Origin of the sequence: Mycobacterium sp. UM_WGJ, from assembly GCF_000455125.1 — a bacterium.
GTDB lineage: Bacteria > Actinomycetota > Actinomycetes > Mycobacteriales > Mycobacteriaceae > Mycobacterium.
Genome location: NZ_AUWR01000047.1, coordinates 1 through 57,671, shown reverse-complemented (window position 1 = coordinate 57,671; position 57,671 = coordinate 1). Strand labels below are relative to the sequence as shown.

General features: G+C 68.7%; 48 protein-coding genes and 2 pseudogenes (1 of these 50 running past the window's edge). 18 read left to right on the top strand and 32 right to left on the bottom strand.

The genetic code is table 11. The annotated features are described in order from the left end of the window. Positions 1-310, bottom strand: partial view of an acyl-CoA synthetase gene (locus N416_RS0114890; protein WP_024442902.1) — the 5' portion only. 2,675 nt of this gene lie to the left of the window's left edge; 310 of the gene's 2,985 nt are visible here — the first part of the coding sequence; the start codon lies at positions 308-310; the stop codon falls past the left edge of the window. A gap of 115 nt (positions 311-425) precedes the next feature. Here N416_RS0114890 and N416_RS0114885 point away from each other — a divergent pair, with 115 nt between their 5' ends. After that, positions 426-2,207 (top strand): ABC-F family ATP-binding cassette domain-containing protein, encoded by a 1,782-nt coding sequence (locus N416_RS0114885; RefSeq protein ID WP_024442901.1) that lies wholly within the window; start codon positions 426-428, stop codon positions 2,205-2,207. 7 nt (positions 2,208-2,214) lie between these two features. Here the strand turns inward: N416_RS0114885 and N416_RS0114880 are convergent, their stop codons facing one another. Continuing rightward, a complete protein-coding gene (locus N416_RS0114880) occupies positions 2,215-2,868 on the bottom strand; it encodes a M15 family metallopeptidase (protein WP_024442900.1) in 654 nt (217 codons plus the stop codon). A 196-nt stretch (positions 2,869-3,064) separates the two neighbouring features. Here N416_RS0114880 and N416_RS0114875 point away from each other — a divergent pair, with 196 nt between their 5' ends. Beyond that, positions 3,065-3,733, top strand: a complete 669-nt coding sequence (locus N416_RS0114875) for a heme oxygenase (biliverdin-producing) (protein ID WP_024442899.1) — start codon at positions 3,065-3,067, stop codon at positions 3,731-3,733. On the opposite strand, the gene argH is transcribed toward N416_RS0114875, so the two are convergent. The 9 genes from argH to N416_RS0114830 all read right to left on the bottom strand — a co-directional run bounded on the left by argH (position 3,730) and on the right by N416_RS0114830 (position 13,703). Then, the gene (argH, locus tag N416_RS0114870; protein ID WP_024442898.1) at positions 3,730-5,154 is read right to left on the bottom strand and encodes an argininosuccinate lyase; all 1,425 of its coding nucleotides are present in this window, start codon (positions 5,152-5,154) and stop codon (positions 3,730-3,732) included. The genes N416_RS0114875 and argH overlap by 4 nt on opposite strands. 91 nt (positions 5,155-5,245) lie before the next feature. Further along, positions 5,246-6,445 carry an argininosuccinate synthase gene (locus N416_RS0114865; RefSeq protein WP_024442897.1) on the bottom strand — a complete coding sequence of 400 codons (1,200 nt, stop codon included), beginning with the start codon at positions 6,443-6,445 and terminating at the stop codon, positions 5,246-5,248. A gap of 40 nt (positions 6,446-6,485) precedes the next feature. Next, on the bottom strand, positions 6,486-6,971 hold the full coding sequence (locus N416_RS0114860) for an arginine repressor (protein ID WP_024442896.1): 486 nt from the start codon (positions 6,969-6,971) through the stop codon (positions 6,486-6,488). After that, on the bottom strand, positions 6,968-7,894 hold the full coding sequence (argF, locus tag N416_RS0114855; RefSeq protein ID WP_024442895.1) for an ornithine carbamoyltransferase: 927 nt from the start codon (positions 7,892-7,894) through the stop codon (positions 6,968-6,970). Before argF ends, N416_RS0114860 begins: the two co-directional genes overlap by 4 nt. Next, positions 7,891-9,066, bottom strand: coding sequence for an acetylornithine transaminase (locus N416_RS0114850; protein ID WP_024442894.1), 1,176 nt, complete (start codon positions 9,064-9,066; stop codon positions 7,891-7,893). The genes argF and N416_RS0114850 overlap by 4 nt, the downstream gene beginning before the upstream one ends. After that, positions 9,063-9,938 carry an acetylglutamate kinase gene (argB, locus tag N416_RS0114845; RefSeq protein ID WP_024442893.1) on the bottom strand — a complete coding sequence of 292 codons (876 nt, stop codon included), beginning with the start codon at positions 9,936-9,938 and terminating at the stop codon, positions 9,063-9,065. The genes N416_RS0114850 and argB overlap by 4 nt, the downstream gene beginning before the upstream one ends. Further along, positions 9,935-11,137, bottom strand: coding sequence for a bifunctional glutamate N-acetyltransferase/amino-acid acetyltransferase ArgJ (gene argJ / locus N416_RS0114840; protein ID WP_024442892.1), 1,203 nt, complete (start codon positions 11,135-11,137; stop codon positions 9,935-9,937). Before argJ ends, argB begins: the two co-directional genes overlap by 4 nt. Continuing rightward, the gene (gene argC, locus N416_RS0114835; RefSeq protein WP_024442891.1) at positions 11,134-12,192 is read right to left on the bottom strand and encodes an N-acetyl-gamma-glutamyl-phosphate reductase; all 1,059 of its coding nucleotides are present in this window, start codon (positions 12,190-12,192) and stop codon (positions 11,134-11,136) included. The genes argJ and argC overlap by 4 nt, the downstream gene beginning before the upstream one ends. A 74-nt stretch (positions 12,193-12,266) precedes the next feature. Next, on the bottom strand, positions 12,267-13,703 hold the full coding sequence (locus N416_RS0114830) for an NAD(P)/FAD-dependent oxidoreductase (protein WP_024442890.1): 1,437 nt from the start codon (positions 13,701-13,703) through the stop codon (positions 12,267-12,269). Positions 13,704-13,889: 186 nt separating this feature from the next. Here N416_RS0114830 and N416_RS0114825 point away from each other — a divergent pair, with 186 nt between their 5' ends. Beyond that, positions 13,890-14,120 (top strand): hypothetical protein, encoded by a 231-nt coding sequence (locus N416_RS0114825; protein WP_024442889.1) that lies wholly within the window; start codon positions 13,890-13,892, stop codon positions 14,118-14,120. Continuing rightward, the gene (locus N416_RS0114820) at positions 14,065-14,427 is read left to right on the top strand and encodes a type II toxin-antitoxin system PemK/MazF family toxin (RefSeq protein WP_369797606.1); all 363 of its coding nucleotides are present in this window, start codon (positions 14,065-14,067) and stop codon (positions 14,425-14,427) included. The genes N416_RS0114825 and N416_RS0114820 overlap by 56 nt, the downstream gene beginning before the upstream one ends. Before the next feature lie 31 nt (positions 14,428-14,458). Here N416_RS0114820 and pheT read toward each other — a convergent pair whose 3' ends face one another. The 4 genes from pheT to N416_RS0114800 all read right to left on the bottom strand — a co-directional run bounded on the left by pheT (position 14,459) and on the right by N416_RS0114800 (position 23,274). Beyond that, positions 14,459-16,942 carry a phenylalanine--tRNA ligase subunit beta gene (gene pheT, locus N416_RS0114815; protein WP_024442887.1) on the bottom strand — a complete coding sequence of 828 codons (2,484 nt, stop codon included), beginning with the start codon at positions 16,940-16,942 and terminating at the stop codon, positions 14,459-14,461. Then, entirely contained in the window at positions 16,942-17,979 is a 1,038-nt protein-coding gene (pheS, locus tag N416_RS0114810; RefSeq protein WP_036458147.1) for a phenylalanine--tRNA ligase subunit alpha, read from the bottom strand. Before pheS ends, pheT begins: the two co-directional genes overlap by 1 nt. A 134-nt stretch (positions 17,980-18,113) precedes the next feature. Next, positions 18,114-22,226, bottom strand: coding sequence for a hypothetical protein (locus tag N416_RS24285; RefSeq protein ID WP_024442885.1), 4,113 nt, complete (start codon positions 22,224-22,226; stop codon positions 18,114-18,116). Between the two features lie 142 nt (positions 22,227-22,368). Then, a complete protein-coding gene (locus N416_RS0114800) occupies positions 22,369-23,274 on the bottom strand; it encodes an adenylate/guanylate cyclase domain-containing protein (protein ID WP_024442884.1) in 906 nt (301 codons plus the stop codon). A 156-nt stretch (positions 23,275-23,430) separates the two neighbouring features. On the opposite strand from N416_RS0114800, the gene N416_RS0114795 reads away from it, so the two are divergent. Then, positions 23,431-24,549, top strand: a complete 1,119-nt coding sequence (locus N416_RS0114795) for an oxygenase MpaB family protein (RefSeq protein WP_024442883.1) — start codon at positions 23,431-23,433, stop codon at positions 24,547-24,549. On the opposite strand, the gene N416_RS0114790 is transcribed toward N416_RS0114795, so the two are convergent. From N416_RS0114790 to infC, 4 genes are read right to left on the bottom strand one after another with little or no spacing between them, the layout of a single operon-like run. Continuing rightward, a complete protein-coding gene (locus N416_RS0114790) occupies positions 24,546-25,328 on the bottom strand; it encodes an RNA methyltransferase (RefSeq protein WP_024442882.1) in 783 nt (260 codons plus the stop codon). The two genes, N416_RS0114795 and N416_RS0114790, sit on opposite strands and share 4 nt — an antisense overlap. Positions 25,329-25,342: 14 nt before the next feature. Next, complete coding sequence (gene rplT / locus N416_RS0114785) at positions 25,343-25,732, bottom strand: 50S ribosomal protein L20 (RefSeq protein ID WP_024442881.1); 390 nt, start codon at positions 25,730-25,732, stop codon at positions 25,343-25,345. A 57-nt stretch (positions 25,733-25,789) separates the two neighbouring features. Beyond that, positions 25,790-25,984 (bottom strand): 50S ribosomal protein L35, encoded by a 195-nt coding sequence (rpmI, locus tag N416_RS0114780; RefSeq protein ID WP_024442880.1) that lies wholly within the window; start codon positions 25,982-25,984, stop codon positions 25,790-25,792. Between the two features lie 27 nt (positions 25,985-26,011). After that, the gene (gene infC, locus N416_RS0114775; protein ID WP_231384304.1) at positions 26,012-26,635 is read right to left on the bottom strand and encodes a translation initiation factor IF-3; all 624 of its coding nucleotides are present in this window, start codon (positions 26,633-26,635) and stop codon (positions 26,012-26,014) included. 385 nt (positions 26,636-27,020) lie between these two features. Here infC and lysX point away from each other — a divergent pair, with 385 nt between their 5' ends. The 4 genes from lysX (at position 27,021) to N416_RS0114755 (ending at position 33,310) form a co-directional block, all read left to right on the top strand. After that, complete coding sequence (gene lysX, locus N416_RS0114770) at positions 27,021-30,365, top strand: bifunctional lysylphosphatidylglycerol synthetase/lysine--tRNA ligase LysX (RefSeq protein ID WP_024442878.1); 3,345 nt, start codon at positions 27,021-27,023, stop codon at positions 30,363-30,365. A 59-nt stretch (positions 30,366-30,424) separates the two neighbouring features. Further along, entirely contained in the window at positions 30,425-31,708 is a 1,284-nt protein-coding gene (locus tag N416_RS0114765; RefSeq protein WP_024442877.1) for an alpha/beta hydrolase family protein, read from the top strand. A 183-nt stretch (positions 31,709-31,891) separates the two neighbouring features. Then, complete coding sequence (locus tag N416_RS0114760) at positions 31,892-32,131, top strand: hypothetical protein (RefSeq protein ID WP_024442876.1); 240 nt, start codon at positions 31,892-31,894, stop codon at positions 32,129-32,131. A 3-nt stretch (positions 32,132-32,134) separates the two neighbouring features. Further along, entirely contained in the window at positions 32,135-33,310 is a 1,176-nt protein-coding gene (locus N416_RS0114755) for a winged helix DNA-binding domain-containing protein (protein ID WP_024442875.1), read from the top strand. Here N416_RS0114755 and N416_RS0114750 read toward each other — a convergent pair. Further along, the gene (locus N416_RS0114750; protein WP_024442874.1) at positions 33,237-34,079 is read right to left on the bottom strand and encodes a hypothetical protein; all 843 of its coding nucleotides are present in this window, start codon (positions 34,077-34,079) and stop codon (positions 33,237-33,239) included. The genes N416_RS0114755 and N416_RS0114750 overlap by 74 nt on opposite strands. 130 nt (positions 34,080-34,209) lie before the next feature. Here N416_RS0114750 and N416_RS0114745 point away from each other — a divergent pair, with 130 nt between their 5' ends. Then, on the top strand, positions 34,210-34,851 hold the full coding sequence (locus tag N416_RS0114745) for a TetR/AcrR family transcriptional regulator (RefSeq protein WP_231384301.1): 642 nt from the start codon (positions 34,210-34,212) through the stop codon (positions 34,849-34,851). A 13-nt stretch (positions 34,852-34,864) separates the two neighbouring features. Here the strand turns inward: N416_RS0114745 and uvrA are convergent, their stop codons facing one another. Further along, positions 34,865-37,771: an excinuclease ABC subunit UvrA gene (gene uvrA / locus N416_RS0114740; protein ID WP_024442872.1), complete on the bottom strand. Its 2,907-nt coding sequence runs from the start codon at positions 37,769-37,771 to the stop codon at positions 34,865-34,867. Positions 37,772-37,828: 57 nt separating this feature from the next. On the opposite strand from uvrA, the gene N416_RS0114735 reads away from it, so the two are divergent. Next, positions 37,829-38,515 (top strand): MBL fold metallo-hydrolase, encoded by a 687-nt coding sequence (locus N416_RS0114735; RefSeq protein WP_024442871.1) that lies wholly within the window; start codon positions 37,829-37,831, stop codon positions 38,513-38,515. A 166-nt stretch (positions 38,516-38,681) separates the two neighbouring features. Here N416_RS0114735 and N416_RS22695 read toward each other — a convergent pair. From N416_RS22695 to N416_RS0114720, 3 genes and pseudogenes are all read right to left on the bottom strand, one after another. Then, positions 38,682-39,107: pseudogene (locus tag N416_RS22695) on the bottom strand (RES domain-containing protein); the annotation flags it as partial. After that, a complete protein-coding gene (locus N416_RS22690) occupies positions 39,104-39,499 on the bottom strand; it encodes an XRE family transcriptional regulator (protein WP_081654585.1) in 396 nt (131 codons plus the stop codon). The pseudogene N416_RS22695 and the gene N416_RS22690, both read right to left, overlap by 4 nt. A 154-nt stretch (positions 39,500-39,653) precedes the next feature. After that, on the bottom strand, positions 39,654-40,100 hold the full coding sequence (locus tag N416_RS0114720) for a universal stress protein (protein WP_024442868.1): 447 nt from the start codon (positions 40,098-40,100) through the stop codon (positions 39,654-39,656). A gap of 235 nt (positions 40,101-40,335) precedes the next feature. Between N416_RS0114720 and N416_RS0114715 the strand changes: the two genes are divergently transcribed. Next, on the top strand, positions 40,336-41,895 hold the full coding sequence (locus N416_RS0114715) for a glycosyltransferase family 39 protein (RefSeq protein ID WP_081654584.1): 1,560 nt from the start codon (positions 40,336-40,338) through the stop codon (positions 41,893-41,895). 6 nt (positions 41,896-41,901) lie between these two features. Here the strand turns inward: N416_RS0114715 and N416_RS0114710 are convergent, their stop codons facing one another. Continuing rightward, complete coding sequence (locus N416_RS0114710) at positions 41,902-42,261, bottom strand: Rv2640c family ArsR-like transcriptional regulator (protein WP_024442866.1); 360 nt, start codon at positions 42,259-42,261, stop codon at positions 41,902-41,904. 100 nt (positions 42,262-42,361) lie between these two features. Here N416_RS0114710 and N416_RS0114705 point away from each other — a divergent pair, with 100 nt between their 5' ends. Then, a complete protein-coding gene (locus tag N416_RS0114705; RefSeq protein ID WP_024442865.1) occupies positions 42,362-42,757 on the top strand; it encodes an ArsI/CadI family heavy metal resistance metalloenzyme in 396 nt (131 codons plus the stop codon). Next, positions 42,757-43,803 (top strand): annotated as a pseudogene (gene arsB / locus N416_RS0114700) (ACR3 family arsenite efflux transporter); the annotation flags it as partial. The gene N416_RS0114705 and the pseudogene arsB, both read left to right, overlap by 1 nt. Before the next feature lie 36 nt (positions 43,804-43,839). On the opposite strand, the gene N416_RS0114695 reads toward arsB, so the two are convergent. Both N416_RS0114695 and uvrB read right to left on the bottom strand, forming a co-directional pair. Further along, entirely contained in the window at positions 43,840-45,270 is a 1,431-nt protein-coding gene (locus N416_RS0114695) for an MFS transporter (protein ID WP_024442863.1), read from the bottom strand. Positions 45,271-45,338: 68 nt separating this feature from the next. Continuing rightward, positions 45,339-47,510, bottom strand: a complete 2,172-nt coding sequence (uvrB, locus tag N416_RS0114690; protein ID WP_024442862.1) for an excinuclease ABC subunit UvrB — start codon at positions 47,508-47,510, stop codon at positions 45,339-45,341. A 103-nt stretch (positions 47,511-47,613) separates the two neighbouring features. Between uvrB and N416_RS0114685 the strand changes: the two genes are divergently transcribed. Next, positions 47,614-48,153, top strand: a complete 540-nt coding sequence (locus N416_RS0114685) for a DUF402 domain-containing protein (protein WP_024442861.1) — start codon at positions 47,614-47,616, stop codon at positions 48,151-48,153. On the opposite strand, the gene N416_RS0114680 is transcribed toward N416_RS0114685, so the two are convergent. Genes N416_RS0114680 through N416_RS22190 form a run of 3 tightly spaced genes read right to left on the bottom strand, consistent with a single transcriptional unit; the run spans position 48,113 to position 52,052 of the window. Continuing rightward, positions 48,113-50,995 (bottom strand): RND family transporter, encoded by a 2,883-nt coding sequence (locus N416_RS0114680; RefSeq protein WP_024442860.1) that lies wholly within the window; start codon positions 50,993-50,995, stop codon positions 48,113-48,115. The two genes, N416_RS0114685 and N416_RS0114680, sit on opposite strands and share 41 nt — an antisense overlap. Further along, on the bottom strand, positions 50,992-51,414 hold the full coding sequence (locus N416_RS0114675; protein ID WP_081654583.1) for an MmpS family transport accessory protein: 423 nt from the start codon (positions 51,412-51,414) through the stop codon (positions 50,992-50,994). Before N416_RS0114675 ends, N416_RS0114680 begins: the two co-directional genes overlap by 4 nt. A 38-nt stretch (positions 51,415-51,452) precedes the next feature. After that, complete coding sequence (locus N416_RS22190) at positions 51,453-52,052, bottom strand: TetR family transcriptional regulator (RefSeq protein WP_024442858.1); 600 nt, start codon at positions 52,050-52,052, stop codon at positions 51,453-51,455. A gap of 131 nt (positions 52,053-52,183) precedes the next feature. Between N416_RS22190 and N416_RS0114665 the strand changes: the two genes are divergently transcribed. Further along, on the top strand, positions 52,184-52,624 hold the full coding sequence (locus N416_RS0114665) for a hypothetical protein (RefSeq protein WP_024442857.1): 441 nt from the start codon (positions 52,184-52,186) through the stop codon (positions 52,622-52,624). A 17-nt stretch (positions 52,625-52,641) separates the two neighbouring features. Here the strand turns inward: N416_RS0114665 and coaE are convergent, their stop codons facing one another. Beyond that, on the bottom strand, positions 52,642-53,868 hold the full coding sequence (gene coaE / locus N416_RS0114660; RefSeq protein WP_024442856.1) for a dephospho-CoA kinase: 1,227 nt from the start codon (positions 53,866-53,868) through the stop codon (positions 52,642-52,644). A gap of 30 nt (positions 53,869-53,898) precedes the next feature. Next, positions 53,899-55,338, bottom strand: coding sequence for a 30S ribosomal protein S1 (gene rpsA, locus N416_RS0114655; protein WP_024442855.1), 1,440 nt, complete (start codon positions 55,336-55,338; stop codon positions 53,899-53,901). A 164-nt stretch (positions 55,339-55,502) separates the two neighbouring features. Between rpsA and N416_RS0114650 the strand changes: the two genes are divergently transcribed. Both N416_RS0114650 and N416_RS0114645 read left to right on the top strand, forming a co-directional pair. After that, the gene (locus tag N416_RS0114650) at positions 55,503-56,639 is read left to right on the top strand and encodes a PrsW family intramembrane metalloprotease (protein WP_024442854.1); all 1,137 of its coding nucleotides are present in this window, start codon (positions 55,503-55,505) and stop codon (positions 56,637-56,639) included. A gap of 18 nt (positions 56,640-56,657) precedes the next feature. Next, complete coding sequence (locus N416_RS0114645) at positions 56,658-57,623, top strand: nitronate monooxygenase family protein (RefSeq protein ID WP_024442853.1); 966 nt, start codon at positions 56,658-56,660, stop codon at positions 57,621-57,623. Positions 57,624-57,671: the final 48 nt, after the last annotated feature.

Below are 57,671 nucleotides of genomic sequence, written 5' to 3'. Positions count from 1 at the left end.
CCCACGGGTCCACGCCGGCGGCCCGCAGAATGCCGACCGCGCCCTCGTCTTGCGTGACGTCCCACATGTTTGCCGACATCATCATCGGGTGCACCAGCAGCACCGGCGGTCCGGGCTGCGGTTGACCCGGTCGGCTGTCCGGCGGGAAGTACCGCCGCAGCTTGTACATCGGGGTGCTCTCGACGATCTGGAACGGTGAGGGCACAGTTCCGGTCTCCAGACCGCCCCAGCGCAGCACCTCCAGGCCGTTCTGTGCAGTGGCCATCAGCCACTCGACCGGCCGGGTGATGGCCGACAAGTTCAGATCCACCGCTGCTCCCCTACGTTGCGCACGATCCTGGAATGACGTGCACATTCTGGCATATCAGGGCCGTTCGTCCGGCTGGTTCACCATTCGCCGAGGGGCAGGCAGTACCGTTCCAGCAGTGGCACACCTGCTCGGAGCTGAGGCCCTTCACCTGCGGTACCCCACCGGTGTGGTGTTGGACTCAGTCACCCTCGGGGTCAATGACGGCGCCCGGATCGGCATCGTCGGGCGCAATGGCGACGGCAAATCGTCGCTGCTGCGGCTGCTGGCCGGCGCCGCCACCCCGGACTCGGGCCGCGTCACCCGGCGCAGCGGACTGCGGGTCGGATTGCTGGACCAGGCCGACACCCTCGCCCCGGACAGCACGCTGGGGGCGTCGCTGGTCGGTGACCAGGCCGACCATGAATGGGCCTCCAATCCGCGAATCCGCGACGTGGTGGACGGCTTGGTCTCCGACATCGCATGGGACGCAACCATCTCCGGGCTGTCGGGCGGGCAACGCCGGCGAGTGCAGTTGGCGGCCTTGCTGATCGGCGAATGGGACGTGATCTGCCTCGACGAGCCGACCAACCACCTCGACGTCGAGGGAATCACCTGGCTGGCGCGCCATCTTCAGCAGCGCTGGGCTCGCAGTGCCGGCGCCCTGCTGGTGGTCACGCACGACCGGTGGTTTCTCGACGAGGTGGCCACCACCACCTGGGAAGTGCACGACCGCATCGTGGAACCGTTCCAGGGCGGCTATGCGGCCTATGTTCTGCAGCGGGTGGAGCGCGACCGGATGGCCGCGGCCAGTGAGGCCAGGCGGCAGAACCTGTTACGCAAAGAGTTGGCCTGGCTGCGACGTGGGGCACCGGCGCGCACCTCCAAGCCGAAGTTCCGCATCGAGGCGGCCAACGCGCTGATCGCCGATGTTCCGCCGCTGCGCAACGACGTCGAGCTGATGAAGCTGGCGACCGCACGGCTGGGCAAGGATGTCATCGACCTGCTGGACGTCTCGGTCTCGTTCGACGGCAAACCGGTGCTGCGCGACGTCGAGTGGCGGATCGGCCCCGGTGAGCGCACCGGGATCGTCGGCGCCAACGGTGCCGGGAAATCCACCCTGCTCGGGCTGATCGCCGGGACGGTGGTGCCGGACAGCGGCCGAGTCAAGCGCGGCAAGACGGTGCGACTGGGCATGTTGGACCAGCAGTCGGCGGAATTGGCGACGCTGCGCGACGACCGGGTCGCCGACGTGCTGGGCCGGCTGCGCAACGACTACCAGGTCGACGGCAAGGAGATGACGCCCGCACAGCTGTTGGAGCGGCTCGGGTTCGGCAGCGCTCAGCTGTCGGCGCGGGTGGGCGAGCTCTCCGGCGGGCAGCAGCGGCGGCTGCAGTTGATGCTCACCTTGCTCGCCGAGCCGAACGTGCTGGTGCTCGACGAGCCCACCAACGACGTCGACACCGACATGCTGACCGCGACCGAGGATCTGTTGGACTCCTGGCCGGGCACCTTGATCGTGGTCTCCCATGACCGGTATCTGTTGGAGCGGGTGACCGACAACCAGTACGCGATCCTGGACGGGCGCCTGCGCCACCTACCGGGCGGTGTCGATGAATACCTGCAGCTGGCCGCCGACGCTCGTCGAGCGCCGGTGTCGCGGCCCGCCGCCGCTGCCGACGATGGTCCCGGTCCGCTGTCGGGAGCCGAACTGCGTGCGGCACAGAAGGATCTGGCGGCCGTCGATCGCCGGCTCGCGCGGCTGGCCGAGCAGATCGAGGCCAAGCATCACGAGCTGGCCGACTTTGACCAGTCCGATCACGTGGGCCTGGCGGAGCTCACCCGGCAGCTGAGGGCGCTGGAGGCCGAGGTGGCCGAGCAGGAGGGCCGTTGGCTGGAGCTCTCGGAGCTGGTGGAGTAGGCGCGCGTCAGCGCCGCTCGAAATGCTGGTAGTCCACCGGCGAGCGCCAGTTGCCGCCCCAGCTCCACCCAGCATCGGTGAAGGCGCGCACCGCGGCATCACCGGCATGCAGCAGGCCCGGCTCGATCCGGCGGCGATCCAGGTAGACCGCGGCGTTGCGGGGCACGAACCTGCCGTGATCGACCCACGGATTCAGCAGCGGGTTGACGTCGATGGCCCGGCCATAGGCGTGGAGCGCCCAGTTGCCGGAGCCCGGGATGCGCCGGCAGTTGAACGCCGAGGTGTTGTTGTCCTCCATCGACAGCTCGTCGTCACCGCCGCGATAGTGCGCCACCGGTTGCATCCGCTCGATCGGGAACTCCAGCCGGTAGAGGCGGTCGAATATGGCGATGACCTGCGGAACCAGCTCCTGATGCACGATCAACTCGCCGCGATGCGGCCGGTCGTCGAAGCCCAGGTGGGTCACGGTGACCCGCCGCAAATGCGCGGGGGTGACCGGGCAGTCGCGGTGCCAGGTGGGGCCGAGTTCGGTGGCCGTGACGGCTGCGACGGCGGCGGGCTCGGGTGCGTTGCGCGGCGCGGATTCCGCCGGCGCCGAGCCGGGTGGCGGCCCGGCGCCGGTGCACTGCGCCAGCAGCCCGCAGAGCGCGAGCGCCGCCATCAGGCGCCCCGCGGTCGAGATCTTCCGGCTGCCGTTGATCCCAATCACGCTAGCGCAGCGCTCGATCCGCTACCGGCCGCCGCCGCTGTCTGGACTGGCGGACCCGGGCAGACTCACTACGCTGGCGGAAGACGCATTCGGCAACGGGGCCACCACCCCGATGACAGCACCCGCGACGAAGGGAACGGATCACAGCATGCCGCTGAAGGCCCCGGTTGACCCCGATGCCGTCCGCTCGTTGTCCACCGCGATGCGCGAAGGCTCGCAGGCGGCCCACGATGCCGCCGAGGCCTCGCCGTTCGTGTCGGAGCTGATGGACGGCAAGGTCAACGAGCAGGGCTACGTCGACTACCTGCTGCGGTTGCGGATCGTCTACGCCGCACTGGAGGCCGCGGTACGGGCGAACCGCGACGACGCACTCGTCGCGTCGGTGTACGACCCGGCCCTGGAGCGGCTCTCCGCGATCGAGGCCGACCTGGAGTTCTGGGCCGGTGGAGCCGTCGCGGAAGTCGAATCACCCGCCGCTCAGGCCTACTGCGACCGCATCGCCGGCGCCTCGGCCGGCGAGTTGCTGGCCCACCACTACACCCGCTACCTCGGAGACCTCTCCGGCGGCCAGGCGATCGGACGGGTGCTGGACCGCACGTTCGCGCTCGGCGGCGCCGGCCTGGCGTTCTACGAGTTCCCGGTGCGGGCGAAACCGTACAAGGACGCCTACCGTGCCCGACTCGACCAGCTCGGTCTGGAGCCCGACGAGATCGACGGGGTGGTCGACGAGGTCCGGCACGCCTTCGGACTCAACCAGGACCTGTTCGACGAACTGGCCGAGAACCTGGCGGCCTATTACCGCGACTCCGCGGGTTAGCCCGCCGAATCTGCGGCGGTTCGCCGGCGCGCTCGGCTCACCGCCTGCCGGACCGACTCCAGCTGCTCGGCCACCCGCACCGGCGCGGTACCGCCGCGGGCGTCCCGCGAGCCCACCGACCCCTCGACCGTCAGCACCTGACGTACCCGCGGGGTGAGCTCCGGGCTGATGGCGGCCAGTTCGTCGTCGGTCAGCTCGTCGAGGCCGACGCCGCGCCGCTCGGCAACCTTCACCGCCGCCCCCGCGGCCTCGTGGGCGATGCGGAACGGGACACCTTGGCGCACCAGCCATTCGGCGATATCGGTGGCCAGGGTGTAGCCGGCCGGTGCCAGCGCGGACATCCGCTCGGTGTCGAAGCGCAGGGTGCCGACCAGCCCGGCCATCGCCGGCAACAGCAGCTCGAGCTGCGCCGCCGAGTCGAACACCGGCTCCTTGTCCTCCTGCAGGTCGCGGTTGTAGGCCAGCGGCTGGGCTTTGAGCGTCGCCAGCAGGCCGGTCAGGTTGCCGATCAACCGGCCGGACTTGCCGCGGGCCAGCTCGGCGATGTCGGGATTCTTCTTCTGCGGCATGATCGAGCTGCCGGTCGACCAGGAGTCATGCAGCACGGCGTAGCCGAATTCCGTTGAACTCCACAAGATGATGTCTTCGGCCAACCGGGACAGATCGACGGCGATCATCGCGAACACGAAGGCGGCCTCGGCGGCGAAGTCGCGGGCGGCGGTGGCGTCGATCGAGTTGTCCGCGGCCGCGGTGAAGCCGAGTTCGGCGGCGATGGCGTCCGGGTTCAGGCCCAGTGACGAACCGGCCAGCGCGCCCGATCCGTACGGCGAGACGGCGGCGCGGGCGTCGAAGTCGATGATCCGGTCCACGTCGCGCAGCAGCGGGTGGGCGTGGGCCAGCAGATGGTGGGCCAGCAGCACCGGCTGCGCGGACTGCAGGTGGGTCTTGCCCGGCATGATGGCGTCCGGGTGGGCGCCGGCCTGGTGGGCCAGCGCCTCGACCACGTCGAGCACTCCGGCGGCGACGCGGCGTACCGCGTCGCGCAGCCACATCCGAAAAAGCGTGGCCACCTGGTCGTTTCGTGACCGCCCGGCGCGCAGCCGGCCGCCCAGATCAGGACCGACCCGGTCGATCAGGCCGCGCTCCAGCGCGCCGTGCACGTCTTCGTCGGTGACCAGCGGCCCGAAGCTGCCGTCGGCGACGTCCGCGCCGAGACTGTCCAGGCCGGCCAGCAGCCCGTCACGCTGCTCGGTGGTGAGCAGCCCGGCGTGAAAAAGCACCTTCGCGTGCGCCTTGGAGGCGGCCACGTCGTAGGGCGCCAGCACCCAGTCGAAGTGGGTGGATTTGCTCAGCGCCGCCAGCGCGTCGGACGGTCCTTCGGCGAACCGCCCGCCCCACAGTGATCCTTCGTTGGTGCTCATTTCGGCCCCCTTGTTGCGCCGAGTGGCACTTTCACGACGTCACACCGGCGTGTCGCGTCGTCAGAATGGCACTCGCGGCCAAGGACCGGGATCACGAACCCAGATCCCGGCGGGCGGAGATCTTGGAGCTCAACCCGTGGATCTGCACGAAGCCACGCGCCGCGGTCTGGTCGAAAGTGTCGCCCTCGTCGTAGGTGGCCAGGTTGAAGTCATACAGCGACTCCGCGCTGCGCCGGCCGTTGATGATGATGCTGCCGCCGTGCAGGACCAGGCGGATGTCACCGGAGACGTGCTGCTGGGTGTCCTCGACGAACACCTCCAGCGACCGCTTGAGCGGGCTGAACCACAGGCCGTCATAGGTGAGCTCGCCCCACTTGCGGTCCACACCACGCTTGTAGCGGCCCAGTTCGCGCTCCAGGGTGACGTGCTCGAGCTCGGTGTGCGCGGTGATCAGCACCATCGCGCCGGGCGCCTCGTAGATCTCGCGGCTCTTGATGCCCACCAGCCGGTCCTCGACCACGTCCAGCCGGCCCACGCCCTGCGCGCCGGCCCGGGTGTTGAGCTCCTGGATGATCTGCAGCACGCTAAGCGGGCGACCGTCGATGGCCACCGGGCGGCCCTTATCGAAGCTGATGATCAGCTCGTCGGGGGCGTTGAAGTTGACCGTCGGGTCCTCGGTGTAGTCGTAGACGTCCTTGGTGGGGGCGTTCCACAGGTCTTCGAGGAATCCGGTCTCCACCGCGCGGCCCCACACGTTCTGGTCGATGGAGAACGGCGAGCGCTTGGTGACGTTGATCGGGATGTCGTTCTGCTCGGCGAACGCGATGGCCTTCTCGCGGGTCCAGGCGTAGTCGCGGACCGGGGCGATCACGTCGAGTTCGGGTGCGAGCGAGGCGAAGCCGACCTCGAAGCGGACCTGGTCGTTGCCCTTGCCGGTGCAGCCGTGGGCGACGATGGTGCCGCCATGGCTGCGCGCGGCGTCCACCAGGTGCTTGACGATCAGCGGCCGGCTGATGGCCGAGACCAGCGGGTAGCGGTCCATGTAGAGCGCGTTGGCCTTGATGGTCGGCAGGCAGTACTCGTCGGCGAACTCGTCGCGGGCGTCGACCACGACGGCCTCCACCGCACCGCAGTCCAGGGCCCGCTGGCGTACCACTTCCATGTCCTCGCCGCCCTGGCCGAGGTCGATGGCGACGGCGACGACTTCGCGGCCGGTCTCCTTGCCGATCCAGCTGATCGCCACCGAAGTGTCCAGGCCGCCGGAATACGCCAGGATGACGCGTTCGGACATCGAGTTCTCCTTGCTTTGTGTTGCTGTGTGCTTGTGGGTGTTACTGCAGGTCGTTGAGGGTGGCGGCGAGTTCGGTGCCGGTCATCGGCTCACGGGCCGCCACGAAGATGGTGTCATCCCCGGCAATGGTGCCGACGACGTACGGTAGCGCGGCCCGGTCGATGGCACTGGCCAGGTAGTCCGCCGCCCCGGGCGGGGTGCGCAGCACGGCGAGATTTCCGGTGGCATCGGTGGACACCAGCAGCTCGCCCAGCAGCCGGGACAGCCGGTCGGTGCCGCCGGACAGGCGCAGTGGGTTGCCGTCCTCGGGAATGACGTATCCCCCGGCCCCGCCATCGGGACCGCGCAGTTTCACCGCGCCCAGCTCTTCGAGGTCACGCGACAGGGTGGCCTGGGTGACCTCGATGCCGTCGGCGGCCAGGAGGGTGGCCAGCTCGGTCTGGCTGCGCACCACGGCCGAGGACAGCACCTCCACGATGCGGGCCTGGCGGCCCACTCGCGAGACGGTGCTGTCGGCGCGGCTCATCGTGACCGTTCCAGCAACCACACCAACAGCGCCTTCTGCGCGTGCAGGCGGTTTTCGGCTTCGTCCCACACCGCGCTGCGCGGCCCGTCGATCACCGAGTCGGTGATCTCGTCGCCGCGGTGTGCCGGCAGGCAGTGCAGCACCGTGACGTCCGGGTCGGCCAGGCCGACGAGTTCGTCGTTGATCTGGAAGGGCCGAAACGGCGCCACCCGGTCCAGGCCGTCGTCTTCCTGGCCCATCGAGGTCCAGGTGTCGGTGACCAACACGTCGGCTCCGCCGGCGGCCTTGGCAGCGTCGGCGGTGAGGGTGACCGAGGCGCCGGTGTCGGCGGCGCGTTCCCGCGCGGCGGCGACGACGGCCGGGTCGGGGGTGAAGCCTTCGGGGGCGGCGACGGTGACGTGCACCCCGGCGGTCACCCCGCCGAGCATCAGCGAGTGCGCCATGTTGTTGGCGCCGTCGCCGAGGTAGGTCAGCTTGAGCCCGTTGAGTGCGCCTTTGCGTTCGGCGATGGTCTGCAGGTCGGCCAGCACCTGGCAGGGGTGGAACTCATCGGAGAGCGCGTTGACGATCGGCACCGTCGCGGTGCTGGCCATCGCGGTCAGCCGGTCCTGGGCGAAGGTGCGCCACACGATGGCATCGACGTAACGCGACAGCACCTGCCCGGTGTCTTCGAGGGTTTCGTCGCGGCCCAGCTGGGTGGAGCGGCCGTCGACGACGACGGCGTGCCCGCCGAGTTGGGCGATGCCGATCTCGAAGGAGAACCGGGTGCGGGTGGAGTTCTTGTCGAAGATCACCGCGACCCCGCGCGGGCCTTCCAGCGGCCGCCGGCTGAACGGCGCCGCTTTCAGTTCTGCTGCCAGAGCCAGGATTTCGGCCTGCTCGGCCGGTGTGACGTCGTCGTCGCGGAGGAAGTGGCGGATCATTGTGCTGCCTCCTGGGCGGTGTCGAGGATGCCCGGCAGGGCGGTGATGAAGCTGCCGATCTGTTCCTCGGTGACGATCAGCGGCGGCGCCAGCCGGACCACGCCCGCCGCGGCGGCGTTGACCAGGAAGCCGGCCTCGCGGGCGGCCAGTTCGACGGCCTTGGCCTTGGGCTCGGTGAGCACCACGCCGGCCAGCAGGCCCTTGCCCCGGACGTGGTCGACCAGCGGATGGCCCAGTTCCTCGATGCCGTGGCTCAGCGTCTTGCCCAGCGTGGCGGCCCGGGCGATCAGGTCGCCGTCGGCCAGCGCCCGCAGCACCGCCAACGCCGCCGCGGTGCACACCGGGTTGCCGCCGAAGGTGCTGCCGTGCAGGCCCGGGGTCAGCAGGTCACCGGCCGCGCCGACCGCCAGGCAGGCACCGATGGGCAGGCCGCCGCCCAGGCCCTTGGCCAGCGTGATGATGTCGGGGGTGATGCCGTCGTGCTGGTGGGCGTAGAAGGCGCCGGTGCGCCCGATCCCGGTCTGGACTTCGTCGAGCACCAGCAGGGCGCCGTGGGCGGCGGTGATGCCGCGGGCCTCGGCCAGGTAGCCGGCGGGTGGGGTGACGACGCCGCCCTCCCCCATGATCGGCTCCAGAAACACCGCGGCGGTGCTCGAATCGACGGCCGCGGCCAACGCCTTGGTGTCGCCGTAGGGCACGTGGGTGATGTCGCCGGGCAGCGGCTCGAACGGTGCCTGCTTGTCCGGCTGCCCGGTCAAGGCCAGCGATCCCATGGTGCGGCCGTGGAAAGCGCCTTGGGCGGCAACGATCTTCGTCTTTCCGGTGAGCCGGGTCATCTTGAAGGCCACTTCGTTGGCCTCGGTGCCGGAGTTGCAGAAGAACACCCGCGCCGGCGCACCGAGGTGGCCGACCAGGCCCTCGGCCAGGGCGATGCCCGGCTCGGTGGCATACAGGTTGGAGGTGTGGCCCAACGTGTTCAGCTGGGTGGTGACGGCCTCGATCACCGCGGGGTGCCGGTGGCCGAGCACGTTGACCGCGATGCCGCCCAGCAGGTCGACGTAGCTCTTGCCCGAATCGTCGGTCACCACCGCGCCCTGCCCGCTGACCAGTGCCAGCGGCGGGGTGCCGTAGTTGTTCATCATCACCGCCTGCCAGCGGTCTTGCAGACTCATGGGTTTACCACCTTGGTTCCGGTGCCGGCGTGGGTGAAAAGCTCGACCAGCACGCAGTGTTCGACGCGGCCGTCGATGATGTGGGCGCTGGGCACCCCGCCGCGGACGGCGCGCAGGCAGCCTTCGACTTTGGGGATCATGCCGGACTCCAGTCGCGGCAGCAGTTGCTCCAATGTGGCGGTGTCGATCTCACTGACCAGCGAATCGGTGTTGGGCCAGTCGGTGTAGAGGCCGTCGACGTCGGTGAGCATCAACAGTTTCTCGGCTTGCAGCGCTTCGGCCAGCGCGGCCGCCGCGGTGTCGGCGTTGATGTTGTGCACCACCCCGTCGGGATCGGGCGCCAGGGTGGAGACCACCGGAATCCGGCCTGCGGCAATCAGGTCCAGCACCGCGGCGGTGTTGACTTTGTCGACGTCGCCGACCAGGCCGATGTCGGTGGCGACCCCGTCGACGTTCACGCTGCGCCGCACCGCGGTGAACAGCGCGGCGTCCTCGCCGGTGATGCCCACCGCGTACGGGCCGTGGGCGTTGATCAGGCCGACGAGTTCGCGGCCGACCTGGCCGAACAGCACCATGCGCGCCACGTCGAGCACTTCCGGTGTGGTGACCCGGAATCCGCCCTTGAAGTCACCTTCGATGCCGAGTTTCTTGAGCATGGCGCTGATCTGCGGCCCGCCGCCGTGCACCACCACCGGGTGGATTCCGCAGTTGCGCAGGAAGGCCATGTCGGCGGCGAAGGCGTGCTTGAGGGTGTCGTCGGTCATGGCGTTGCCGCCGTACTTGACGACGACGATCTTGCCGTGCAGCTGCTTGAGCCACGGCAGGGCTTCCGCCAGTACCTGGGCTTTGACGGTGGTGGTGAGTTCTGTCATGAGGAATACGCGGAATTCTCTTCGACGTAGGCGTGTGACAGGTCGGTGGTGCGCACCATGGCCTGCCCGCTGCCGAGGTGCAGTTCGACGGTCACGCGGATGTCGGCCCCGGACAGGTCGACCTCCCGGGCTCCGGGCATCGGCGTTCCGTCGGAGAAGACCGGGGAGCCGTTGAACGACACCGTGATCCGGTCGGGGTCGATGGTGAACGGCACCATCCCGACGGCGGCCAGCACCCGCCCCCAGTTGGGGTCCGAGCCGAACAGCGCGGTCTTGACCAGGCTGTCGCGGGCCACGATCCGCGCGGCGATCAGGGCGTCGGCGTCGCTGCCGGCGCCGCTGACGGTGATCGACACCCGCTTGGTGACGCCCTCGGCGTCGGCCTGAAGCTGGGCGCACAGGTCGTCGCAGACGGCCAGCACCGCGGCGTCCAGGTCGTCTTGGCTGGGCGTGATCTCGCTGGCGCCCGACGCCAGCAGCAGCACCGTGTCGTTGGTGGAGCAGCTGCCGTCGATGTCGAGCCGGTCGAACGTCACCGCGGTGGCCCGCCGCAGGGCGGCGTCCAGCGCGGCCGCGTCGACCTTGGCGTCGGTGGTCAGCACCACCAGCATGGTGGCCAGCGACGGCGCCAGCATGCCGGCACCCTTGGCCATGCCGCCCACGGTCCAGTCGCCCTTGTGGTGCAGCGCAACCTGTTTGGGGACGGTGTCGGTGGTCATGATGGCGCGGGCGGCTTCGTCTCCGCCGACCAGGCCGCCGGCCATGGCCTGCACCACGTCGGTGACACCGGCCAGCAGCTTGTCCATCGGCAGCCGGTCACCGATCAGACCGGTGGAGCAGACCGCCACCTCGGCGGCCCCGGTCTCGGTGCCCCAGTGCGACAGTGCCGCCGCGACCGCTTCGGCGGTGGTGTGCGTGTCTTGGAAACCGCCCGGCCCGGTGCAGGCGTTGGCGCCGCCGGAGTTCAGGATCACCGCCCGCAGCCGGCCGCCCTTGAGCACCTGCTGGCTCCACTGCACCGGCGCGGCCTTGACCTGGTTACTGGTGAACACACCGGCCGCCGCATAGTCCGGGCCCTCGTTGAACACCAGCGCCAGATCCGGATTCCCGGAAACCTTGATACCGGCCGCGATTCCCGCGGCCCGGAATCCTCCGGGTGCGGTGACACCCTGCTCGCGCACCAGCCGAACGTCAGTCATGGCGCCACTCCTACGACGGAAAGCCCTTCGGTCTCCGGCCAGCCCAGCGCCAGGTTCATCGCCTGCACGGCTGCGCCGCCGGTGCCCTTGACCAGGTTGTCGATCGCGGCGATCGCGATGAACGTTGAGGCGTCCTGGTCCACGGCGACCGCAAGGTGGGCGGCGTTGCTGCCGATCACCGATCCGGTCTTGGGCAGCTGGCCTTCGGGCAGCAGGTACACGAACGGCTCGTCGTGATAGGCCTTTTCGTAGACCGCGCGCAATTCCGACAGCGGCGCCGTGGTCTTGGCGGTGCAGGTGGCCAAGATGCCCCGCGATGCCGGGATCAGCACCGGGACGAACGCGACGCTGACGTCGCGGTGGGTGACCGCCCGCAGTCCCTGACTGATCTCCGGGGTGTGCCGGTGGGCGCCGCCGATGTTGTAGGCCCGCGCCGATCCGATGACCTCCGAGCCCAAAAGGTCGACCTTGGCGGCCTTTCCGGCGCCGGAGGTGCCACTGACGGCGACCACGGTGACGTCGGGTTCCACCAGTCCGGCGGCGACGGCCGGGAACAGCGCCAGCAGCGCCGCGGTCGGGTAGCAGCCCGGCACCGCGATTCGCCGGGCGTCCTTGAGTTTGTCGCGACCGCCGGGCAACTCGGGCAGACCGTAGGGCCAGGTGCCGGAGTGCGCCGAGCCGTAGAAGCGTTCCCAGTCGGTCGGATCGCCCAGCCGGAAGTCCGCGCCGCAGTCCACCACCAGGGTGTTGTCGTCGAGTTGCTCAGCGAGCACCGCCGAATGCCCGTGCGGCAGGCCGAGGAACACCACGTCGTGTCCGGCGAGGGTGTCGACCTCGGTCGGCTCGAGGACGCGGTCGGCCAGCGGCACCAGATGCGGGTGCTGTTCGCCCAGGGTGCTGCCGGCGTTGCCGGCGGCGGTCAGGGCGCCGATGCTCAGCCGGCCGTCGGCGTAGGCGGGATGCCCGAGCAGCAGCCGCAGGATCTCCCCGCCGGCGTAGCCGCTGGCACCAGCCACCGCCACTTTGATCGCTTTGGTCACTCGGCGATTCTGCATGATTATGCGTTTATACGCAAACTAATTACGGCGGGGTGCGGGCACGAACGTGCCAGCTGCACGGTAGCCGACCGTCAGGCCGCTCCGGCGTCGCGGTAGGCCTCCAACAGTCGCAGCCAGATCTCACTGATCGTCGGGAAACACGGCACGGCGTGCCACAGCCGGCTGATCGGCACCCGGCCGGCGACGGCGACGGTGGCCGAATGCAGCAGCTCAGCCACACCGGGGCCCACGAAGGCCACGCCGAGCAGGAACAACTCGTCGGCGTCGACCACCATGCGGGCCCGCCCGCGGTAGCCGTCGGCGTGCAGCTTAGCCCCCATCACCGCGTCGCCGATCTCGACGTCCACCACCTGCACCCGGTGGCCGGCCCGCTCGGCCTTCGCGGCGGTGAGCCCGACCGCGGCCGCCTCGGGGTCGGTGAAGAAGACCTGCGGTACGGCGTGGTGGTCGGCGGTGGCGGCGTGCATGCCCCACGGCGCGGTGTCCAGTGGCTCCCCGGCGGCCCGGGCGCCGATGGCGTCGCCGGCGATGCGCGCCTGATATTTGCCCTCGTGGGTGAGCAGTGCGCGGTGATTGGCGTCGCCGCAGGCATACAGCCACCCCTCCTCGACGGCGCGCACCCGGCAGGTGTCATCGACCTCCAGCCAGTCGCCGGGGGTGAGTCCGACGGTTTCCAGGCCGATGTCGCCGGTGAGCGGGGTGCGGCCGGTCGCGAACAAGATCTCGTCGACGTCGAGCTCGGTGCCGTCGGTCAGCTCCAGGCGCACCGGGCCGTCGCCCGCCCGCTCGAGCCGGGCCACCGAAACACCGGTGCGCACGTCGACTCCGGCGTCGGCCAGCCCGCGAGCGACGTATTCGCCGACGAACGGTTCCATCCGCGGCAGCAACCCCGAGCCGCGCACCAGCAGCGTCACCGCCGAACCCAATCCCTGCCAGGCGGTGGCCATCTCGACGCCCACACCGCCGGCCCCGACCACGGCGAGGCGCCCCGGCACCGACGTGGCCTCGGTGGCTTCGCGGTTCGTCCACGCACGGGCGTCGGCCATGCCCGGCAGATCCGGCAGGGACGCGCGGGTTCCGGTGCAGATGACGACGGCGTGCCGGGCGGTCAGCGTCACGTCGCCGCCGTCGGTGGCGACCACCACCCGTCGTGGCCCGTCCAGGCGACCGTGGCCGCGCACCAGCGTCGCTCCGACCCCCTCGATCCAGTCGGCCTGCCCGGAGTCGTTCCAGTCCCCCACATAGTGATTGCGGCGCCGAAACACCCCGGCGGCATCGATCGAAGAGCTGACGGCCTGTCGTGCGCCGTCGACGCGGCGCGCATCATCGAGCGCGAGCACCGGCCGCAGCAGGGCCTTGCTGGGCACGCAGGCCCAGTAGGAACATTCGCCGCCGATGAGTTCGCGTTCCACGATCGCCACGCTCAGCCCGGCGGCGCGGGCGCGGTCGGCGACGTTCTCCCCGACCGGTCCGGCACCGAGGACGACGACGTCGTACGTTTCGGTCATCTGAGCGCGTCCTCTCGAAGCTGTTTGGCGAGGAAAGCTGGATCCATCCCAGCACGGACTCCCCGGGTACGCCACTGCGAGCTTGCCCAGCTGTTTCCCGGGCAAGCCCGTGGATGCCGCGCATCTGACCAGCGGCAGTACAGAATGTAAGCGGAAACTCGTGCATTGCCGACTACGATAGGCACGATGGGGACTTTGACGATCCGCACTGATTCCGAGGTGGAACGGGCCTTGGCCGAGCTGACCAGCGGGGGCCGTTCGCGGTCGGAGGCCGCTCGCGCGGCGATCTTGGATGCCGAACGCGCTCGCCGCCGGGAGCGTATGCGTGCCGAAGCCGAAGAACTGCGCAACGACCCCGACGATGTTGCTGCCTCGCGCGAGCTCGCAGCAGAGATGGACACCATCCGTGCGTGGTGACGTGTACCGCCTGCGAGCCCCGAAGGAAGCACGCGGCCACGAGCAATCCGGGTCGCGCTACGCGGTCGTGGTGCAGTCCGATGATCTTCCGCTATCGACCTGGATCGTCGCGCCAACCTCGACCGGCCGTCGCGCGGCCTCGTTCCGCCCAGAAATTGAAATCGGCGGCGGCACAACCCGCGTGCTGGTCGAGCAACTCACCGTGATCGATCCGCAGCAGCGCCTCGGCGAGTTCGTCGGCCGGTTGAGTACCGGCGAGCTGCAGGACGTCGACACCGCCCTGCGCTCGGTGCTGGCACTGGACTGAGGAAGTTGACCGTGCCGCCGGGCTCGGAAGTCTACCCCCGCAGGGCGGCGCCGACGGCCTCTCCGGCGCGGGCGACGGCGGCGTCGCGGGCCGCACTGGCCTCGTCCTCGGTCAGCGTGCGATCGGCGGCCCGGAAGCGCAGCGCGAACGCCAGCGACTTGCGGCCCTCGCCGACCTGCGGGCCGGTGTAGACGTCGAACAGTGCGATGTCCTCCAGCAGCTCTCCGGCGCCCTCGCGCACCGCGTCGGCCACCGATTGCGCGGTCACCTTCTCATCGACCACCAGGGCCAGGTCCTGGAACACCGCCGGGAACGGCGACACCCGGGGAGCCGGCAGGGCCGCGGACAGCGGGATGGCATCCAGGTTCAGCTCGACCGCACAGGTGCCCTTGGGCAGGCCGGCGCGTTCGATGACGGCCGGGTGCAGCTGGCCGGCGTGGCCGATCACGGTCTCGCCGACGAGCACCTCGGCGCAGCGGCCCGGATGCCACGGCAGCTGGGCCGCGGAGCGCAGGGTGACCTCGACGCCGCTGGCGCGGGCGATCACCCGTGCCGCCTCGATGGCGTCGGCGGCTTCCACCGGCCGGCCCGGCCCCCATGGTCCCCGGGGTTCGGCCAGGCCGGTCAGTGCGACCGCGATGTGCTGCGGCTGGCGCGGCAGGGCGGCATCGATTCCGGCGATCTCGGCGTCGGTCGGGCGCCGAGCAGGTGTGACGGCCGGGAACTCGGCTGGCCCCGCCGACTGCACCACCTGGGCGATCGCAAACAGGGCGACGTCACTCATGCCGCGAGACACGTTGCGGCCCAAGGCTTCCAACAGGCTGGGCAGCAAAGTGCTGGCCAGCTGGGGCCGGTCGGCCTCCAGCGGGTTGAGCACCGACACCGTGGCGCGGCGCGGGTCGTCGTCGGCCAGCCCCCAGGTGTCGAACACTCCGGCGGGCAGGAACGGCGTGGCCAGCACCTCGACGTAGCCGGCCAGGGCCAGCGACTTGCCGATCGCGCGGCGCCGACGCTGGGTGGCAGTCAGGCCACGCCCGGCCGGCGCGGCGGGCAGCACCGACGGAATGGACTCCAGTCCCTCCAGCCGCAGCACCTCCTCGACCAGGTCGGCCGGCTGGCGCAGATCTGGGCGCCAGCTCGGCGGGGTGACGGTCAACACGTCCCCGGCGACCGCCACCTCGCAGCCGATCTGGGTCAGCCGCCGAACGGTGGTGCCCTCGGGGTAGCTCACCCCCGCGGTGCGGTCCGGCAGGTCGGCGGGAATCTCGATCGGAGCCTGGCTCCAGTTCTCGACGGGCGGCTCCCCGCGCCAGTCAGTCAGGCCCGATCCGATGACTCCCCCGGCGATTTCGGCCAGCAGGCTCGCACAGCGGTCCAACACGGCCACCGAGATGGCCGGATCCACGGAGCGCTCATAGCGCCGAGCGGCTTCGCTGGGCAGGTGCAGCCGCCGCGCGGTCCGTGACACCGCGGCGGGGTCCCAGATCGCGGCCTCCAGCAGCACATCGGTTGAGTCGTCGCGCATTTCGGTGCTGCCCGAGCCCATCACGCCGCCGATCGCGGCGGTGGCGACGTCGTCGACGATGAGCACGTCGACCGGTTCCAGTTTGCGTTCGATGTCATCGAGGGTGGTGACGGTTTCGCCGGGCGCGGCGAAGCGGACGTCGAAGCCGCCGGTGATGCGGGCCCGGTCGTGGGCGTGCATCGGGTGGCCGAGTTCGACCATCACGTAGTTGGTGGCGTCGACGGCCGGGGAGATCGCCCGGATGCCGCACAGCGCCAGGCGCCGTTGCAGCCACCACGGCGATACCGCTGCCGGGTCGATCCCGGTGACGCTGCGCAGCGCGAAGCGGCGTACCCCGGTGCCCGGCTGCACACTCAGCGGCCACGCCTCACCCTCGGCGGGCAAAGCCGGGACCGCAGCCGGGTCCGCGAAGTCCAGGTCCAGCGCGCAGGCGATGTCGCGTGCCAGCCCACGCACCGACATGCAGTAGCCGCGGTCGGGGGTGATGGCCAGCTCGTAGACCACGTCGTCGAGGCCCAGTACTTCCGCGGCGTCCGCACCGGGCTCGGCGGTGCCATCCGGCAGCACCAGGATGCCGGAATGGTCGGTGCTCAGCCGTATTTCGGACGCCGAGCAGATCATGCCGTCGGAGGTGCGGCCGTAGGTCTTGCGGGTGGCGATGGTGAAATCACCGGGCAGCACCGCGCCGGGCAGTGCGACGGCCACCAAGTCACCGACGGCGAAATTGCTGGCACCGCAGACGATGTCACGCGGCTCGGCCTCGCCGACGTCGACGCGGCAGGCCCGGATCGGCTTCTTGAACTCGGTGAGTTCCTCGATCTCGACCACCCGGCCGACCTTGAACGGCCCGGTGACCGGACCCAGGGTGTGCACGCCCTCGACCTCGTGGCCGATCCGCAGCAGCGCCTGCTCGAGTTCGGCGGCGGTGATGTCGAATCCCGGCGCTCCGGCGATCAGCGTCTCACGCAACCAGCTGTAGGGAATACGCATCAGGCGCCCACCCCGAATGGCAGGGAGAACCGGACGTCGCCCTCGACCATGTCGCGCATGTCGGGGATTCCGTTGCGGAACTGCAGGGTTCGCTCCAATCCCATACCGAACGCGAAGCCGGAGTATTCGGCCGGGTCGATGCCCACCGCACGCAAGACGTTGGGGTGCACCATCCCGCAGCCACCCCATTCCACCCAGCCGGGCCCGCCCTTTTTGCCCTCGAACCAGATGTCGACCTCGGCCGACGGTTCGGTGAACGGGAAGAAGTGCGGCCGGATACGGGTCTTGGCGGCCGGCCCGAACTCGGACTGGGCGAAGGCGTCCAGGGTGCCGCGCAGGTGCGCCATGGTCAGACCGCGGTCGACCGCGAGCCCCTCGACCTGGTGGAACACCGGGGTGTGGGTGGCGTCGAGTTCGTCGGTGCGGAAGGTGCGCCCGATCGAGACGACGTAGACCGGCAGTTCGCGGGCCAGCAGGGCGCGGATCTGCACCGGGGAGGTGTGGGTACGCAGCAGTTGTCGCGATCCCGGCGGGGCGATGTGGAAGGTGTCCTGATCACTGCGCGCGGGGTGGTCGACCGGGAAGTTCAGCGCGTCGAAGTTGAAGTGCTCGGCTTCGACCTCGGGGCCCTCGGCCAGTTCCCAGCCCATCGCGACGAAGGTGTCGGCGACGTGTTCGGCGAGCATGGTGATGGGGTGCCGGGCGCCCACGGGCTTGCGGGCCGAGGGCAGCGTGACGTCGATGCTCTCGGCGGCCAGCACGGCGGCGTCGCGTTCGGCGCGCAGGGCCGCCAGCCGCTCGTCGTAGGCGCGCTGGGCGTCGGTGCGCGCGGCATTGACGCGCTTGCCGGCGTCGGCTCGCTCGGTCTTGTCCAGCTTGGCCAGCGCTTGGCGGGCCAGCGCCAGCGGCGCCTTGTCACCGAGGTGCTCGGTTTTGGCGTGGGCCAGCGCATCCAGGTCGGCGGCCGCGGCAAAGGCGGCCTGCGCCGCCTGCAGCGCTGAGGTCAGGGTCGCGTCGGAGACGACGGACGGGGCCAACTGTTCAGCAGGCTGATTGCCCACGGACGAAACTCCCCCTACTGGCTGTGATTTTGGCTGAGACGCAAGCGTCGATCTTATCGACATGACGACGAAAGCCCCGCACGCGGTGTGCGAGGCTCTCGTCGGGTGGGTTAGGGCGCCTTGGCCTCGGCGCCGTCACCGCCGGCGCCGCCTTCGACACCGCTGGTGTTGGTGGGCGCGGGGGGCTTGATGCCGGGGTCGCCCGCCACGCTGCCCGACTTGCCGCCGGTGCCACCGGTGCCACCGGCACCGCCCTTGATGGTGCCGACGCCGTCGCCGCCGTTACCGCCCTGGCCGCCCTTGCCGCCGTCACCTTCGGTGTCGGTGCCGGTGCTGCTGCCACCGTTGCCGCCCGTGCCTCCGGCGCCGACCTGCACGGGCCTGCCGTTGGTCGGTGCGGTGCCGCCGTTGTTGGTCAGGCTGCCGCCGTTACCGCCGGCGCCGCCGATACCGCCGTCACCTTCGGTGCTGTTGCCACCGGCTCCACCGGCGCCGCCGTTCTGGGCCCGCCAGCTGCCGCCGCCGCTGTCGCCGCCCTTACCGCCGTTGCCGCCGTTGCCGGTGGTGCCGGTGCCGCCGGACCCGCCGGCTCCCCCGGTGCCGCCGGAGCCGAACTTGTTGCCACCGCTGATGCCGCTGACGCCTTCACCGCCGGCACCGCCGTTGCCGCCGGTCACACCATTGCCGCCGGCGCCACCCTTGCCGCCGCTGCCGCCGAAGCCCAGGATCTGGCCCTTGCCGGTCACGCTGCCATTGGCGTCATTCCAGCCGCTGCTCTCTGCGCCCTTACCGCCGGCGCCACCCTTGCCGCCAGTGCCGTCGGTGCTGGCGCCGCCGGCACCGCCGCTGCCGCCGCTGCCGCCGGTGATGGTGCCTGCACCGCCGTCACCACCCTTGCCACCCACGCCACCATTGCCGCTGACTGGGACAGGGGCCTCATCGTCATCAGGTGCCTTGACCGTCGCCGCGCCACCGGCACCGCCTGCACCGCCGGTGCCGCCCCAGATGACCACAGTTCCGTCGGGGTCCTTAGCGGTGGTGTCGATAGCGCCACCGTCGCCACCCTCGCCACCCTCACCGCCGGTGCCGGTCGTCGCCGCGCCGCCGGCGCCACCAGCACCACCGGCACCAGAGACGCCCAGGACGGTGCCCGCCCCGAACTTATTGGTGAAGCCATCGATGCCCCAGGTGCCGTCGGACTTCCAGCCGGTCGCGACGGCGCCCTTGCCGCCGGCGCCGCCATCGCCGCCGGCGGTGGTACCGGCGCCGCCCGCACCACCGGCACCACCGGTGCCGCCGTACTGGGTGCCAGACCCGGCGTTCCCGCCATCGCCGCCGAGTCCACCCTTGCCGTTGGTCGCAGCACCGCCCTTGCCGCCGGCGCCACCGTTGCCGCCCTTGGTTGCGGTGTTGATGTCAGTGGTGGTCGAGGAACCGTTGCCGCCTTTACCGCCCTGGCCGCCGTCACCGGCTGTGGTACCGCCAGCGCCGCCCTTACCGCCGGCGCCACCGTTGCCGCCAGTTGTCGCGTTGCCGGTAGTGGCGTAGGCGTTTCCACCCTCACCGCCGGTTCCACCGTTGCCGGTGGTGCCGCCGGTGCCGCCATCACCCCCAGCGCCCCCGTTCAGGTGCAGAGAGTCGCCGTCCGCGCCGTTGCCGCCGCTACCGCCGTTCGACGTGCCGGCAATACCGACACCGTCGGCTCCCGCAGTGCCGGCTTCGCCGCCGGTGCCGCCAGTGCCCGCTTCACCCGCCGCGCCGCCCTTACCCACAGAGCCCGCACTGCCGACGTTGCCGCCGGTGCCGCCGGAGCCGTAGCCGTACTGGCCCTTGGAATCCCAGTGCCCATCGGCCCCGTTGCCGCCATTGCCGCCGGCGCCGGCCTCACCACCTTTACCGCCGTCTCCGCCGTTGCCGTTGGTGCCGGACTCGGATCCACCGCCGGCGCCGCCGGCGCCGCCATTGCCACCGTTGTAGCCAACGCCGCCGTTGGCGCCGTTGCCGTTGTTGGTGTCGAAGTCGCCCTTGGCGCCCGTAAGGCCGGTTCCGCCGTTCCCGCCGTCGCCACCATTACCGCCCTGGCCCCCGGCACCGGTGCCGGCGGCCTTGCCACCATTACCGCCTTGTCCGCCGTTTCCGCCATTGCTCTGGACCGAGCCGTCTCCAGGAGCTCCGTTGCCGCCGGTTCCGCCGTCGCCACCATTGCCGTTCGACCCGGCGTACGCGTCGCCGCCGTTGCCGCCCCGGCCGCCGTCGCCGCCGTATGCGCCGTTGCCGCCGTTGCCGCCCTTGCCACCGTTGTGGTTCCCCGCGGTACCAGCTGCGCCGTCCCCGCCGTTACCGCCCTGGCTGGCCTGGGAAGGATCCTTGCTCCCGCCGGCGCCGTTGTCTCCGGCTTCCGCATCGGCACCGCCGGCCGCACCGCCCTTGCCGCCTTCACCGGCCCCGGCGCCGTTGGCGCCGGCTTGACCGCCGTTGCCGCCGTTACCGGTACCGCCGTTGGCCCAGGTGCCGTTGGCTCCGTTGCCACCGTCACCACCCGCACCGACCGCGCCGCCGGCACCGCCTACGCCGCCGTCGCCGCTCTTACCAGCGACGCTGTCGTCGCCGCCGCCCTTAGCTCCACCTTGGCCACCGGCACCGCCTACGCCGCCGTCGAAGCCGTTGCCGCCTTGCTGGCCGTCCTCGCCGTCCTCGCCCGCATTGGTGGCGTCAGCCCCGTTCGTCCCCTTGATGCCGTCATGCCCCGCACCACCGGCGCCGCCGACACCACCGTTGCCACCATTGCCCGCTTCGGTACCGCCGGCACCACCCTTACCGCCGACACCGCCCGTGCCGCCGACGGAATCGACGTCATCTTCGTCATTCGGGTCAGCTCGGTGCGTCCCACTGAGCCCACCGGCACCACCAGTGCCACCCGTGCCACCGTTGCCGATCTTGCCGCCGTCACCACCGGTGCCACCGTTACCGCCGGTGCCGGCATCGTGTGTCTCGTCTCCAGCGCCGCCGGCACCACCGGTACCACCAGCGCCGCCGTTGCCGGTCTCACCGCCGCTGCCACCGTTGCCACCCAGGCCGCCGTTGCCAGCTCCGTTGGTGCCGTCAGCGTCGGCGCCGGCCCCGCCGGTACCGCCCCGGCCGCCATTGCCGTCGATCTCGCTGTCCGCACCGTCCGAGCCCTTGACGCCTAACGAGCCGCCGGCACCGCCCTTGCCGCCCACACCAGCGGCGCCGCCGACTCCACCGGTGCCGCCGGTCCCACCGTTGAGGTTGCCCTCCTCACCCGCGGCCCCGGTGCCGCCCTGGCCGCCCTCGCCGCCGGCGCCACCCTTGCCGCCCGCACCGCCGGTGCCGAACAGGGAGTCGCTCGCGGCGCCGCCGTTGCCGCCCTTGCCGCCCGCACCGCCCGCGTTGCCCGTGCCGCCCACACCGGTGCCGCTGTCAGCCCATGAGCCGGTCGCGCCGATCACGCCGGTCGCGCCCACGCCACCGTCGCCGCCGGCACCGCCGATGCCGAACAGCGAGCCCAGCGCGGCGCCGCCGTTGCCGCCGTTGCCGCCCAGCCCGCCGACGCCGCCCGCGCCGCCGATGCCCATGATGGTGCCCCCGGTGCCGCCGTTGCCGCCGTCACCGCCCAAGGCGCCCGCACCACCGGCACCGCCGTTGCCGAACCAGCCGGCGTTCCCGCCGTCGCCGCCCCCGATGGACGGGTCCGCGTCCTCGTCAGCACCCGCGGAGTAACCGGCCCCGCCGCTGCCGAACCAGAGGCCGCCGTCGCCGCCGTCAGGGTTCTCCGCCGTGCCGGCGGCGCCGTCGCCGAGATAGAACTGGCCCTCGGGTGCCCAGCTGTTGACCATGTCGACCAGCCAGGAGTTGGCCGGGTTGTCGATGAACGAGTCCACCGACGTGTACAACGGCTGGTAGACCAACGCGTTGAAGAGTGTCGTGAGGTCGAACGGGTTGGTGTCGGCCGCGCTACCCGGGTCCGCCGACCAGTTGAACCACGAGCCGATGTCCCAGGCGTTGCTGTCCCAGCCGCTCGAAGAGTCTGAGACCGGGGTGAACAAGTCGGTCAGCCAGTCGAAGTCCCAGTCGGCGTTCGCGGTGGGAGTGGCCGCCATCGGGGCCATGCCGAACGTCAGGAACGCCGCCGCAGTACCGCCGGCACCTACCAGCCGATTCGTCTTACGGCGGTTGTTCCGACGCTGCTGCCGACCTGCCATGATTCCCCGCTTCTGCGTTAAGGCGACCTGTGTAAAACGGTCAAATAGTTACCTTGCTCACCGAAGGGTATTCCAAGGAACGGGGTTCATCCACTCGTGCGGGGCGACCTTACCGGCCCACAAAGAAGCCGAGAACGGCTAATCAGTCGGCGTGTGACGGGCTCTGGCGAACTGCCTTCAGGCGGTACATCGTCAGATCCGCCGGGACGCCGCTGGTCTTGGCCGCGAGCACCTGACGGCGCGCTCGCTTGGCAACCACACCCAGCTCCTCGAGGGCGGCCGCATCAATGCGTTCCAAGGTCGGCCCGGACACCACGATCCCGCCCTTGAGGGCGCGTTCCATCACCCGGGCGGCGATATTGACGTCCACGCCGAGCCAGTCGTCGGCCAGCCGCTGGGGCCGGCCGGTGTGGATGCCGACCCGCATCCGCGGCGTGTGCCCGTTGACCTCGACCTCGCGAAGGGCCTCTTGCGCCTCCAGCACGGCGGCAACGGCGACCAGCGGGTCGCGGAACACGGCCATCAGCCCGTCGCCCATTCGTTTGACGATGCGGCCACCAGCGTCCAGCAGCGGCGGCTCGATCGCGCGCGACACTCGCCGCAGCAGGGTCAGGGTGGCGTCGTCGCCGGACTGCAGCGACCAGGTGGAGAAGCCGACCAAATCGGTGAACACCAGCGTTGCCTCGGAATTGCCCGGCACCCGCGACATCCGTTGGGTCAGGGCCTGCCAGACCTGCAACGCGCCCAGGCTGACTTCGCGGGAGGCCGCCGAGCGGTCTCCCATCAGGCGGTCGGCCGCCCGCGCGGCGGCCTGCGGGCCGCCATCTCCGGCGGTGGACAGCGGATCACCGAATTCTGGGTCGCCGGGCAGCACGCGCCGCACTCGCCGGACCAGGTCGACGATTCGGACGTCGTTGGTGGTGCGGTTCAGCCAGGCCGCGGCCTCATCCAGGGAGAAGGAGGTGCGGCGGTCGGGGCTGGGCTGGTCGGGCACTGCTACCGCCTCCCCGAGCCCAGCAGCCTGCCGTGGGGCCGGCTCGAGGTCCATGAGTTTCAGGGTAGGTGGCGCTCGCCGACACCGGCAACGACCGCCGACAGTGGCACACGACACGATTGGCGTTTTCGGTGCGACGCGCCACAGCGAATGTAGACAACGATCGTTGTCACAATTATCGTAGTTTCAGGTTCCCAGACAGGAGACGTGATGACCGTTACGCCGACCGCGTCCGTCGAGCAGGCGTCTGCGCCCGCCGACGACAGTGCCCCCAGCGTTGCCAAAACCGCTCCCAAGCCTGCTCCCGCGGTGGAGCCGTTGAACTCTAACTCGTTGACCTGGAAGTACTTCGGCGACCTGCGCACCGGCATCATGGGCGTCTGGATCGGCGCCATCGAGAACATGTACCCCGGCCTGGGCGCGGGCGTCACCGAGCACTCCAGCATCTTGAGCGAGCCGATGCAACGTGTGACACGGTCGGTCTACCCGATCATGGGTGTGGTCTATGACGGCATTCGGGCCCAGCACACCGGCGCCTCGATCCGCGACTACCACCGCGACATCAAGGGCGTCGACGAGAAGGGCCGGCGCTATCACGCGCTGGACCCCGACACCTTCTATTGGGCGCACGCCACGTTCTTCATGCTGATCATCAAACTCGCCGAGTACTTCGACGGCGGCCTCACCTTGGCCGAGAAGCGCCAGCTCTTCGACGAGCACGTGCAGTGGTACCAGATGTATGGCATGAGCATGCGTCCCGTGCCGAAGTCCTGGGAAGAGTTCTGCGAGTACTGGAACCGGGTGTGCGAGGACGAACTGGAGCTGACCCCGGCCGCCATCGACATCTTGAACATCCGCATCCCCAAGCCGTGGTTCGTGCCCATGCCCGACGCGGTGTGGCACCAGATGTTCAAGCCGGCGCTGGCCGCCCAACGCTGGGTGGCGGCCGGATTGTTCGAGCCGGTGGTGCGGGAGAAGGCCGGTCTGCGCTGGTCGGAGAGCGACGAGGTGCTGCTGCGGCTGCTGGGCAAGGTCAGCCACGTGGCATTCAGCTTTGTACCCGACGAGATTCGGCTGCACCCGCGCGCGCTGGCCGGCTACCGGCGCGAGCAGGGCAAGATCCCCAGTGACACCCCGCCGATCGAGGCCCCGTGGTTCAGCGGACCGCCAAAAGACCGGCGGCACAGCGGAATGCACTACGTCCCGCCGGTCAGCGCGGGCATGAAGCTGGTCGAGCGCGCCGGAGCGCTGATGCACAGCACCTTCTCGCTGGCCGCCGGCAGTGGCCTGACCCCGCGACCGCCGCGCCGTAAGCCCAAGGCCGCCTAAGCGCGGCGCTGGGCTCGCGCGCTCTGGTAGAGGCAGATCGCCGCTGCCGCTGCAACATTGAGGCTCTCAGCGCCTCCTGCCATCGGGATGTGCACCCGGTGGTCGGCGGCGGCTGCGGCCTCGGCCGGCAACCCCTGAGCCTCCGGGCCGAACAGCCACGCGGTGGGCCCGGCCAGGACCGGGTCGGCGTCATCGAGGCTCAGCTCACCGTCAAGCGCCGTCGCCAGCACCTGCAGTCCCGCCTCCCGCAATGCGGTGAGCACGGCATCGGTGTCGGCGGCCACTACCACCGGGACGTGGAAGATGCTGCCCGCGGACGAGCGCAGGCACTTGCCGTTATAGGGATCGACGCTGTTGCCGGTCAGCACCACCAGGTCGGCACCGGTGGCGTCGGCGATGCGAATCAGGGTGCCGGCGTTACCGGGCTCGCCGATGCCCACCGCCACCGCCACCAGTCGCGGAGCACCGGCCAGCACAGTGTGCAGATCCGCTTCGGCGTGCGCGCACACCGCGATCAATCCGGCCGGAGTGACGGTGTCCGACAAGGCCTTTGCCGCGCGGTCGGTCACCAGGTGGACCGGTACCTGCGCGCAGGCCAGCAGATCGTGGTGACGTTGCGCCGCCGCTTCGGTGGCGAAGACCTCCAGGACCAGGCCGCGAGCGATCGCGGCCTCGATCAGATTGGGCCCCTCGGCCAGGAAGCGCTGTTCGCGCTTCCTGGCCACGTGCCGATGCAGCTTGACCGCCGCGACCACCCGGGCCGAACGTTCGGTCAGCATCGGCTCGGTTCGGGTCAGGCAGCCTCGCCGGAAGGCGCGTTGACATCCTCGGGCAGCGCGGCCCGAGCGACCTCGACCAGCGCGGTGAATGCAGCCGCGTCGCTGACGGCGATCTCGGCGAGGTTCTTGCGGTCCACCTCGACACCGGCGGCCTTGAGGCCCTGGATCAGCCGGTTGTAGGTGATGTCGTTGGCGCGGGCCGCCGCGTTGATGCGGGAGATCCACAGCTTCCGGAACTCACCCTTGCGGGCACGACGGTCCCGGTAGGCGTAGGTCATTGAGTGCAGCTGCTGCTCTTTGGCCTTGCGGTACAGCCGCGACCGCTGGCCACGGTAACCCTTCGAAGCCTTCAGGACTGTACGGCGCTTCTTCTGGGCGTTGACTGCGCGCTTCACGCGTGCCATGGGGTGTTCCTACTCTCGTTGGGGCGTAAGGGGATTGCGGTGCGGAGAAAGCGGCAATCAGCCGTTCAGCATCGCGTTGACGCGCTTGGTGTCGGCGGCAGCCACCTCGGTGCGGCCGGCCAGACGACGGGTGCGGGTGCTCGGCTTGTGCTCGAGCAGGTGGCGGGCGTTCGCCTTCTGCCGGACGATCTTGCCGGTTCCGGTGCGACGGAATCGCTTCGAAGCGCCGCTGTGGGTTTTCGCCTTGGGCATGTTTCCTCAGTTCTGCTGTCGGGGTTTTCAGTTCTCGGGCTGCGGCTCGGCCGCGTCCGCCGCGGGGGCGGGAGCGGTGGCGGGTGCGGGGTGAACCGCGCCTCCACCGGCGTCCTCTGCGGCCTTGGCACGGGTTTTCGCGCCGCGGTGCGGCGCCAGCACCATCGTCATGTTGCGTCCGTCTTGCTTGGCGGAGGTCTCGACGAAGCCGTACTCGGCGACGTCGGCGCCCAACCGCTGCAGCAGGCGGTAGCCGAGCTCGGGCCGGGACTGCTCACGGCCGCGGAACATGATCGTCACCTTGACCTTGGCCCCGGCTTCGAGGAAGCGGACCACGTGGCCCTTCTTCGTCGCATAGTCGTGGTCGTCGATCTTGGGACGCAGCTTCTGTTCCTTGACGACGGTCTGCTGCTGGTTCTTGCGAGACTCGCGCTCCTTCTGAGCCGCCTCGTACTTGTACTTGCCGTAGTCCATGATCTTGCAGACCGGGGGTTTAGCGGTCGGTGCGACTTCGACAAGGTCAAGATCGGCATCCGCGGCGACGCGAAGCGCATCTTCGATGCGCACAATGCCTACCTGCTCCCCGCCCGGGCCGATCAATCGAACCTCAGGTACACGAATGCGCTCGTTGACGCGGATCTCAGTGCTGATGGGACCTCCTTGGGTAGTCTTCGGTCGCGGCCGCCGCAGTGCTCGTCCGGACGCAGCGGCGCTGACCCCACCCACCAGCAAAAAAGCCCTGCACGAAGCAGGGCCCATACCGACCGATCACGGCCTGAACAACCTCAAGCCGCCTGCGCAGCGCGCAGAGCAGGCGGTTTACACCGCCTGCGACCGGACCACTGAGCCGCAAGGATTGCTCCTCAGGCTAGTGGTGGGAGGGAACTCCACTTGCTGTCCTGGCGTACGCCGGGACGGTCGCGTTAGGGAGTCTAGCAGCTGTTCAGCAGTCATTCCGCCCGGCGATCATCCCCACCGGCGATTCCACACCTGCTTTTCGTCCTTTTCGCGGCTTTCCTGCATATTCTCGCGGGCTATGACCCTGACAGTGCCGGCTGTGCCGCGCTCGCGCAGCCGCTCCACCACCCGGCTGCACTGGGTGCCCTCCGCGGCCGCCTGGGCCGTCGGCATCGCCGCCACATTGTCGCTGCTGGCGAGCATGTCACCGGTGATCCGGTGGGCGATCCGGGTGCCTCGGGAGTTCATCGACAAGTACCTGTTCAATTTCCCCGACACCAGCCTGGCCTGGGCCTTCGTGCTGGCCCTGCTCGCCGCCGCGCTCAGCGCGCACAAACGCATCGCCTGGTGGTTGCTGATCGCCAACCTGGTGGTCGCCGGCGGCTGGAACGTCAGCCGGCTAGTGTCGGACACCTCCGACCGCTTCGGTGTCATCAGCGGCGTGGCGGGCCTGGTGCTGCATGTGGTCGCGATCGTGGTGCTGGTGGCAGCCCGCGGCGAGTTCTGGGCCAAAGTGCGGCGCGGAGCACTGCTCAAATCCGCAGCGACGCTGGCCGCCGGGTGGGCGGTGGCGATCCTGCTGTGCTGGGGCCTCATCGAACTGTTCCCCGGCACGGTGACGCGCCCGTTGCGACTGCCCTACGTGGTGAACCGGGTGGTGGGCTTCGGGCTGCTCGAGCCGGACCTCTTCCCCGGCAAACCCGACTTCGGGCTCAAGGCGCTGTGCGGGCTGCTCGGGGCGCTGGCCCTGATCGTCGCGGCCATCGTGCTGTTCCTGTCGCAGCGCGCCGACAATGCCCTCACCGGCCAGGACGAGTCGGCGATCCGCGGGCTGCTCGAGCAGTACGGCCAGAACGACTCGCTGGGCTACTTCGCCACCCGCCGCGACAAGTCGGTGGTGTTCGCCCCCAACGGGCGCGCCGCCATCACCTACCGGGTCGAGGTGGGCGTCTGCCTGGCCAGCGGCGACCCGGTAGGCGACCCGCGGTCGTGGCCACAGGCCATCAACACTTGGTTGCGGGTCTGCAAGGACTACGGCTGGGCGCCCGGAGTGATGGGGGCCAGCTTCGCCGGGGCGCAGGCCTACCGCGACGCCGGGCTGAGCGCGCTGGAACTGGGCGACGAGGCGATCCTGCGGCCCGCGGAGTTCAAACTGTCCGGACCCGACATGCGCGGGGTGCGCCAGGCGGTCACCCGGGCCCGCCGTTCGGGTCTGACGGTGCGGATGCGCCGGCACGGCGAGATCGGCGCCGACGAGATGGCCCGCGTCATCGACCACGCCGACGCCTGGCGCGACACCGAATCCGAGCGCGGGTTCTCCATGGCGCTGGGCCGCCTCGGCGATCCGGCCGACGCCGACTGCTTGCTGGTCGAGGCGGTGCGCGGCGACCCGCGTACCGGGGAGGTCGTGGCGATGCTGTCGCTGGTGCCGTGGGGGCACAGCGGGGTGTCGCTGGATCTGATGCGGCGCTCCCCGCAATCCCCCAACGGCACCATCGAACTGATGGTCAGCGAACTGGCCCTGCAGGCAGCCACCATCGGCGTCAACCGGATCTCGTTGAACTTCGCGATGTTCCGGGCCGCTTTCGAACAGGGCGCACAGCTGGGCGCCGGCCCGGTGCTGCGACTGTGGCGGCGGCTGCTGATGTTCTTCTCCCGCTGGTGGCAGCTGGAGACGCTGTACCGGTCGAACATGAAGTATCGGCCGCAGTGGGTGCCGCGCTACGCCTGCTACGAGGACGCCCGGTTGATCCCCCGCGTCGGGGTCGCCTCGGTGATCGCCGAAGGCTTTCTGGTGCTGCCCTTCTCGCGGCGCAACAAGCAGCACACCGGACACCACTCGGCCGTGCCGGCGACGATGGCCGCCTCCGGACGGCTGCACAGCGACGGGACCGCACCCGACGACATCGACAGCGGGGTCGGCGAGTTCAGTGAGCCCGACAAGACACTGCCCCGGCTTCCCGAGCAGGTCCGGGTCCGGATGGCCAAACTGAAGTCGTTGCAGGACAGCGGCGTCGACGCCTACCCGGTGGGTGCCGCGCCCAGCCACACCGTGCGCCAGGCCCTGGCCGGCGGCACCGAAGAGACCGTCTCGGTGGCCGGACGGGTATTGCGGATGCGCGACTTCGGCGGCGTGCTCTTCGCCCAGTTGCGCGACTGGTCCGGTGAGGTGCAGCTACTGCTCGACGATTCGGTACTCGCGCAGGCCGACGGCGACGCGCGCGCCGCGGACTTCAGCGCCGGGGTCGATCTCGGCGACCTGGTCGCGGCGACCGGCCGGATAGGCCGCAGCCGCAACGGGACACCGTCGCTGCTGGTGACGCACTGGCGGCTGGTCGGCAAATGCCTGCGTCCACTGCCCGACAAATGGAAGGGCCTGACCGACCCCGAGGCGCGGCTGCGGACCCGCTATGTGGACCTGGCGATCAACACGCAGGCGCGCGAGCTGATCGCAGCCCGCAGCCAGGTGCTGCGCTCGATCCGGGACACCTTGTTCGCCAAGGGATTTCTGGAGGTCGAGACCCCGATTTTGCAGCAGCTGCACGGCGGGGCCAACGCGCGCCCGTTCGTCACCCACATCAACGCCTACGACCTGGACCTGTATCTGCGGATCGCCCCGGAGCTCTACCTCAAGCGACTGTGCGTAGGCGGGGTGGAGCGAGTGTTCGAGCTGGGCCGCGCCTTTCGCAACGAGGGCGTCGACTACAGCCACAACCCGGAGTTCACCCTGCTGGAGGCCTACCAGGCGCACGGCGACTACCTGGCCTGGATCGACGGGGCACGGGAGCTGATCCAGAACGCCGCGGTCGCGGCCAACGGCGCCCCGGTGGTGATGCGGCCCGGGGCCGACGACCAGCTCGAAGCGGTCGACATCTCCGGGCAGTGGCCGGTGCGCAGCGTGCACGACGCGGTGTCCGACGCGCTCGGCGAGCAGATCGACGCCGGCACCGATGTGGCCACCCTGCGCCGACTGTGCGACCACGCCGGCGTCCACTACCTGCGGCAGTGGGATGCCGGGGCGGTGGTGCTCGAACTCTACGAGCAGCTGGTCGAGGCCCGCACCCAGCAGCCCACGTTCTACACCGACTTCCCCACCTCGGTGTCGCCGCTGACCCGGCCGCACCGCAGCAAGCCGGGGGTGGCCGAGCGGTGGGACCTGGTGGCGTGGGGCGTGGAGCTGGGCACCGCCTACAGCGAACTCACCGATCCGGTGGAGCAGCGCCGCCGGCTACACCAGCAGTCGCTGCTGGCCGCAGGCGGCGACCCCGAGGCCATGGAACTCGACGAGGACTTCCTGCAGGCTATGGAATACGCGATGCCGCCGACCGGCGGGCTGGGCATGGGCGTGGACCGCGTCGTCATGCTCATCACCGGCCACAGCATCCGGGACACTCTGCCGTTTCCGCTGGCCAAACCTCGTTGAGCCGGATTCCGGTCCATCATGGAGGGGTGATCCTGGCGAGTGGCGAACACACCTCGCTGATGCATGGCTGGATCCCGGTCACGGTGCAGGCGGCGGCGGTGCTGTCGCTGGTGCTGGCCGTGGGCTGGCGGTCGCGCCGCTGGCTGCGGCGACTGCCGCTGATCGGCGCCGTGGGGCTGGCCGTGGCGGGATGCGTGTACTGGTTCGTGAGCGACGACGGCCTGTCCGCTCAGCCGCCGCCGATCAGCCTGTGGCTGTGGGTCGCGCTGACCGGCGCCGCCGCGGCGCTGCTGGTGCTGGGCTGGCGGGGTGCGGCCTGGTGGCGCCGCGGCATCGCCCTGCTGGCGGTGCCACTGTGTCTGCTCAGTGCGGGTTTGACCCTCAACGCCTGGGTCGGCTACTTCCCGACCGTGCAGAGCGCCTGGGGCGACCTGACGTCGGGACCGCTGCCCGACCAGAGCGACCAGGCGGCGGTGAACGCGATCGCCGGCTCGGGGGCCCTGCCCGGACGCGGCCACGTACTGCGGGTGACGATTCCCGCCGACGCCTCGCACTTCAAGCATCGCGGCAAGCTGGTGTACCTGCCTCCGGCGTGGTTCGCCCAGGATCCGCCGCCGCAGCTGCCGGCCGTGATGATGATCGGCGGCGAGTTCAACACGCCCGCGGACTGGCTGCGCTCCGGAGGCGCGATCAAAGCCGTCGACGACTTCGCCGCCGCCCACCACGGCAACGCACCGGTGCTGGTGTTCGTCGACTCGGGTGGCTCCTTCAACAACGACACCGAATGCGTCAACGGCCCGCGCGGCAACGCCGCCGACCATCTGACCGAAGATGTGGTGCCGTACGTGATCTCGCACTTCGGGGTCAGCCCGCAACCGGCGCAGTGGGGGGTGGTCGGCTGGTCCATGGGCGGCACCTGCGCGGTGGACCTGACCACGATGCATCCCGAGAGGTTCAGCGCCTTCGTCGACATCGCCGGCGACCTGAGCCCCAACACGGGAACCCGCGCGCAGACCATCAGACGGCTGTTCGGCGGCAGCGTCGACGCCTGGGCGGCGTTCGACCCGTCGACGGTGATCGCCAGGCACGGCCGGTATTCCGGGGTTTCGGGGTGGTTCGCGGTCGACGGCAGCGCCGCCAAGTCCGATAGCGGCGGTCAGCTGGCCGCCGCGAAGTCGCTGTGCACGCTGGGCCGGGCCAACGGTATCGACTGCGCGGTGATCACCGAACCGGGCCAACACGACTGGCCGTTCGCCGGCAGGGTGTTCACCCACGCCCTGCCGTGGCTGGCCGCCCGGCTGGGCACCCCGGGGGTGGCGCCGGTGGGCTTCCCGAGCGTGTGAGGAGGCGATGCTGGTCCGGATTTCGACCATATGGTGTTGTGCCCGGCTCTGAGCGACAGCGGCTGCATCGAACAATTCGCCGAGTGTGCGGTTTGGTTCGAAAATCGGCCGTTCTGCGTACCAAACCGCACACTCGAGGAATGGGTCCGCTACTTCGAAACCGCCGGCGGTAACGTGGCGACCATGGGTGACGATCCGAGCGACCCGCAGCCCGACACCGGATACGACGACGCCGGCGTGCCGACGTTCGACTCCGTGCGCGAGAAGATCGAACGCCGCTATGAGACCTCGATCGGCGCACAGGAACTGGATTCCGAGACCCAGGAAGGTCGCACCGTCGAGAAGCAGTTCGAGGACCGCCAGCGCGCGGCGGCCGACCGGCTGGAGCAGATCCGCAAGTCGATGCACGAGGGTGAGCACTGACCGGTGCGGACCTTCACCATCGCCGAAAGGCGAAACCGTTTGGCGCGCCGACATTTTCTTGCCCCTGACACCGCTGATGCGCCGATAGCCCGGATCGCGGCAACGCTGGTCGGGCTGCACGCCACCGATCCGGCGACTCCGTACCTCTCGCTGTGGGCGCGGCGCTCGGGGTTCGCGGTGGCCGACCTGCACGACGCGCTGTATGAAAAGCGCTCACTGGTCAAGCATCTGGCGATGCGCCGAACGCTGTGGGTGTTCGATCCCGCCGACCTGCCCGCCGTGCAGGCTGCGGCCAGCGACCGGGTGGCCGACACCGAACGGCGCAAGCTGATCGCCGAGGTGGCCAAGGCGGGCGTGGCCAATGACGGCGAAAAGTGGCTGACCCATGCTGCGGCCGCGGTGCTGCGGCACCTCGATGAGAACGGCCCGGCCAGCAGCATCGCGCTGCGCGCGGCCCTGCCCGAGCTGGCCGGCACCTACGATCCCGCGCCCGGCAAGACCTACGGCGGCCAGACCCATCTGGCGCCGCGCGCGCTGACCGTCCTGGGCGCGCAGGGCCACATCGTGCGCGGGCCCAACGACGGCGGCTGGACCTCGTCGCGGCCGCAGTGGACGACCGCGACGAGCTGGCTCGGCGCACTCGGCGCCCCGATGATGGCCGAGCCGGCGCAGACCCAGCTGATCCGAACCTGGCTGCGGGCGTTCGGCCCGGCCACCGCCGAGGACATCAAGTGGTGGTTCGGTACCACTAAGACGGTGGTCCGCAAGGCGTTGAGTGAGATCGGCGCCGTCGATGTCGACCTGCACGACACGCCCGGCTACGCGCTGGCCGACGACCTGGAGCCCGAACCCGAGCCCGAGCCGTGGGGTGCGCTGCTGCCGGGCCTCGACGTCACCACGATGGGCTGGTACCAGCGCGACTGGTACCTCGGCGAGCACCGCGGCCAGCTCTTCGACAACAACGGCAACGCCGGGCCCACCGTGTGGTGGAACGGCCGGATCGTCGGCGGCTGGTATCAGAATGCGGCCGCCGAAGTGCAGCTGCAGCTGCTCGAAGACCCGGGCACCCAAGCCCGTGACGCGCTGAACAAACGGGCGCAGGAGCTCACCGCGTGGCTGGACGGGGTGCGGGTTCCGCCGCGGTTCCCGTCGCCGCTGGTGAAGGCGGCACAGCGCTGACGGCGTGGTTTCCCGAAGCGGTGAACTGCTTCTTGAGCATCGCGTACCCCCAGGCCAGTACCAGCCAGGGCGCGATCAACCAGGGGCCGTTCAGCAGGATGAACTTGACGCCCAGATCCATGAAGCTGGCGGTGTTGGTCGACGGGAAGCCGGCGATGATCTCGGTGCCGTAGTAGTACCAGGTCAGCACGGTGTGGGTGACGGCGGTCGACATGACCAGCAGCGTTCCCCGGTAGTCGGTGAACTTGGACCGCAACAGCAGGACGAGTCCGGTGACGCCCACGCAGGCGTTGATCACCGACAGCACCTCGATCATCAAGAAGTTGGGTTCGGCGTGCAGATAGCGCAGGTCGCCGCCGTCGATGTAGTTCCACCAGGGATACGCCCACACCGCATCGCGGGCACCGGCGATCGCCTTGTGCAGAATCAGCCAGCCGAGCTCCCAGGTGAGATGCGTTGTGTAGGAACAGATCACGAACGGCAGAACGACGGCTTGGAGGCGTTGGAATCGGGTCCACGTGCGAAGCGACGGTATCGGCAGGAATGCCGCGAAGATACCCAGGAAGTAGGCGGCGGTCACCTGCACGACCATGGCATCGGCGATGACGGAGCGGTCGACGCCGCTGTGAAATGCCAAGTAGCTGTAGAGCGGAAACGCCAGGGCCAGCGAGCCGAACGCCACGATCCAGACGATGCGCAGTCCCCGCGAGCGCGGAAGTGTCGCCGAAATCTGCGCTGAGTCTTCCCGGCTCAACTCTGCGGTCGCCATCGGCGCCCCTCTCCCGTCCCGATCAAGCACCCGAGTAATCATCATTCTGTTACACAGAATCATCATTACTGTGGCACCGTAGCACCTCGTGGACACTCAGCCAACGGTCGATCGAAAGCAGGTGGCGGCCATGGGAACGAACCGATCCACGCCGCCGGTCGCCGACCTGGCCGACGCACGCAGGGCCATGTACCAGCAGCAGATCGTGGCCGCAGCCGAGTACGAATTCAGCCGCACCGGCTTCGCCGACGCACGGGTGAGCGACATCGCCAAGACCGCCGGGGTGTCACTGGCCACGGTCTACAAGCACTTCGGTGGCAAAGACGAGATCTGGGATGCCCTCAACGCCGCGCGGATGCAGGAGTTCGTCGCCGCCGTGCGCCTCCGCACAGACACGATCGACTCCCCGCTGGAGGCGATCCTGGTCGGAGCACGTGCCGAGGTGGAGTTCTTCGCCGCACACCCGCACTTTCTGCAGCTGCACATCAACGAGGGCCTGAGCTGGGCATCGGCCTCAGCCGAATTGGGCCGAGGTGGTCAACGAGCGGCATGGCGAACCGGTATGGACATGATCACCCGAGCCGCCGAGATCGCGGTGGACGCGGGTCAGATCACCCACCTGACTCCGCGAATCGCTGCGGCACTGGTCATCTCGGCCTTACAGATCTGGCTCACCGAGTGGGTCGCTGCGGGCAAGACCGAGCCGATCGAGACTGTCGCCGACGCCGTCGTGCGGCACCTGCGCGTCAGCCTCGGCGCTGAACCGGCTTAGCCCAGCCCGGACCCTACGCGCTGGCCTTACGCCGTCGTTTCACGGCCTTGGCGGGTTTGGCCGGTGCGCCCAGGATTTCGGCCAGGAACTTGCCGGTGTAGCTCTCCGGCACGGCCACCACGTCCTCGGGTGTGCCGGTGGCCACCACCGTGCCACCCCCGGCGCCGCCCTCGGGGCCCATGTCGATGATCCAGTCCGCGGTCTTGATCACGTCGAGGTTGTGCTCGATGACGATCACCGTGTTGCCCTTGTCCACCAGGCCGTTGATGACGCCCAGCAGTTTGGCGATGTCCTCGAAATGCAGGCCGGTGGTGGGCTCGTCGAGGATGTAGACCGTCCGGCCGGTGGAACGCTTCTGCAGTTCGGAGGCCAGCTTCACCCGCTGCGCCTCTCCCCCGGACAGCGTCGGCGCCGGCTGGCCCAGCCGCACATATCCCAGCCCGACGTCGACCAGGGTGCGCAGGTAGCGGTGGATGCCGGTGATCGGCTCGAAGAACTCCGCCGCCTCCTCGATCGACATGTCCAGCACCTCGGCGATGGTCTTGCCCTTGTAGTGCACCTCCAGGGTCTCCCGGTTGTAGCGGGCACCGTGGCAGACCTCGCAGGGCACATAGACATCCGGCAGGAAGTTCATCTCGATCTTGATGGTGCCGTCGCCGGTGCACGCCTCGCAGCGGCCGCCCTTGACATTGAACGAGAACCGGCCGGGTTGGTAGCCGCGGACCTTGGCCTCGGTGGTGGCGGCGAACAGGGTGCGGATCTTGTCGAACACCCCGGTGTAGGTGGCCGGGTTGGACCGCGGTGTGCGCCCGATCGGTGACTGGTCCACCCGCACCAGCTTGTCCAGGTGATCGAGTCCGGTGATCCGGGTGTGCCGGCCGGGCACCAGCCGGGCGCCGTTGAGCTTGTTGGCCAGCACCGTCGCCAGAATGTCGTTGACCAGGGTCGACTTGCCCGAGCCGGACACCCCGGTGACCGCGGTGAGCACCCCGAGCGGAAACGCCACGTCCACACCGGACAGGTTGTGCTCGCGTGCGCCGACCACGCCGAGTTGGCGCTTGGCGTCCACCGGCCGGCGGACCTCGGGCACCGCAATGCTTTTCGCGCCGGAGAGGTAGGCGCCGGTGATCGAATCCGCATTGGCCAACAGCTCGGCGTAGGGCCCGCTGTGCACGATCCGCCCGCCGTGCTCGCCGGCCGCCGGGCCGATGTCGACGATCCAGTCGGCGTGCGCGATGGTGTCCAGGTCATGCTCGACGACGATCAGGGTGTTGCCCAGATCGCGCAGCCGCACCAGGGTTTCGATCAGCCGCCGGTTATCGCGCTGATGCAGCCCGATCGACGGCTCGTCGAGCACGTAGAGCACCCCGACCAGACCCGACCCGATCTGGGTGGCCAGCCGAATGCGTTGCGCCTCACCACCGGACAGGGTTCCGGCGGCCCGGGACAGGGTCAGATACTCCAGGCCGACGTCGAGCAGGAAGCTGAGCCGGGACTGGATCTCTTTGAGCACCTGCCCCGCGATGGCCTGCTCACGCGCGCCCAGGGTCAAGGCGTTGAGGAAGTCCGCGCAGTCCGCGATCGACAGCTCACTCACCTGCGCAATGGATTTACTGCCGTAGCCGCCGGCGGCCAGCGTCACCGCCAGGATCTCGGGCTTGAGCCGGGTTCCGGCGCATTCCGGGCACGGCACGTCCCGCATGAACCCGGCGTAGCGGTCCTTCATCTGCTCGGATTCGGTCTGCTCCATCTTGCGTTGCAGGAACGCCATCACACCTTCGAAATCGGTGTAGTACGAGCGGGTCCGGCCGTAGCGGTTACGGTAGCGCACGTGCACCTGCTCGTCGGAGCCCTCCAGGATCGCCCTGCGGGCCTTGGCCGGCAGTTTGCGCCACGGGGTGTCGACGTCGAAGCCCATCGCCTCACCGAGGCTGGCCATCATCCGGGTGAAGTACTCGCTGGTGGGGCCCATCGACCAGGGCACCACCGCGCCCTCGGCCAGGGTTCGGTCCGGGTCGGGCACCACCAGGTCGGCGTCGACCTCCTTGCGGATGCCCAGGCCCACGCACTCCGGGCAGGCCCCGTACGGGGAGTTGAACGAGAACGACCGCGGCTCCAGGTCGTCGACCGAGAGCGCGTGCCCGTTGGGGCAGGCCAGCTTCTCGGAGAACCGCTGCTCGCGATGGGGGTGATCGTCATCGCGGTCGACGAATTCCAGCACCACGATGCCGTCGGCCAGGCCCAGCGCGGTCTCCACCGAGTCGGTGAGCCGCTGCTTGGCCGACTCCTTGACGGTGAGGCGGTCGACGACCACCTCGATGTCGTGCTTCTCCTGCTTCTTGAGCTTGGGCGGATCGGTCAGCGAATGCACCACGCCGTCCACCCGCACCCGGCTGTAGCCCTGGGTGTTCAGCTTCTCGAAGAGGTCGGCGAACTCCCCCTTGCGGGTGCGCACCACCGGCGCCAGCACCTGAAAGCGCAGGCCCTCGTCCATGGCCAGCACCTGGTCGACGATCTGCTGCGGGGTCTGGCGGGCGATCCGCTCGCCACAGACCGGGCAGTGCGGGGTCCCGGCGCGGGCGTAGAGCAGCCGCAGGTAGTCATAGACCTCGGTGATGGTGCCGACCGTCGAGCGCGGGTTGCGGTTGGTGGACTTCTGGTCGATGGAGACCGCCGGCGACAGGCCCTCGATGAAGTCGACGTCCGGCTTGTCCATCTGGCCCAGGAACTGGCGGGCGTAGGCCGACAGGGATTCGACGTAGCGACGCTGACCCTCGGCGAAGATGGTGTCGAAGGCCAGCGAGGATTTACCCGAACCCGACAGCCCGGTGAACACGATCAACGCGTCACGCGGCAGGTCCAGATCCACACTGCGCAGGTTGTGTTCCCGCGCACCCTTGACGATCAGCCGGTCAGCCACGGGTCCATGCTAGGTGGCGCTACCGACAACCAGGTCAGGGCCAGTACCGTGACGGTCATGACCTCCCAGATCGCGGTAGACGACACCTACACCGGACACGTCGAACCCGGAACCGCGGCACGGCGCACCCTGCCCGGGGCCACCATCATCAAGACCTCGGTGGGCCCGATGGACAACAACGCCTACCTGGTGACGTGCACCAACACCGGCAAGACGCTGCTGATCGACGCGGCCAACGACGCCGAGAACCTGGTGGCGCTGGTACGCGAGCACGCCCCGGACGTGGCGCTGATCGTCACCAGCCACCAGCACTTCGACCACTGGCAGGCGCTGACCGCGGTGGCCGAGGCTACCGGGGCGCCGACCGCCGCACACGCCCTGGACGCCGAGCCGCTGCCGGTCGCCCCGGATCGCATCCTGGCCGACGGCGACACCGTGACCGTCGGCGATCTGAGCTTCGACGTGATCCACCTGCAAGGGCACACCGAGGGTTCGGTGGCGCTAGCCCTGGACGGCGCGGCCACCGGTGGGGTGACCCAGCTGTTCACCGGCGACTGCCTGTTTCCGGGCGGTGTCGGAAAGACCTGGCAGCCCGGGGACTTCGAACGCCTGCTTGGCGACGTGAGCCGCAAGGTGTTCGACCGGTTCGGCGACGACACCATCGTCTACCCCGGGCACGGTGATGACACCGTTCTGGGCGTGGAGCGTCCGCACCTGGCGGAGTGGCGCGAACGGGGCTGGTAGCCCCCGGCGGCTCGGTAGAGGCCTCCAGTTCCAGATTCCATTCAGTCGTGACAGTGAGAAGCGGACCGGGAGCGGGGTCGGTCAGAGGAATGATCTCACCCACGAGGTCCGCGGCTCCGCGGCCCTCAAATAGGGCCACACAAGGTTGAGCGTCAAGCCGAGACAAGAACCTCACGGCGGCTACACCGCCGTCGTAGAGCTCACCAGCAATCGTCTGGGTAACCAGGCGACGACTCGTCGTGATTTCGTGCAGATCAAGGTGGTCCATTCCATGTGCGACCAAAAGCGGGACGTGCCTGTCTTCTATCTGACGACGCCAGCTTGCAGTCACCGGTTCCGAGGCGAAGTCTTCAGCCGCTTCGGGCCCGTATCTCGCGATATGCCTGAGCTTGGCACCAAGATTTGGCCGGAGGTCTGCCAGCACCTCCCGGAGGCAGGTTTCGGGCAAGTCCGCCAGATAGAGAGTACGGAAGCGGTGGTGAATGTCATCGAAGCGATGACTGAAGCTGTACAGCTCGCGCGGCGTGAATCCAAGTGGACTTGCGTGGTAGCCAACTCGCCACAACAGCAGTTCGGAGCCGGCTCTGGTCACGCCTGAAAGCTAGCGACCTGTCTAGCCGCTTGCACGACCATCGCGAAATCAGCCGTGTCGGACGCGGCGCCGAGAACTTCAACTGGCGCCCGATCGTCGAGGCGTGTGTTTGTGCCAAACAACCAGGCCCGAGCAGTCTTGTCGTCGTACGCATCAACAAGCATTCGGACAACTTTGTAGCCCTCACGCAGCCTGCGTTCGGTTACATCGTGTGGTTCCGGGCCGCCTACCCGCGCGTATCGGCCGATCTGCTTTACATCGGCCAGTCCCGCGAGGGCCGCGGCGATTCGTTGTCCGACTGCTTCCTGCAGGTAGCTGGCGATTTCACGAATTGGACGGGTTGTTGCCTCGAAATCGAGCTTCTCAGCAGCGCTGGCTGTTAAAACAGACATTCTGCGACCTCCAGATGGACTGTATCCACCGTAAGGCTACCACTAAGCCCACTGGAAACAACACCTGAAACTACACCATACAGTTCAGCGTGCCGGGCGCCCGTGACGCTGGGCCTCCGTTGGCGCGAACGGGATTGGTGAATCTCCCCGCCGGTTAGCCGGTGGTGTGGACGATCAGCACGTCGATCTTGGAGCGCCGCGACACGTTGGCCGGCACCGAACCGAGCAGCCGCCCGGCGATGGTGCTCAAGCCGACGTTGCCGACCACCAGCAGGTCGGCCTTGACCGACTCGGCCAGCTCCACCAGCGCATCGACCGGGGCACCGACGATGGCCTTCTCTTCGACCTCGTTGGCGCCGGCCGCGATGGCCCGCTCCTTGGCCTCCTTGAGGATGGCGTAGATCGGGGCGTTGCCTGAGGCCTTGTAGCCCTCGTCCTTCAGCGCGTCGGCGGCGCGGGGGTCGTCGGCGTGCGGTAGGTAGGCGGTGGCGATGACGACCTTGGCGCCCTCACCGGACGCCAGGTGAGCCGCGCGGTCGACGGCGCGCAGCGACGAGTCCGAGCCGTCCGTACCGACCACCACGGTCTTGTAGCCGCTCATTGGTAACCCTCCCGGTGCATTGATCGCCTGTTCGCAAATTAAGCCATCGCGACCCTAACGCGTCGACGGCCCCGATGGGGGCGATTGACGTCACATGTCGTTTGCGGCGCGGCGCGCACAGCCGCCTGACCGGCCAGAAGGCCCCGTTTGCCCGCCCTCGTGACGTAGCTGACATGCCGGGTCCACCGGTAGCGTGGAATGTCATCACCGTCACCGCTACCGACAACGCACGCCGTTGAGCCAGGTATTGAGCCCGGCCCCGGTGCGTACCGATGCGGCCCCGCCCCGGCGTCCACCGCGCTCACCGGATGCGGCCGTAATCGCCGTCGCCGCAACGTTGATCAGCGTCATCGGCGCGAGCCGGCCGTCGCTGTGGTTCGACGAGGCCGCCACCATCTCGGCGTCGACGCACCGCTCCCTGCCGGAACTGTGGCGATTGCTCACCCACATCGACGCGGTACACGGGCTGTACTACCTGGTGATGCACGGCTGGTTCGCGGTCTTCCCCGCGACCGAATTCTGGTCGCGGGTGCCGAGCAGTCTGGCGGTCGGCCTGGGGACCGCCGGCGTGGTGGTGCTGTCCCGCGGGTTCACCGGCCGGCAGGTATCGGTGTGCGCCGGTGCGCTTTACGCGATATTGCCGCGCATGACGTGGGCCGGCGTCGAGGCGCGCCCGTACGCGTTCTCGGCGATGGCCGCCGTCTGGCTCACCGTGCTGTGGGTGACCGCGGCCCGGCGTAACACGGTGCGACTGTGGGTGGGCTACGCCGTGGCAGTCGTGGCGGCGACGCTGCTGAACACCTTCACCGTGCTGATGGTTGCGGTACACGCAGTGGCGCTGCGACGGCTGCGAACCGACGACTCCGCGCGGCGAAGGTGGGCCGTGGCGGCCGGTGCCGCGTTGGCCGCGCTGGCCCCGTTCCTCTGGTTCAGCCAGGGGCAGATCCGCCAGGTCGCCTGGATTCGGCCGCTGAACCCGCACACCGTCATCGAGATCGTCCAGCAGCAGTACTTCGACAGCAGTGTGCCGTTCGCGATCCTGGCGTGGCTGGGGCTCGCCGGCGCCGTGGTCGCCGTTCGGAACGGCACCCGCCGGTCCCCCGATCCCGATACGCGGCGGCTGGCGGCGCTGTGCGCGGCCTGGATGCTCATCCCGACCCTGGCCACGCTGGCCTATTCGGTGGTGGTGAAACCCGTTTACTACCCGCGGTATTTGATCTGCACGGCTCCGGCGATGGCGATCGCGCTGGCGATCGCGATCACCACGCTCGCCACTTCGCGCCGCGCCGTGATCGGCGTCGTCGCCCTGTTGGCGATCGCCGCAGCGCCCAATTACGTTGTCAATCAACGCGATCGCTACACCAAAGAGAAGGGCTGGGACTACAGCGCGGTGGCCGACGTGATCGTCGCGCACGCCCAGCCCGGGGACTGCCTGATGATCGACAACACCACCCGGTGGCTGCCCGGCCCGATCCGGGCGCTGACCGCCGCGCGTCCCGAGGCGTTCGCGAAGCTGACCGACCCCGGCCTGGGGCCGCACCGCCAAACCCTGGGGCGGTTGTGGGACGGCCACCTGGCGGTGTGGGCACTGAAAGATCAGTTCGACCGCTGCGCGACGATCTGGACGATCACCGATCACGACCGCAGCCTGCCGGCCCATCAGCGCGCCGTGAAGTTGCCGGCGGGCACCCGGTTCGCGCGTACCCCCGACGGCCAGATGCTGCACGCGCTGCACTTTCACGTCGTCGAACGCTGGCAGTTCACCTTCGCCCAGGTGATCAAGTCCACCCGCTGAACACCCCTAGGTACAGCAGTTGGGGTCCAGGGCCGCGCACACCGCCTGCAAAGCATCCGGACGCACGCGGTGGAACATGTTCATCCCCCGCCGGTCTGACGCCACGAAACCGGCCTTGCGCAGCTGCGTCAAGTGGTGGCTGACCGTGGATTCGCTCAAGCCCAGCGCGGCGGCCAGGTCGCCGGAGTTCTGCTCTCCGGCGGTCGAGCCGAACAGATACGACACGATCTTGACCCGTACCGGGTCCGCTAACGCCTTGAGCCGCAACGCGATCTGCAATGCATCGGCGTCGGTCATGGGGCCCGCGGCAACCGGGGCGCAACACACCGGTGCGGTCATGTCGATTACCGGCAACGCTTTCGGCATGGATTCATTCTGCCACATTCATTGACATATATCGAAAAGGTTGGCATGCTGACGCCACATCACTAGTTCGACATATGTCTCACAGCTGAAGGTGACTGCCATGTCCCGCATCCAACTCGCACTCAACGTCGACAACCTCGATGCCGCGATCACGTTCTATTCCCGGCTGTTCGGCACCGCGCCGGCCAAGGTCAAGCCCGGCTACGCCAATTTCGCCATCGCCGACCCGCCGCTGAAGCTGGTCCTGCTGGAAAACCCCGGCCACGGCGGAACACTGAACCACCTCGGCGTCGAGGTGGCCTCGAGCGAGATCGTCCACCAGGAAGTCGCCCGGCTCAGCGACGCGGGCCTGTTGACCGAGACGGAAATGGACACCACCTGCTGTTACGCCGTGCAGGACAAGGTCTGGGTCAGCGGCCCAGACCGGGAACGCTGGGAGGTCTACACCAAGATCGCCGATACCGAGTCCGCCGCAGCACCGGCCTCCTGCTGCTGATGGGCGACGACGCAACCACCACCCGGCTGTCCACCCTGGACCGACTGCTGCCGGTCTGGATCGGACTGGCCATGGCCGCCGGCCTGGCTCTGGGACGGATGATCCCGGGTCTGGGCGACGGCCTCAGCGCGGTGCAGATCGACGGGATCTCGCTGCCGATCGCCGCCGGACTGCTGATCATGATGTATCCCGTGCTGGCCAAGGTCCGCTATGACCGGCTCGACACCGTCACCTCGGATCGGCGACTGCTGATCAGCTCGCTGCTGCTCAACTGGGTTGCCGGCCCGGCCGTGATGTTCGCTCTGGCCTGGCTGCTGCTGGCCGACCTGCCCGAATACCGCACCGGGCTCATTGTGGTCGGCTTGGCCCGCTGTATCGCCATGGTCATCATCTGGAACGACCTGGCCTGCGGGGACCGCGAAGCCGCGGCCGTCCTCGTCGCGCTCAACTCGGTCTTCCAGGTCGTCATGTTCGCGGTGCTGGGCTGGTTCTACCTGTCGCTGCTGCCGGGCTGGCTGGGACTGCCGCAGACCAGCATCGAAGTCTCGCCATGGCAGATCGCCAAGTCAGTGGCGATCTTCCTCGGCATACCGCTGGCCGCCGGGTATCTGACCCGCCGCTGGGCCGAACGCAGCAAGGGCCGCGGCTGGTATGAGAGCCGGTTCCTGCCACGGATCGGACCCTGGGCGCTTTACGGACTGCTCTTCACGATCGTCATCCTTTTCGCGCTACAAGGCGATCAGATCACCCACCGCCCCCTCGACGTGGTCCGTATCGCGATTCCGCTACTGGCCTACTTCACGATCATGTGGGGCGGCGGCTACCTGGTCGGGGCCGCTCTGGGCCTGGGCTATGCGCGCACGACCACCTTGGCGTTCACCGCGGCCGGCAACAATTTCGAGCTGGCCATCGCGGTGGCGATCGCCACCTGGGGCGCCGCCAGTGGGCAAGCCCTGGCCGGGGTTGTCGGGCCCCTGATCGAAGTGCCCGTCCTGGTCGGTCTGGTCTACGCGGCGCTGGCCCTGCGCGGCCGCTTCAGCGCACCCACCCACCCCGTCCGCTGTTAGGGGGCTCGCACCGCCTCAGCCGGTACCGCCGACGACTTCCCCAGCGCCCCGGCTGGCCCGATAGGCGACCACGAAGCCCAGCGCGGCGAGCACCGCGAAGATCGCGAACAGCCAGCGAGCCGCGGGCTGACCGGTACTCATCGCGGTGTTGACCACCAGGCCGGCGATGCCCGCGCCGAACGCCCCGCCGATCAGCGTGACGGTGTTGACGGCAGCGGCGGCGGTCCCGCCCTCGGCCGGATCGTCGACGCAGCTCATGGCCCACGCCGACAGGTGCGGCCAGCCGGCGCCGACGCCGATGCCGACGACCAGCAGCGCCAGCGCCCAGATCGCGCCGACCGCGGTCGGGTTGTAACTGCTCATCCGGGCGAACGCGACCACCGACAAACCCGCCGACATCACCAGCGGCGCGCTGATCACCAGGCCGATGACCACCCGCGTCTTGCTCACCGACGCGCTGGCGATCTCGCTGATGGTCCAACCGGTCGACAGCGCGGCGCCCAGAAAGCCGGCCATCATCGGCGGCAGGTGGGCCAGCCGCTGCCCGAGCAGCGGGATGTACAGGTTGGCCTTGGTGGTGGCCATCAGCAGGCCCAGCGTCAGGTAGATCCACTTCTCCCGGCCCGGCTGGAAAGCGCTGGACGGCAGCACCGCCGACGACGAACGCCGGTCCACGACCAGAAACACCACCAGGAGGACCGCCCCGACCAGCAGCAGCCCCATCGCACCGATCAGGCTGCGCGGAAGCTGCGCGACGCTGACCGCCAGCGCGGCGCCGCCCAGCAGCAGCAGTGACCGCACCGGGAACTGCACGGGTTCGCCGCGATACCCGCTGCTCCCGGCGGGCAGCACCACACTGACCGCCACGCCCATCACCACGGTCAGAATCGCCATGAGACCGAAGGCCCACCGCCAGATGCCGAACTGGGCGAACAGGCCGCCGGCTGCCGGTCCGACCAGGGTGCCGACACCCCACATGGCGGACACCAGCCCCGAGGCCCGGGTCCACAGCCAGCTGGGCAGGACTGCGTTGATCAGCGCCCACCCCAGCCCGGCCAACAGGCCGCCGCCCATGCCCTGCAGAGTGCGACCGACCAGCAGAATTTCCATCTCGGGTGCCAGCGCACAGAGCACCGTGCCCAGGCCGAACGACAGCAGACCCATCAGGTAGGCCGAGCGGGAACCGACCCGGACCAGCACCGCGTTCGCGGCGGCCGCGGCGATCACCGAACCGACCAGGTAGAGGGTGGTCACCCAGGCGTAGAACCGCTCACCGCCGATGTCCTTGATGGTGTTGGGCAGCAGACTGATCGTCAGGAACTCGTTGGTGGCGTACAGCGCCACACCGCCGGCCAGCACGGCCGCGGTGCCCAGGTAGCGCCTACCGAGCAGCTCACGCCAGCTGCCAGTACTAACAGCGGAGTCATGCACCGCTGCTTCCGTCAGTTCCACCACCGCTTGCAGTCAATCACGGATCGCCATCCCACGCGAAAATGGACCGGCCGCCTGGCGCGTCACTTGATGCCGGCCGCGTCCATACCCCGCAGTTCCTTCTTGAGGTCGGCGATCTCGTCGCGGATCCGGGCCGCCAGCTCGAACTGCAGATCACGTGCCGCGTTCATCATCTGCTCGGTGAGGTCCTTGACCAGATCGGCCAGTTCGGCCCGGGGCATGTTGCTGGTGTCGCGGCCTTCGAAGACCCCCGCGCTGACTGCCCGGCCGGGCTCGCCCTGGGCGCGCCGCCCGCGTGAGGCGTTACGGCCCGACCCGGCGACCTCGATCGATTCGGTGTCCTCCACCTCCCGGTAGACCTGGTCGAGGATGTCGGCGATCTTCTTGCGCAGCGGCTGGGGGTCGATGCCGTTGGCCTCGTTGTAGGCGACCTGCTTGGCCCGGCGGCGTTCGGTTTCGTCGATGGCCTCCCTCATCGAGTCGGTGATCTTGTCGGCGTACATGTGCACTTCGCCCGAGACGTTGCGGGCGGCGCGACCGATGGTCTGGATCAGGCTGCGGGTGGAGCGCAGGAAGCCCTCCTTGTCGGCGTCGAGGATCGACACCAGCGACACCTCGGGCAGGTCCAGCCCCTCACGCAGCAGGTTGATGCCGATCAGCACGTCGTAGTCGCCGAGCCGCAGCTGCCGCAACAGCTCCACCCGCCGCAGCGTGTCGACCTCGGAGTGCAGGTAGCGCACCCGGATCCCCATCTCCAGCAGGTAATCGGTGAGGTCTTCGGCCATCTTCTTGGTCAGGGTGGTGACCAGCACCCGCTCGTCGGCCTCGGTGCGCTGCCGGATCTCGGCGATCAGATCGTCGATCTGGCCCTTGGTCGGCTTCACCACGACCTTGGGGTCCACCAGGCCGGTCGGGCGGATCACCTGCTCGACGAACTCGCCGCCGGCCTGGCTGAGTTCATAGGGCCCCGGGGTGGCCGACATGTACACCGTCTGGCCGATCCGGTCGGCGAACTCCTCCCAGGTCAGCGGCCGGTTGTCGCACGCCGAGGGCAACCGGAACCCGAATTCGACCAGGTTGCGCTTACGCGACATGTCGCCCTCGTACATACCGCCGATCTGCGGCACGGTGACATGCGACTCGTCGATGATGAGCAGGAAATCCTCGGGGAAGTAGTCGAGCAGGGTGGCCGGGGGCGTGCCGGCGCCGCGACCGTCGATGTGGCGCGAATAGTTCTCGATGCCCGAGCAGAAGCCGACCTGGCGCATCATCTCGATGTCGTAGTTGGTGCGCATCCGCAGCCGCTGGGCCTCCAGCAGTTTTCCGTGGCTCTCCAGCTCTTCGAGCCGGACGGCCAGCTCCGCCTCGATGGTGGAGATGGCCTGGGTCATCCGTTCCGGGCCTGCGACGTAGTGGGTGGCCGGGAAGATGCGCAGCGAGTCGACCTTGCGCACCACGTCTCCGGTGAGCGGATGCAGGTAGTACAGCGCTTCGATCTCGTCGCCGAAGTACTCGATGCGGACCGCCAGCTCCTCATAGGAGGGGATGATCTCGACGGTATCGCCGCGCACCCGGAAGGAACCGCGGGTGAACGCCATGTCATTGCGGGTGTACTGCACGTCGACCAGCAGCCGCAGCAGCCCGTCGCGCGGCACCTCCGCGCCGACCTGCAGCTCCACCGAGCGGTCCAGGTAGGACTGCGGGGTGCCCAGGCCGTAGATGCAGGACACCGAGGCCACCACCACGACATCGCGCCGGGACAGCAGGCTGGAGGTGGCCGAGTGGCGAAGCCGCTCGACGTCGTCGTTGATCGAGCTGTCCTTCTCGATGTAGGTGTCGGTCTGGGCGATATAGGCTTCCGGCTGGTAGTAGTCGTAGTACGAAACGAAGTACTCGACGGCGTTGTGCGGCAACATCTCTCGCAGCTCGTTAGCCAGCTGCGCGGCCAGCGTCTTGTTCGGCGCCATCACCAGGGTGGGACGCTGCAGCCGTTCGATCAGCCAGGCCGCGGTGGCCGACTTGCCGGTGCCGGTGGCGCCCAGCAGCACCACATCCTTCTCCCCCGAGGTGATTCGGCGTTCCAGGTCGGCGATGGCGGCCGGCTGGTCACCGGCCGGCTGAAACTCGCTGACGACCTCGAACCGGCCGCCGGCGCGGACGATGCCTTCCACGGCGTCTGCGGCGGGCCGGTACTCCGAATGCGCGACGATAGGGTGTTCGGTTGCGAAGGCCACGAAAGCCAGAGTAGGCCCGCCCGGCGACAAGGCAGAGCGCGCCAGCGCGATGAGGAGGAGCCGGGCCATAGGCTGGGTCTCCGACAGCGAGAGGCGGCCAGCGGTGCATCCACCCAAGGAAGAGACCTTCGACCTGCGCGGCTACACCAATACCGACCCCAAAGGGGTGGTGCGCGACGTCGACGTCTACACGGTGCACCCGTGGGGCCTCTACCTGGCGCGCCCCACCCCGGGCCGGGCCCAGTTCCACTACCTGGAGTCCTGGCTGCTGCCGTCGCTGGGGCTGCGCGCGACCGTCTTCCACTTCAGCCCGGGGTATGAACGCGACCAGGACTTCTACCTCGACGTCGGCGAGTACACCGCGGGACCGGAGCGCTGGCACTCCCGGGACCACTACCTGGATCTGGTGGTCCGCACCGCATCCGGCGTCGAGCTCGCCGACACCGACGAGCTGATGGCCGCCGTCGCCGAGGGCCTGCTGAGCCGGCACGACGCCGAACACGCGGTGCTGCGTGCGGTGGCCGCCGTCGACGGTCTGGCCCGAAACGGCTACGACCTGCACCGATGGCTGAGTAGTCAGGGCATGCCGGTGACCTGGCCGGTCAGCGACGGGCTCCGGGGGTCGCCACCAGGATCTCGGTAGTCGCCGGGTCCTCGGTGACGGGCCGGGGCCGGGTGAGCGACGAGGTGGGCAGCACCTTGATCGGCCACCAGAACCAGCGGCCCAGCAGCGCCGCGATCGACGGCGTCATGAACGCCCGGATGATGAAGGTGTCGAACAGCAGGCCCAGACAGATCGCGGTCCCGGACTGACCGATCGAGATCAGGTCACTGCTGATCATCGCGCCCATGGTGAACGCGAACACCAGGCCCGCCTGGGTGGCCACGCTGCCCGATCCCCCGACGCCGCGGATGATCGCGGTGTTCATCCCGGCGCCGAGTTCCTCCTTGAAGCGGGACACCAGCAGCAGGTTGTAGTCCGACCCCACCGCCAACAGGATGATCACGGTGAACGGCAGCACGAACCAGTGCAGTTGCAGGCCGAGGATGTGCTGCCAGACCAGCACCGACAGCCCGAATGACGAGCCCAGCGAGACCGCTATGGTTCCGACGATCACCGCGGCCGCCACCAGGCTGCGGGTCAGCACCAGCATGATGATCAGGATCAGGCACAGCGACGCCATCACCGCCAGCATCATGTCGTATCTCAAGAACTCGCCGATGTCGTGATAGGTCGCCGCCGTGCCGCCGATGTAGACCCGGGCGCCCTGCAGCGGAGTGCCCTTGATCGCCGCCTTGGCAGCGGTCAGCTCCTCCTGCGTCTTGGAGAGCGCCGCGTTGCCCGCCGGGTCGCCCTCGTGGGTGACGATGATCTGCGCGGACTTCCCGTCCGGCGAGACCATCAGCTTGAGGCCCTTCTGGAAGTCGGCGTTGTCGAAGGCCTCCGGCGGCAGATAGAAGAAGTCGTCGTTCTTGGCGGCATCGAAGGCCTGCCCCATGACGGTCGCGGTGTCGGTCATCCGGGCCATCTGGTTGATCATCCCGTTGAACGTGCTGTACATCGTCAGCGTCGTCTCGCGAATGTCCTTGGAGATGGCGATCATCGGCGGCAGCTGCGCCACCAGCTGCGGCATCAGGGTGTCCATGTGCTCCAGGTCGCCCAGCATCGCGGTCATCTTGTCGCTGAGGTTGTCGACCCCGTCGAGTCCGTCGAAGATCGACCGCAGCGACCAGCACATCGGGATGCCCGAGCAGTGCGGCTCCCAATAGAAGTAGTTGCGCATCGGACGCCAGAAGTCGTCGAAATCAGCCAGGTGGTCCCGCATTTCGTCGGTGACCTGTTTCATCTCGGTGGTATGGCCCACCATGTCGTGGGTGACGCCGGCCTGCTCCGACATCAGGGCCTGCATGCGCTCCATGATCTCGATCATCGAACCGAGCTGGTCGGTCATGTGCAGCATGTCGGCCATCCGGCCTTTGAGATAGTCCAGGTTCTCGGTGATGGGCACCGACTGCATGCTCAGCTGAAACGGCACCGAGCTGTGGTCGATCGGCGCCCCTAGCGGCCGAGTGATGCTCTGTACCTTGTCGATTCCGTCCAGACGGAATATGTTCTTCGCGATCCGATCCAGTACCAGCATGTTGCCCGGCGTCCGCAGATCCTGATCGGTCTCGACGAGCACGATGTCCGGGTTCATCCGGGCCTTGGAGAAGTGCCGATACGACGCCTCATAGCCCTGAATCGACGGCAGGCTGTCGGGGATGTAGTACTGGTCATTGTAGTTCACCGAGTACGACGGCAACACGGCGATCCCGATCAGGGCGACGATCATGGTCACCACGAAGATCGGCCCCGGCCAGCGCACGATCGCGGTCCCGATCCGGCGCCAGCCCCGCGCCGAGAGTTTCCGCTTGGACTCCAGCAGGCCGAATCGCGTGCCCAGCAGCAGAACCGCGGGGGTGATCGTCATCGCCGCGGCGACCACGACCAGCATGCCGACCGCACACGGCACCCCCATGGAGGCGAAATAGGGCAGCCGGGTGAACTTCAGGCAGAACGTGGCGCCGGCGATGGTCAAACCCGAGCCCAGCACCACGTGCGAAACACTGTGGTAGGTGGTGAAATACGCGGTGACGCGGTCTTGACCCGCCGCCCTGGCCTCCTGATAGCGGCCGATGAAAAATATCGCGTAGTCGGTACCGGCCGCGATCGCCAGCGAGGTCAACAGGCTGACCGCGAACGTGGACAGCCCCATGATCTCGAAATGGCCCAGCACGGCCACGATCCCGCGCGCCGCACCCAACTCGACGAAGACGGTGAACAGGATCAGCAGCACCGTCGTCATCGACCGGTAGATCAGCAGCAGCATGACCGTGATCACCACGAAGGTGATCGCCGTCATCTTGAGCATGCTCTCGTCGCCGGCGTCGTTCATGTCCATGGTCAGCGCGGCCTGACCGGTCACATAGACATGCAGCCCGGGCGGCGGTGTGCTGCCGTCGACGATGTCGCGCACCGACTGCACCGACTCCTTGCCGGTGGTGGTGCCCTGGTCGCCGACCAGGTTCAGCTGCACGTAGGCGGCCTTGTCGTCCATGCTCTGGGCGCCACCGGCGGTGATCCGGTCGCCCCAGAAGTCCTGCACGTACTCGACGTGCTCGGTGTCGGCCCGCAGCTTCTCCACCAGGCCGTGGTAGTAGGTGCGCGCCTGGTCGCCGAGCGGTTCGTCGCCCTCCAGCAGCACCATCACCATGCTGTCGGAGTCGAACTGCTCGAAGTTGGCGCCCTGTTTCTTGATCGCCTGGTAGGACTGGGCGTCCTTGGCCGCCAATGACACCGAGTGCGCCTTGCCGACCTCTTCGAGCTGCGGCACAACGACGTTGACGACGACGGTGAGCGCCAGCCACGCCACCACGACCAGGAGCGGTACGCGGTGGATGAACTGCGCGACGCGGGAACGGGTGACGGTGTCGGTGTCGCTCATGCCGACTTCACCAGACAAAAGACCTGAGCGTTGTGGGTGTCGACCGTCTGCTCGTCACGCACTTCGCCGTTGACGGTGATGCGGCAGCCGATCGAGCTGCTGTCGCCCTGGGCGACCACGTTGGCGAAGATGGACGTCAGCTTGGTGGAGATGGTGAACGACCACGGCAGGGTGGTGAATTCGGCCCGCTGCGGCTGCGAGTTCTCGTCGAGGTAGTTCACCTGGCCGACCGTGCCCTCGGGTCCGAACACTTCGTAGACGACGTCTTTGGGGATCACGGGTCGGGACTCGTCGATGAAGGCGGTCGACGCCGGTTTGGGCGCCATCACCGCATGGATGCGAAACCCGGCAAACCCGGCCAGCGCCGCCACCAGGACCACGACCATAGGGATCCAGGCGCGCTTCACGAACTCAAAAATGGTCTTTCCCTTTCGCTTTCGCGGTAAAACCGAGGGGGCTAAAGGTGTTGCAGGGGTTCCAGCAGGTTCACGCAGCGCCGGACCTCGTCCGACAACGAACCCGCCTCCGGGTCGCGCGACCAGCGCTGGATGGCGGTGCTGGCCGTGGCCATCACCGCACTGGCGATGACTTCGACGCGCCGATCGTCGGCGGGCAACCGCAGTCGCTGAGCGATCAGCTCGACCAGCTGCGTTTCCAGCTCGGCCAATTCCGCGGTGTGAAGCCGGAGCAACTCCGGGATCTCGCAGATCATCGGCAGCAGCGTGGTGAGGCCGACCGAGTTCGCGGTATGGACCTCGATGTGGTTGATCACCAGGTCGGCCACGTCGGCCATCAGACGCTTGGCACCCGGCCCACTTCGCACCACGGCACTGAGCTCCGGGTCGAACGACGGGAACGGCAGCACTACGGACGATTCCTTGTTGGGGAAATAGTTGAAGAAGGTGCGCACACAGACACCGGCCCGCTCGCTGATCATCGGCACCGTCACCGCGTCGTAGCCCTGCGCCGCGACCAACTCGACCGCCGCGCGGTGGATGGCGGCTTCGGTTTCACGCCGCCGGCGTTCCCTCAGCGAGCTGACCTGCGGCGCACCCATCCCGAAATCATTGCACACAATGCAAACTTTGCGCGCCATGCAATTTTCGTGATTTCGCACGCTCGGCTGTGCCGACTGTGACGCACGCTACAAGTGGGGCCCATGCCGCGACCGCGCTAAACTCCGCTGATATGAACGCCAAACTGCGAATCGGTGTCGCCGCTGCCACCACCGCAGCCGTGCTCGGGTGTGGTCAGCTGTTCCCGGCGCCCGCGGCCGCCGATGACAACGACAACACCACCGAGCTGCACAACGTGACCTACATCGCGAAAGTCGACGCCTGGTCCAGCGGCAACGTGGTCACCTTCATGCGCAACGACTACGAGACCGCCAGCGCGGACCTCGACGCGTTCGGCACTCCGTTCGAGGCCAACACCGTGATGTCCGACCCCAGCAAGGCCGGCATGGTGATCCGGTTGCGCTTCCCGACCACCGCGACCGTGCACTGCGAGATCAAAGTCGACGAGGTCACCACGGTCAAAAGCGAGCGCTTCATCAACACCTGGGGCAACACCAACGACCCGCACACCGGCGCGATGCTGTGTGGCGCCCTGATCAGCAGCATGGCCTGATCAGTTTGTAGGCCCGCTCAGGGCCTCCACCCGGTGGCATCGGCCCAGGCCCAGGCCTGCCGATAGGCGGTGTCGAACCAGGGCTCCTTGACCTGCGCGTAGGCATCGATGCCACCGTCGATTCCCGCGCGTTCGGCGTCGCGTTTGACCGCCAGATACTCGGCCTGCGCGGCGGGGTTAGCGGTAAGCCAGGCCGGAAACAGCAGGGCGAACTGCTGATTGGGCCAGCCCTCGACCCGGATATGCACGTTGGTGGCCCGGCCCGGGTCCGCGGAGGCGTGAATGCGCTTGCGCCACAACGCCGGATCTCCCGCGCGATCGAACTCCGCGGCGGTGCTGCGGGCATCGGGTTTACCGTTGTCGGCGGTGATAGCCGCCACCTGCGGGTAACCGGCCCGCAGCAGGGACTCGGCGAGTTCGTCGGCCATCGCCAGCGAAGCGACCGTGACCTGAACGTCGATGACGTCTCGGGCTTCGAAGGCCTCCGGCCAGCGCACCGCGGTGGAGCCGATGTGATCCACCCGGACGGCCCGGTGCCCGCAGGCGGTGCGCAACCGGGCCAGGATGCGCTGCGCCTGATCCGGCCAGGTCGGATCGGCTTTCATCAGCTCAGTGGGCGACGGCACCGTCTGGCGGGTGATCAGGTTGTGCGCGAACGGCTTGATGCGCTGGTGCCACAGCTCCAGGGCCTGCTCGGCCAATTGGTCCGGATCGCCCGAGTTGTCCAGCCAGACGTCGGCGACGTCGCGGCGCTGCGGCTCGGTGGCCTGCGCGGCGATCCGAGCCCGCGCGTCCTCCTCCGACATGCCACGGTATTGGAGGAGTCGGGCTACTCGGGTCTCTACGTCCGCGTGCACCACGATCACCAGCGGGAACAGCGGGGCCATCTGCGATTCGACCAGCAGCGGGATGTCCTCGACGATCACCGCCTCGTCACCGGCCTCGGCGATCAGCTCCGCGCGGCGGTGTGCCACCAGCGGGTGCACGATGCCGTTGAGGGTGGCCCGCTTGTCGTCGTCACTGAACGCGATCGCGGCCAGCGCCGGACGATCCAAAGCTCCGTCGGAAAGCAGGATGCCCGGCCCGAAGGCCTCGACCAGTTTGGCGAGGCCTTCGGTACCGGGCTCCACAACTTCACGGGCGATGACGTCACCGTCAACGATGACGCCACCATGGCGGCTGAAGGTCGCCGACACCGTCGACTTACCGGCGCCGATACCGCCGGTCAGACCGATACGCAGCATCTGCGCCCCTTCAACCCCACTGGGCGCTGGTTATGCGCTGTTACCGGCGAGCTTCTCCCGCAGTGCGGCGAGCTGCTCGTCGCTGGCCAGCGAACCGCCGGCCGGAGCCTCGTCGCGGTGCGAACCGTTGGCACCCGAGCGCGGCTCGGCCTGCTCGGCAGCGGCGAACTTCTCCATCTGCGTGGTGTGCATCTTGTGCCGGCGCTCGGCCTCGGCGTAGCGGGCCTCCCACTCGGTGCGCTGCTTGTCGAAACCTTCGATCCACTCGTTGGTCTCGGCGTCGAAGCCCTCGGGGAAGATGTAGTTGCCCTGCTCGTCGTAGCTGTCGGCCATGCCGTACTTGGAGGGGTCGAACTCCTCGGTGTAGTCCTCGTTGGCCTGCTTGAGGCTCAGCGAGATCCGGCGGCGGTCCAGGTCGATGTCGATGACCTTGACCATGGCGTCGTCGCCGACCGCGACCACCTGGTCCGGGACCTCGACGTGGTGCTCAGCCAGCTCGGAGATGTGCACCAGGCCCTCGATGCCCTCCTCGACGCGGACGAACGCACCGAACGGCACCAGCTTGGTGACCTTGCCCGGGACGATCTGACCGATCGCGTGGGTACGGGCGAAGTGCCGCCACGGGTCTTCCTGAGTGGCCTTGAGCGACAGCGAAACCCGCTCGCGGTCCATGTCGACGTCCAGCACCTCGACGGTGACCTCGTCGCCCACCTGAACCACCTCGGACGGGTGGTCGATGTGCTTCCAGGACAGCTCGGAGACGTGCACCAGGCCGTCCACGCCGCCCAGGTCGACGAAGGCGCCGAAGTTGACGATCGAGGAGACCACGCCCTTGCGGACGGCGCCCTTCTGCAGCTGGTTGAGGAACTCGCTGCGCACCTCGGACTGGGTCTGCTCCAGCCAGGCGCGACGCGACAGCACCACGTTGTTGCGGTTCTTGTCCAGCTCGATGATCTTGGCTTCGATCTCTTTGCCGATGTAGGGCTGCAGGTCGCGGACCCGGCGCATCTCCACCAGCGAGGCCGGCAGGAAGCCGCGCAGCCCGATGTCGAGGATCAGGCCGCCCTTGACGACCTCGATGACGGTGCCCTTGACGGCCTCGTCCTTCTCCTTGAGCTCTTCGATGGTGCCCCAGGCGCGCTCGTACTGGGCGCGCTTCTTGGACAGGATCAGACGACCCTCTTTGTCCTCTTTGGTCAGGACCAGGGCCTCGACCTCATCACCGACGGACACCACCTCGTGGGGGTCGACGTCGTGCTTGATGGACAGTTCGCGGGAGGGGATGACCCCTTCGGTCTTGTAACCGATGTCGAGCAGGACCTCGTCCCGGTCAACCTTGACGATGGTCCCTTCGACGATGTCGCCATCGTTGAAGTACTTGATCGTTTTGTCGATGGCGGCGAGAAAGTCCTCGGCCGAGCCGATGTCGTTGACGGCTACTTGCGGCGAGGTGACGGTGGGACTTGGCATGTGTTGGGTTGCTCCGGACATTTTGACGTAGTAGGGACGGGGTCTTGTCACGCATGCTGCGCATGCGGTCGCCCACGATCTGGTCTAGGACTAGTCGAGGACTACCTGTTGAGGCTACTCGACGCGTTGCACGCTGGACAAACCGGTGGCTACGCTCCCTCGCTATGCCCCAGACGCGGAACCGGCGGAGAGTCGGAGCGCCGCTCATTGTGATCGTCCTGCTCGCCATCCTCACGGTGTTCCTGCTGCTGCTGTTCACCGCGGCCAACCCGGGCGGGACCCTGACCGCGCTGGTACTGGCGAGCATGTCGATGCTGGTGGTGCTGTTGTGCTACCGCTGGCTGGATCGCTGGGAGCCCGAGCCGCGCCGGCTGCTGCAACTGGCGTTCTTGTGGGGCGCATCGGTCGCCGTGGTGCTGGCGGTGGGCCTGGAGACCTTCGGGTCCTCGGTCGCCACGGTGCGGCCGCTGGTGTCGAAGACCTTCGACATGGCGGCCATCCAGGCGCCGTTCATCGAGGAGGCCGCCAAGGGCCTGTTCCTGTTGGTGATGCTGACCGGACGCCGGCGGCTGGCGCTGAACTCGCTGACCGACTGCATGGTCTATTCGGGCGTCGTGGCGGTGGGTTTCGCCTGGATGGAGGACATCGTCTACATCGCGCCGGCCGAATCACCGGCCAAAATGGCCGCGGTGGCCATCGCCCGGCTGATCTTCGGCCCGTTCGCCCACCCGCTGTTCACCACCATGACCGGAATCGGGGTGTTCTTCGCGCTACGCCGCCACGGGTTCTGGTCCAAAACCTTCGTGATTCTGCTCGGCTACCTGGGGGCGGTGGCGATGCACGCGTCGTGGAACGCCTCACTGGCGATGGGTGGCGGGCAGTTGTTCCTGGTGACCTACCTGTTCTGGCTGGTGCCGGTGTTCCTGCTGATGGTGCTGCTGGGCATGCTGAGCCGTCGGCACGAACAGCATCTGGTGGCGACCAAACTGCCCGGCATGGTGGCCGGCGGCTTGATCAGCGCCAACGAGGCGACGTGGCTGGGATCGATCCGAACTCGCAAGCACGCGATCCGCGAGGCCAAGCGCATCGGTGGCCGAGCCGCCGGCCGGGCCGTGAAGAAGTTCGCCGTCCAAGTGGTCCGGCTGGCATTCATCCGGGACCGCATCGATCGCGGGTTCGGTGACCCCGAGGTGTTCGCGGTGCAGCAGGAGGACGCCTACGGCGTGGTGGCCGCCCGGGCGGCGGCGCCGGTGCTCTACACCATGGCCGGGTATCACGCTCCGCTGCCGGTACGGCGCTGATCTCCGGGAGCCACCGCCATGTCGCTGCGCAATCGCCTCACCGACCACTTCGGTATCGACCACCCGATCGTGCTGGCGCCGATGGCGCAGGCATCCGGAGGCCGGCTGGCCGCGGCGGTCACCCGTGCCGGTGGGCTCGGTCTGCTCGGCGGGGGTTACGGCGACCCGGACTGGGTGCAGCGCGAATTCGATGCCGCCGGCGACGCACGCGTCGGATGCGGATTCATCACCTGGAGCCTGGCTCGCGCACCGGAGGCTCTCGCCGTCGCACTCGACCGGGACCCGGCGGCCATCATGCTTTCCTTCGGTGACCCCACGGCCTTCGCCGGTGACATCCGCGACGCGGGCGTTTCGCTGATCTGCCAGGTGCAGACCCTTGAGCAGGCCCACACGGCGCTGCGGGCGGGGGCGAAAGTGATCGTGGCCCAAGGCACCGAGGCCGGCGGCCACGGCATGTCGGGTCCTTCGACCATGACGTTCGTCCCGGCCGTAGTCGACCTGGTAGCCGATTACTCGCCGGAGACATTCGTGTTGGCCGCGGGCGGTATCGCCGACGGTCGCGGGGTGGCCGCGGCACTGGCGCTCGGCGCCGACGGCGTTGTCGTCGGCACGCGGTTCTGGGTCGCCAGCGAGGCACTCGTGCCACCCGAAGCGCACGAGCGAGCCATCCGGGCCAGCGGCGAGGACACCGTCCGGACTCGCGCCTACGACCTTGTGCGACAACTCGATTGGCCTGCCCACTACGACGAGCGGGCGCTACGCAACGCGTTCCTGCGGACCTGGCACGGCGACGAGAGCCACTTGCGGGCCAACCTGCCCGAGGCCATCGCTGAGTTTGAGGCGGGAGTCGCAGCAGCCGACTTCGACATCGCCCACCTCTTGGTCGGTGAGGCCGTCGGACTCATCCACGACGTCATGCCCGCGGGCGCCATCGTGGCACAGATGGTCCACGACGCCGCCAGGATCCTGAACCGCGGCGCGTGATGATCAGCCGTTAGACGGTATGGGGTGACGCCCGGCTTTCGTCGGGGG

Coding starts and splice junctions, on each gene's coding strand:
- N416_RS0114790 (WP_024442882.1), bottom strand. CDS start 25,328: ATGCTGACCGAACGTTCGGCCCGGGTGGTCGCGGCGGTCAAGCTGCAT.
- rplT (WP_024442881.1), bottom strand. CDS start 25,732: ATGGCACGCGTGAAGCGCGCAGTCAACGCCCAGAAGAAGCGCCGTACA.
- N416_RS0114860 (WP_024442896.1), bottom strand. CDS start 6,971: ATGAGCCGCGCCGACAGCACCGTCTCGCGAGTGGGCCGCCAGGCCCGC.
- N416_RS0114760 (WP_024442876.1), top strand. CDS start 31,892: ATGGGTGACGATCCGAGCGACCCGCAGCCCGACACCGGATACGACGAC.
- pheT (WP_024442887.1), bottom strand. CDS start 16,942: ATGCGTATTCCCTACAGCTGGTTGCGTGAGACGCTGATCGCCGGAGCG.
- N416_RS0114745 (WP_231384301.1), top strand. CDS start 34,210: ATGGGAACGAACCGATCCACGCCGCCGGTCGCCGACCTGGCCGACGCA.
- N416_RS0114765 (WP_024442877.1), top strand. CDS start 30,425: ATGCATGGCTGGATCCCGGTCACGGTGCAGGCGGCGGCGGTGCTGTCG.
- argJ (WP_024442892.1), bottom strand. CDS start 11,137: ATGACTGACGTTCGGCTGGTGCGCGAGCAGGGTGTCACCGCACCCGGA.
- argH (WP_024442898.1), bottom strand. CDS start 5,154: ATGAGCACCAACGAAGGATCACTGTGGGGCGGGCGGTTCGCCGAAGGA.
- N416_RS0114830 (WP_024442890.1), bottom strand. CDS start 13,703: ATGACCGAAACGTACGACGTCGTCGTCCTCGGTGCCGGACCGGTCGGG.
- argB (WP_024442893.1), bottom strand. CDS start 9,938: ATGACAGAACTCACCACCACCGTCAAAGCCCAGGTACTGGCGGAAGCC.
- N416_RS0114880 (WP_024442900.1), bottom strand. CDS start 2,868: ATGGCGGCGCTCGCGCTCTGCGGGCTGCTGGCGCAGTGCACCGGCGCC.
- lysX (WP_024442878.1), top strand. CDS start 27,021: ATGACCCTGACAGTGCCGGCTGTGCCGCGCTCGCGCAGCCGCTCCACC.
- N416_RS0114820 (WP_369797606.1), top strand. CDS start 14,065: ATGTTGCTGCCTCGCGCGAGCTCGCAGCAGAGATGGACACCATCCGTG.
- N416_RS0114720 (WP_024442868.1), bottom strand. CDS start 40,100: ATGAGCGGCTACAAGACCGTGGTGGTCGGTACGGACGGCTCGGACTCG.
- N416_RS24285 (WP_024442885.1), bottom strand. CDS start 22,226: ATGGCAGGTCGGCAGCAGCGTCGGAACAACCGCCGTAAGACGAATCGG.
- N416_RS0114875 (WP_024442899.1), top strand. CDS start 3,065: ATGCCGCTGAAGGCCCCGGTTGACCCCGATGCCGTCCGCTCGTTGTCC.
- rpsA (WP_024442855.1), bottom strand. CDS start 55,338: ATGCCAAGTCCCACCGTCACCTCGCCGCAAGTAGCCGTCAACGACATC.
- coaE (WP_024442856.1), bottom strand. CDS start 53,868: ATGCTGCGTATCGGTCTGACCGGCGGTATCGGCGCCGGTAAGTCGACG.
- N416_RS0114650 (WP_024442854.1), top strand. CDS start 55,503: ATGCCCCAGACGCGGAACCGGCGGAGAGTCGGAGCGCCGCTCATTGTG.
- N416_RS0114705 (WP_024442865.1), top strand. CDS start 42,362: ATGTCCCGCATCCAACTCGCACTCAACGTCGACAACCTCGATGCCGCG.
- N416_RS0114665 (WP_024442857.1), top strand. CDS start 52,184: ATGAACGCCAAACTGCGAATCGGTGTCGCCGCTGCCACCACCGCAGCC.
- rpmI (WP_024442880.1), bottom strand. CDS start 25,984: ATGCCCAAGGCGAAAACCCACAGCGGCGCTTCGAAGCGATTCCGTCGC.
- N416_RS22690 (WP_081654585.1), bottom strand. CDS start 39,499: ATGTCTGTTTTAACAGCCAGCGCTGCTGAGAAGCTCGATTTCGAGGCA.
- N416_RS0114825 (WP_024442889.1), top strand. CDS start 13,890: ATGGGGACTTTGACGATCCGCACTGATTCCGAGGTGGAACGGGCCTTG.
- argC (WP_024442891.1), bottom strand. CDS start 12,192: ATGCAGAATCGCCGAGTGACCAAAGCGATCAAAGTGGCGGTGGCTGGT.
- N416_RS22190 (WP_024442858.1), bottom strand. CDS start 52,052: ATGGGTGCGCCGCAGGTCAGCTCGCTGAGGGAACGCCGGCGGCGTGAA.
- N416_RS0114850 (WP_024442894.1), bottom strand. CDS start 9,066: ATGAGTCTGCAAGACCGCTGGCAGGCGGTGATGATGAACAACTACGGC.
- N416_RS0114750 (WP_024442874.1), bottom strand. CDS start 34,079: ATGGCGACCGCAGAGTTGAGCCGGGAAGACTCAGCGCAGATTTCGGCG.
- N416_RS0114680 (WP_024442860.1), bottom strand. CDS start 50,995: ATGAGCGACACCGACACCGTCACCCGTTCCCGCGTCGCGCAGTTCATC.
- N416_RS0114710 (WP_024442866.1), bottom strand. CDS start 42,261: ATGCCGAAAGCGTTGCCGGTAATCGACATGACCGCACCGGTGTGTTGC.
- N416_RS0114795 (WP_024442883.1), top strand. CDS start 23,431: ATGACCGTTACGCCGACCGCGTCCGTCGAGCAGGCGTCTGCGCCCGCC.
- N416_RS0114735 (WP_024442871.1), top strand. CDS start 37,829: ATGACCTCCCAGATCGCGGTAGACGACACCTACACCGGACACGTCGAA.
- N416_RS0114865 (WP_024442897.1), bottom strand. CDS start 6,445: ATGTCCGAACGCGTCATCCTGGCGTATTCCGGCGGCCTGGACACTTCG.
- N416_RS0114645 (WP_024442853.1), top strand. CDS start 56,658: ATGTCGCTGCGCAATCGCCTCACCGACCACTTCGGTATCGACCACCCG.
- argF (WP_024442895.1), bottom strand. CDS start 7,894: ATGATCCGCCACTTCCTCCGCGACGACGACGTCACACCGGCCGAGCAG.
- N416_RS0114800 (WP_024442884.1), bottom strand. CDS start 23,274: ATGGACCTCGAGCCGGCCCCACGGCAGGCTGCTGGGCTCGGGGAGGCG.